The sequence below is a fragment of the Sphingobacterium puteale genome (assembly GCF_050986225.1).
Taxonomy (GTDB): Bacteria; Bacteroidota; Bacteroidia; order Sphingobacteriales; family Sphingobacteriaceae; genus Sphingobacterium; species Sphingobacterium puteale.
Window position 1 is genome coordinate 6,516,871 of the sequence record NZ_CP158959.1, and the last position, 57,671, is coordinate 6,574,541.

The 57,671-nt window shown below is 41.8% G+C and carries 47 protein-coding genes (2 of these 47 only partly in view); 20 read left to right on the forward strand and 27 right to left on the reverse strand.

Going from position 1 to position 57,671, the window contains the following annotated elements; all coding sequences use genetic code 11:
- The 7 genes from ABTV71_RS26965 to ABTV71_RS26995 form a co-directional block, all read right to left on the reverse strand.
- Nucleotides 1-1,059: the 5' portion of a PepSY-associated TM helix domain-containing protein gene (locus ABTV71_RS26965; RefSeq protein WP_433901686.1), read on the reverse strand. The gene continues 588 nt to the left of window position 1, outside the view; the window shows 1,059 of its 1,647 coding nt (coding positions 1-1,059); the start codon lies at nucleotides 1,057-1,059; its stop codon lies off the left edge, out of view.
- A gap of 6 nt (nucleotides 1,060-1,065) precedes the next feature.
- Nucleotides 1,066-1,344 (reverse strand): hypothetical protein, encoded by a 279-nt coding sequence (locus ABTV71_RS26970; protein WP_121120905.1) that lies wholly within the window; start codon nucleotides 1,342-1,344, stop codon nucleotides 1,066-1,068.
- Nucleotides 1,345-1,356: 12 nt separating this feature from the next.
- A complete protein-coding gene (locus ABTV71_RS26975; RefSeq protein ID WP_433901687.1) occupies nucleotides 1,357-1,689 on the reverse strand; it encodes a hypothetical protein in 333 nt (110 codons plus the stop codon).
- A gap of 31 nt (nucleotides 1,690-1,720) precedes the next feature.
- Entirely contained in the window at nucleotides 1,721-4,132 is a 2,412-nt protein-coding gene (locus tag ABTV71_RS26980) for a TonB-dependent siderophore receptor (RefSeq protein ID WP_433901688.1), read from the reverse strand.
- A gap of 91 nt (nucleotides 4,133-4,223) precedes the next feature.
- Entirely contained in the window at nucleotides 4,224-4,940 is a 717-nt protein-coding gene (locus ABTV71_RS26985; protein ID WP_433901689.1) for a DUF4198 domain-containing protein, read from the reverse strand.
- Between the two features lie 516 nt (nucleotides 4,941-5,456).
- Nucleotides 5,457-6,245: an MBL fold metallo-hydrolase gene (locus tag ABTV71_RS26990; protein WP_121120913.1), complete on the reverse strand. Its 789-nt coding sequence runs from the start codon at nucleotides 6,243-6,245 to the stop codon at nucleotides 5,457-5,459.
- Nucleotides 6,246-6,321: 76 nt separating this feature from the next.
- Nucleotides 6,322-7,749 (reverse strand): L-serine ammonia-lyase, encoded by a 1,428-nt coding sequence (locus ABTV71_RS26995; RefSeq protein WP_433903730.1) that lies wholly within the window; start codon nucleotides 7,747-7,749, stop codon nucleotides 6,322-6,324.
- A gap of 215 nt (nucleotides 7,750-7,964) precedes the next feature.
- Here ABTV71_RS26995 and ABTV71_RS27000 point away from each other — a divergent pair, with 215 nt between their 5' ends.
- On the forward strand, nucleotides 7,965-9,512 hold the full coding sequence (locus tag ABTV71_RS27000; RefSeq protein WP_433901690.1) for a glycoside hydrolase family 10 protein: 1,548 nt from the start codon (nucleotides 7,965-7,967) through the stop codon (nucleotides 9,510-9,512).
- Between the two features lie 124 nt (nucleotides 9,513-9,636).
- Here ABTV71_RS27000 and ABTV71_RS27005 read toward each other — a convergent pair whose 3' ends face one another.
- Nucleotides 9,637-11,343 carry a glycoside hydrolase family 3 N-terminal domain-containing protein gene (locus tag ABTV71_RS27005; RefSeq protein WP_433901691.1) on the reverse strand — a complete coding sequence of 569 codons (1,707 nt, stop codon included), beginning with the start codon at nucleotides 11,341-11,343 and terminating at the stop codon, nucleotides 9,637-9,639.
- A 211-nt stretch (nucleotides 11,344-11,554) separates the two neighbouring features.
- Nucleotides 11,555-12,097 (reverse strand): TetR/AcrR family transcriptional regulator, encoded by a 543-nt coding sequence (locus ABTV71_RS27010; RefSeq protein WP_121120919.1) that lies wholly within the window; start codon nucleotides 12,095-12,097, stop codon nucleotides 11,555-11,557.
- Between the two features lie 177 nt (nucleotides 12,098-12,274).
- Between ABTV71_RS27010 and ABTV71_RS27015 the strand changes: the two genes are divergently transcribed.
- Nucleotides 12,275-15,016 carry an outer membrane beta-barrel protein gene (locus ABTV71_RS27015; protein ID WP_433901692.1) on the forward strand — a complete coding sequence of 914 codons (2,742 nt, stop codon included), beginning with the start codon at nucleotides 12,275-12,277 and terminating at the stop codon, nucleotides 15,014-15,016.
- A gap of 24 nt (nucleotides 15,017-15,040) precedes the next feature.
- Here ABTV71_RS27015 and ABTV71_RS27020 read toward each other — a convergent pair whose 3' ends face one another.
- Together ABTV71_RS27020 and ABTV71_RS27025 are read right to left on the reverse strand one after the other, a co-directional pair.
- Nucleotides 15,041-15,715 carry a response regulator transcription factor gene (locus tag ABTV71_RS27020; RefSeq protein WP_121120923.1) on the reverse strand — a complete coding sequence of 225 codons (675 nt, stop codon included), beginning with the start codon at nucleotides 15,713-15,715 and terminating at the stop codon, nucleotides 15,041-15,043.
- A 63-nt stretch (nucleotides 15,716-15,778) separates the two neighbouring features.
- Complete coding sequence (locus ABTV71_RS27025; protein WP_433901693.1) at nucleotides 15,779-17,212, reverse strand: sensor histidine kinase; 1,434 nt, start codon at nucleotides 17,210-17,212, stop codon at nucleotides 15,779-15,781.
- 119 nt (nucleotides 17,213-17,331) lie between these two features.
- Between ABTV71_RS27025 and ABTV71_RS27030 the strand changes: the two genes are divergently transcribed.
- Nucleotides 17,332-18,696 carry a DUF4270 family protein gene (locus tag ABTV71_RS27030; protein ID WP_433901694.1) on the forward strand — a complete coding sequence of 455 codons (1,365 nt, stop codon included), beginning with the start codon at nucleotides 17,332-17,334 and terminating at the stop codon, nucleotides 18,694-18,696.
- A gap of 6 nt (nucleotides 18,697-18,702) precedes the next feature.
- Nucleotides 18,703-19,728, forward strand: coding sequence for a Kelch repeat-containing protein (locus ABTV71_RS27035; RefSeq protein ID WP_121120929.1), 1,026 nt, complete (start codon nucleotides 18,703-18,705; stop codon nucleotides 19,726-19,728).
- Nucleotides 19,729-20,016: 288 nt separating this feature from the next.
- Here ABTV71_RS27035 and ABTV71_RS27040 read toward each other — a convergent pair whose 3' ends face one another.
- The 3 genes from ABTV71_RS27040 to dnaG form a co-directional block, all read right to left on the reverse strand.
- The gene (locus ABTV71_RS27040) at nucleotides 20,017-21,045 is read right to left on the reverse strand and encodes a glutaminyl-peptide cyclotransferase (protein ID WP_433901695.1); all 1,029 of its coding nucleotides are present in this window, start codon (nucleotides 21,043-21,045) and stop codon (nucleotides 20,017-20,019) included.
- Nucleotides 21,046-21,197: 152 nt separating this feature from the next.
- The gene (locus ABTV71_RS27045; protein WP_433901696.1) at nucleotides 21,198-21,554 is read right to left on the reverse strand and encodes a YraN family protein; all 357 of its coding nucleotides are present in this window, start codon (nucleotides 21,552-21,554) and stop codon (nucleotides 21,198-21,200) included.
- A gap of 10 nt (nucleotides 21,555-21,564) precedes the next feature.
- Complete coding sequence (gene dnaG / locus ABTV71_RS27050; protein WP_433901697.1) at nucleotides 21,565-23,568, reverse strand: DNA primase; 2,004 nt, start codon at nucleotides 23,566-23,568, stop codon at nucleotides 21,565-21,567.
- Nucleotides 23,569-23,869: 301 nt separating this feature from the next.
- Here dnaG and ABTV71_RS27055 point away from each other — a divergent pair, with 301 nt between their 5' ends.
- The gene (locus ABTV71_RS27055) at nucleotides 23,870-25,255 is read left to right on the forward strand and encodes a nucleotide sugar dehydrogenase (RefSeq protein ID WP_433901698.1); all 1,386 of its coding nucleotides are present in this window, start codon (nucleotides 23,870-23,872) and stop codon (nucleotides 25,253-25,255) included.
- A 138-nt stretch (nucleotides 25,256-25,393) separates the two neighbouring features.
- Here ABTV71_RS27055 and ABTV71_RS27060 read toward each other — a convergent pair whose 3' ends face one another.
- Complete coding sequence (locus tag ABTV71_RS27060; protein WP_104383616.1) at nucleotides 25,394-25,714, reverse strand: hypothetical protein; 321 nt, start codon at nucleotides 25,712-25,714, stop codon at nucleotides 25,394-25,396.
- A gap of 129 nt (nucleotides 25,715-25,843) precedes the next feature.
- Complete coding sequence (locus ABTV71_RS27065; protein WP_433901699.1) at nucleotides 25,844-27,955, reverse strand: M3 family metallopeptidase; 2,112 nt, start codon at nucleotides 27,953-27,955, stop codon at nucleotides 25,844-25,846.
- A 170-nt stretch (nucleotides 27,956-28,125) separates the two neighbouring features.
- Here ABTV71_RS27065 and ABTV71_RS27070 point away from each other — a divergent pair, with 170 nt between their 5' ends.
- Nucleotides 28,126-29,202 carry a DUF4407 domain-containing protein gene (locus ABTV71_RS27070; RefSeq protein ID WP_121120941.1) on the forward strand — a complete coding sequence of 359 codons (1,077 nt, stop codon included), beginning with the start codon at nucleotides 28,126-28,128 and terminating at the stop codon, nucleotides 29,200-29,202.
- A 217-nt stretch (nucleotides 29,203-29,419) separates the two neighbouring features.
- Here ABTV71_RS27070 and rmuC read toward each other — a convergent pair whose 3' ends face one another.
- Nucleotides 29,420-30,742 (reverse strand): DNA recombination protein RmuC, encoded by a 1,323-nt coding sequence (gene rmuC, locus ABTV71_RS27075; protein WP_108634693.1) that lies wholly within the window; start codon nucleotides 30,740-30,742, stop codon nucleotides 29,420-29,422.
- Between the two features lie 238 nt (nucleotides 30,743-30,980).
- Nucleotides 30,981-32,168, reverse strand: coding sequence for a formimidoylglutamase (locus ABTV71_RS27080; protein WP_433901700.1), 1,188 nt, complete (start codon nucleotides 32,166-32,168; stop codon nucleotides 30,981-30,983).
- 107 nt (nucleotides 32,169-32,275) lie between these two features.
- Here ABTV71_RS27080 and ABTV71_RS27085 point away from each other — a divergent pair, with 107 nt between their 5' ends.
- The 6 genes from ABTV71_RS27085 to ABTV71_RS27110 all read left to right on the forward strand — a co-directional run bounded on the left by ABTV71_RS27085 (nucleotide 32,276) and on the right by ABTV71_RS27110 (nucleotide 40,820).
- Nucleotides 32,276-33,247 carry an NAD-dependent epimerase/dehydratase family protein gene (locus ABTV71_RS27085; RefSeq protein WP_121120945.1) on the forward strand — a complete coding sequence of 324 codons (972 nt, stop codon included), beginning with the start codon at nucleotides 32,276-32,278 and terminating at the stop codon, nucleotides 33,245-33,247.
- 295 nt (nucleotides 33,248-33,542) lie between these two features.
- A complete protein-coding gene (locus ABTV71_RS27090; protein ID WP_433901701.1) occupies nucleotides 33,543-34,835 on the forward strand; it encodes an HAD-IB family phosphatase in 1,293 nt (430 codons plus the stop codon).
- A 323-nt stretch (nucleotides 34,836-35,158) separates the two neighbouring features.
- Entirely contained in the window at nucleotides 35,159-35,743 is a 585-nt protein-coding gene (locus ABTV71_RS27095; protein ID WP_121120949.1) for a hypothetical protein, read from the forward strand.
- A gap of 2 nt (nucleotides 35,744-35,745) precedes the next feature.
- Nucleotides 35,746-35,877 (forward strand): hypothetical protein, encoded by a 132-nt coding sequence (locus ABTV71_RS27100; RefSeq protein ID WP_262707616.1) that lies wholly within the window; start codon nucleotides 35,746-35,748, stop codon nucleotides 35,875-35,877.
- A gap of 212 nt (nucleotides 35,878-36,089) precedes the next feature.
- Nucleotides 36,090-39,428: a transcription-repair coupling factor gene (mfd, locus tag ABTV71_RS27105; RefSeq protein ID WP_121120951.1), complete on the forward strand. Its 3,339-nt coding sequence runs from the start codon at nucleotides 36,090-36,092 to the stop codon at nucleotides 39,426-39,428.
- A gap of 201 nt (nucleotides 39,429-39,629) precedes the next feature.
- The gene (locus tag ABTV71_RS27110; RefSeq protein ID WP_433901702.1) at nucleotides 39,630-40,820 is read left to right on the forward strand and encodes a trans-sulfuration enzyme family protein; all 1,191 of its coding nucleotides are present in this window, start codon (nucleotides 39,630-39,632) and stop codon (nucleotides 40,818-40,820) included.
- Between the two features lie 94 nt (nucleotides 40,821-40,914).
- Here ABTV71_RS27110 and galK read toward each other — a convergent pair whose 3' ends face one another.
- From galK to ABTV71_RS27135, 5 genes are all read right to left on the reverse strand, one after another.
- Nucleotides 40,915-42,066 (reverse strand): galactokinase, encoded by a 1,152-nt coding sequence (gene galK, locus ABTV71_RS27115; protein ID WP_433901703.1) that lies wholly within the window; start codon nucleotides 42,064-42,066, stop codon nucleotides 40,915-40,917.
- A 2-nt stretch (nucleotides 42,067-42,068) separates the two neighbouring features.
- The gene (locus ABTV71_RS27120; RefSeq protein ID WP_433901704.1) at nucleotides 42,069-43,118 is read right to left on the reverse strand and encodes a UDP-glucose--hexose-1-phosphate uridylyltransferase; all 1,050 of its coding nucleotides are present in this window, start codon (nucleotides 43,116-43,118) and stop codon (nucleotides 42,069-42,071) included.
- A 201-nt stretch (nucleotides 43,119-43,319) separates the two neighbouring features.
- A complete protein-coding gene (locus ABTV71_RS27125) occupies nucleotides 43,320-44,594 on the reverse strand; it encodes a metallophosphoesterase (RefSeq protein ID WP_121120958.1) in 1,275 nt (424 codons plus the stop codon).
- A gap of 12 nt (nucleotides 44,595-44,606) precedes the next feature.
- Nucleotides 44,607-45,641: a ferrochelatase gene (gene hemH / locus ABTV71_RS27130; RefSeq protein WP_121120960.1), complete on the reverse strand. Its 1,035-nt coding sequence runs from the start codon at nucleotides 45,639-45,641 to the stop codon at nucleotides 44,607-44,609.
- Between the two features lie 80 nt (nucleotides 45,642-45,721).
- Nucleotides 45,722-46,570, reverse strand: coding sequence for a 4-hydroxy-3-methylbut-2-enyl diphosphate reductase (locus tag ABTV71_RS27135; RefSeq protein WP_121120962.1), 849 nt, complete (start codon nucleotides 46,568-46,570; stop codon nucleotides 45,722-45,724).
- Between the two features lie 300 nt (nucleotides 46,571-46,870).
- Here ABTV71_RS27135 and ABTV71_RS27140 point away from each other — a divergent pair, with 300 nt between their 5' ends.
- Entirely contained in the window at nucleotides 46,871-47,290 is a 420-nt protein-coding gene (locus ABTV71_RS27140; RefSeq protein ID WP_077437233.1) for a nucleoside-diphosphate kinase, read from the forward strand.
- Between the two features lie 68 nt (nucleotides 47,291-47,358).
- On the opposite strand, the gene ABTV71_RS27145 is transcribed toward ABTV71_RS27140, so the two are convergent.
- The 3 genes from ABTV71_RS27145 to ruvX form a co-directional block, all read right to left on the reverse strand.
- On the reverse strand, nucleotides 47,359-48,135 hold the full coding sequence (locus ABTV71_RS27145; protein WP_121120964.1) for a class I SAM-dependent methyltransferase: 777 nt from the start codon (nucleotides 48,133-48,135) through the stop codon (nucleotides 47,359-47,361).
- Nucleotides 48,136-48,408: 273 nt separating this feature from the next.
- Nucleotides 48,409-48,837: an rRNA maturation RNase YbeY gene (ybeY, locus tag ABTV71_RS27150; protein ID WP_121120966.1), complete on the reverse strand. Its 429-nt coding sequence runs from the start codon at nucleotides 48,835-48,837 to the stop codon at nucleotides 48,409-48,411.
- 158 nt (nucleotides 48,838-48,995) lie between these two features.
- Nucleotides 48,996-49,409, reverse strand: a complete 414-nt coding sequence (ruvX, locus tag ABTV71_RS27155; RefSeq protein ID WP_121120968.1) for a Holliday junction resolvase RuvX — start codon at nucleotides 49,407-49,409, stop codon at nucleotides 48,996-48,998.
- A gap of 105 nt (nucleotides 49,410-49,514) precedes the next feature.
- Between ruvX and def the strand changes: the two genes are divergently transcribed.
- Nucleotides 49,515-50,741 carry a peptide deformylase gene (gene def, locus ABTV71_RS27160; protein WP_433901705.1) on the forward strand — a complete coding sequence of 409 codons (1,227 nt, stop codon included), beginning with the start codon at nucleotides 49,515-49,517 and terminating at the stop codon, nucleotides 50,739-50,741.
- Between the two features lie 121 nt (nucleotides 50,742-50,862).
- Here def and ABTV71_RS27165 read toward each other — a convergent pair whose 3' ends face one another.
- Nucleotides 50,863-51,852 (reverse strand): aspartate-semialdehyde dehydrogenase, encoded by a 990-nt coding sequence (locus ABTV71_RS27165; RefSeq protein ID WP_120260404.1) that lies wholly within the window; start codon nucleotides 51,850-51,852, stop codon nucleotides 50,863-50,865.
- Between the two features lie 403 nt (nucleotides 51,853-52,255).
- Here ABTV71_RS27165 and ABTV71_RS27170 point away from each other — a divergent pair, with 403 nt between their 5' ends.
- The 6 genes from ABTV71_RS27170 to ABTV71_RS27195 form a co-directional block, all read left to right on the forward strand.
- Nucleotides 52,256-53,203, forward strand: coding sequence for an NAD-dependent epimerase/dehydratase family protein (locus tag ABTV71_RS27170; RefSeq protein ID WP_121121271.1), 948 nt, complete (start codon nucleotides 52,256-52,258; stop codon nucleotides 53,201-53,203).
- Between the two features lie 2 nt (nucleotides 53,204-53,205).
- Nucleotides 53,206-53,931: a YebC/PmpR family DNA-binding transcriptional regulator gene (locus ABTV71_RS27175; protein WP_121120973.1), complete on the forward strand. Its 726-nt coding sequence runs from the start codon at nucleotides 53,206-53,208 to the stop codon at nucleotides 53,929-53,931.
- A gap of 121 nt (nucleotides 53,932-54,052) precedes the next feature.
- A complete protein-coding gene (locus tag ABTV71_RS27180) occupies nucleotides 54,053-55,162 on the forward strand; it encodes a hypothetical protein (protein WP_433901706.1) in 1,110 nt (369 codons plus the stop codon).
- A 65-nt stretch (nucleotides 55,163-55,227) separates the two neighbouring features.
- Nucleotides 55,228-55,971 (forward strand): DeoR/GlpR family DNA-binding transcription regulator, encoded by a 744-nt coding sequence (locus ABTV71_RS27185; protein WP_108634674.1) that lies wholly within the window; start codon nucleotides 55,228-55,230, stop codon nucleotides 55,969-55,971.
- A 23-nt stretch (nucleotides 55,972-55,994) separates the two neighbouring features.
- Nucleotides 55,995-57,455: a lipopolysaccharide biosynthesis protein gene (locus ABTV71_RS27190; protein ID WP_121120977.1), complete on the forward strand. Its 1,461-nt coding sequence runs from the start codon at nucleotides 55,995-55,997 to the stop codon at nucleotides 57,453-57,455.
- Nucleotides 57,456-57,671 carry the beginning of a glycosyltransferase family 2 protein gene (locus ABTV71_RS27195; RefSeq protein WP_433901707.1) on the forward strand. 657 nt of this gene lie beyond the right edge of the window, so the window shows 216 of its 873 coding nt (coding positions 1-216); the start codon lies at nucleotides 57,456-57,458; the stop codon falls past the right edge of the window. It begins immediately after the preceding gene.

The following is a 57,671-nucleotide window of genomic DNA, read 5'->3' on the forward strand; positions in this document are numbered from 1 at the left end:
TTTCTCTTCAACAACTTTGTTATCCGCGACCTTCACCGTCAATATACCCGATCCTGCAAAGCTTCGGTTAAAATGTGGTTCGAGTTCCATGATAACATGCATATTCGAATCCGCAAAGTTTTTTACAACAATACGTTTAAACTCGCTTTCTGGCCATTTTTTCTTTGCTAGATCTAAGAAAGGTGCAATTTTCACACCCGCCAGCAAGGGTTTATAGCTATACGGATAATTATCATGGGCAGTTACGCCGATATCCTGATACATTTTTTGCTGTTCTCCATTGTACAGTAATTTGCTGAAAGGGAGAAGCAAAACAGCGTTGACAATCAGAAATGTTCCCGTAACGGCAAAAATAAACTGAAAAGGAAACCCGATCACTCCCAGGGCAGTGTGCATATCCGTCCACACGGTCTTCCACTTACTAAATGGTCTAAAAACAAAAAAGTTCGAAACCAGCTTATCCCAGTGCAACAACAAACCTGTTATCAATGCGAACAAGAAGATAAAAGCTGTAATACCGGCAACGAGATATCCAAAAGGCGCGATGCCCACACTGATAGGCACCTGATTGAGCTGTGCCAAAAAGTGCAGGCGGAATAAAAACTCGCCCATATCATAATTCTGTGTATAGTCACCTGCTGTTTTATTAGCAAAATTATACATGAAATTCTTCGAATCATCATCGCCCCCTCTACGTTTCCGGCCTTTCTTCTTTTCCGCCTTCTGTTCAGGTGTTATCTTCGACAAATTTTCCTTGTTTAGGACCGTATCGTTTGATGCCGTGTAACCAATATAGGCAGAAGTCCCCTCCCGGTGCATATAGAAGTTGATATCACGTCCATGGAGGTTGGTTTCCCCCTGTAGCGAATCCAGCAGCTTGTCAAAGCTTTGATAATTTTCCTGGTAGGTTTTGTATGACGCGTTATTTTGCCAGGCCGCGATTTCGTTTCTAAAAAAGGCAAATGAACCTGCAAAAAATATCACATACAGCAGTGCACAGATGATAATACCACTGATGGTATGGGTATTAAAATAGATGTTATAATTTCTGTTGTTCATGACTGATTACATCTTTAACAAATAAGGCAACGAAAAAACCGAAGCCAAGAGTAAATAAATTCCCCATATTTTCCATCCGCTTTTGGAGAGAAAGGCCAGGAGCATCAGTACTGCCCAAAGGAGATAACCGGTGAATCCGGCAGTCATAACAACATCCTTTTTCTCAAAAACAGTTGTCAGCAACACATGAAAGGAAAGCATAACAACGTACCCACCGATGAATCCGGCTGTTATCTTCAGAAATCGCTGAAAAGGTGAACTCAGGTATTTTTTATTTGCAGGCATAACAGCAATCAATTAAGAGATCAAAAATTCAATACATAGACTGACAGCATACAGTCCGAGGACATGGTAGGCTGTTAAATAACGATACGGATTCAATAAGACCACTAGGCTCATCATGCACATGACATAGGCAAAAAAAGCAAAGAATCCGGCCCCGAATCCCTGTACATAAAGGATGACTACAAATGGTAACAGTAGCAACCCAATCCTCAAGATACGCACAGACTGAGTCTGTGCGCAAAGCTTTTTCAACCACTCCGGTCTATGCTGAAACTTCACTTTCTTACTGCTGTTGTAAAAGAGGTAGGCTCCTATAAGTATGGTTATTAAAAGTGTGCTATACATCGCATAAATGATTTATATAGAAATCGCTTAATTAAAATTTGTAGGTTATTCCTAAACGGAAATTACGTCTTGCTTCTACGATGTAGCTATAATAGTTAACACTTTCCGGAATTTTAGCATTTTTCGCGGTTGTTGATCCGGCAGTCATTAGCTTACGGTTGTCAAGCAGGTTGTTGATCATCAAGGAAATATTATATCGGTTTCGTTGATAGCTTATACCCGCATCTGTACGTAGGTAATTTTTAAAATTGCTTACTTTGGTTGCCGATCCGATCGCACGGCCAAACATCCCCTGCATCCCACCCATTAGGCCTACACCTTTCAACGGCCCTTGTTGCAAACGATAGGATATCCATGCATTAGCGGTGTGCTTCGCCGTATTAGGCGTAATATTACCTATTTTCTCGGTTTTTGAATCCTCTGATATCTTTGAATCCGTTAGTGCATAATTTGCATTGACATTTAATCCTTTGACAATTTCCCCGGTAATATCAAACTCTATTCCTTTGGTCGTTGTCTCACCCAGCTGCATCAAGAAGAAACCACCATTCGGGTTCGGATGGTCAAAATCATCAACTGGCGCATTCTTTCTTTTAATTTGATAAGCGCTCAATGTAGAAATCCACTTTCCTCCTCCCCATTCTTTCTTCAACCCTGCCTCTAAATTATTTCCACGAACAGGTTTCAGTGCATTTCCTTGCCAATCTAGCCCCGAGACAGGCACAAAGGACTGGTCAAACAAAGCATATACGCTCATGGATGGATCTATTAAATAATTTACACCCACTCTTGGACTCCATACCTTGTCCTTTGCAGGATCTGCATTTGTTTTAGAGACAACATTGGACGAAGTGTAACGTAGACCTAATGATAGTTTCAGTCGATCGTCGAGAAATGCCATCTCATCGTGTACATAGAAAGATACATAAGACGAACTGGTTACATAGTCTTGACTTTTCGCTCTTTCCTTAATATTTAAAGTGCGGTCAACCTCTGGAAAGACAGATTCCGGAATACCGTAAACGGGATTATAAACATTGAGTGGATCTGAAGGAATTGAATCCAATAGAGAGCTAAAATCTCCCCAGAATTTCTTATTGCCATAATCCACACCGGCTAAAATCCGATGTCTAATACCACCAGTTCGTTCTTCACCATTAAAAGAGAGCTGCCCAAATTTATTCTCGCCATGCTCGTCTGCGGTGCTATAGTATCGTGGCATATCCCCATTGGCTGTCATATAATTCAACCAGGTGCTGGTCGCTTTCATATCAAAATTGAAATAAGCAGCTTGGGCATGGAATTTCCACTTTTGGCTAAGTTTTCGATCAAAATAGAGATAGGCACTATGATCCCTCAGCTTGCCCGGTTCCATACCCGGATCACCATAGAAAAAGTCATTGGCAATCCCCGGATCAGCAAAACCCTTTGGTGAAAAGGTATAATTTCCATTGCTTAAGTAAGAAGATCCCTGAAAGGTATATTCAGCTGTGACTGCAGTCAGCGAATCGATATTATAGGTCAATACCGGAGCGATGACAAGACGATTGCTATTATTGTATTTGGTAAAGAACTTTTTTTTCTGGCCCGCTACATTCAGGCGGTAAAGCAACTTATTGCTTTTGGTAATCCGACCGTCCAAATCCACGGCTCCACGGTACAGATCAAAACTTCCGGTATTGAGTGTAACCGAACCTTTGGTATGGCCTGTGGGTTTCTTAGTGACCACATTGTAGAAACCTCCCGGTTCACCACTGGCCAACATAAAACCGGCCGGTCCTTTGACAAACTCGATACGCTCGATCATGGATGCATCCTCCGCTGTAGGACCCCAGGATGCTTCGATATTCATACCATTACGGAAGGCTGGGATCTTGGATCCGCGCATACGGATATTGGCATACTGATTATCCCAATGCCCCTGACGTGTTGCTCCACTGATATTACGGGTGATACCATCAACAATGTCAAAAACCTGCTGATCCGCCATCAGATCCGAAGAAATGACCTGAATATTTTGTGGCAGTTCCAAAATCGGCGTTTTGAGACGCAAAGATCCAGATATGCTGTCGAATTTATAGTTTTGATAGTATTTCCCGTAAACGGCAACTTCATCGATGGACTCCGATTGGTCACTGAGCTTGATCTCGCCCAAATGATTATTCTGATCTGTTAAAATTGCCTTTAAATTATGCTTGTTGTAACCAAATGCTTTGATTTCAATCGAATAGGTATTCGGTGTAAGTTTATAAAATACAAAGCGCCCCTCAGCGTCTGTACTGGTGGTCACCCCTGTAGGCGATAGTTTAATTGTTGCGCCAGAAATAGGTTCGGATTTTTCATTTACAAGGGTCCCTTCAATCTTCAAGTTGCTCTGGGCCTGAGCCATCGAAAAAATTGAACTGATCATCGGAATCGCCAAAAAAGATAAAGTTTTATTCATTTGTGTTTCAATAGTAGATATGTAATAAAGGATGGATTCATTTAAATGTGGGATTTAGAATGAATCCATCCAAGTTGTAGGTATCAACGATTTATTTTACTTCAAAAAATGTTGTGCTTCCCTGCCAAGACGAAGCGTAAGGCTTCCCGCCGTGCTCACCGGCTTTTTCAACAAAAGTACTTGCTTCAAGCACATAGGCTCCTGACCATAGCGCATCGAATGTTACCACACCATTGACATCGGCTACAAATTCTTTTCCCCAACCTGTGGATGAAAAAACAGATACTTTGGCATGGGGAACGACTTTTCCTTCGCTGGTAACCTTCGCCTGCAGACTGGCACCTTTTTTTGCATTGGCTGAGTTCTGTAGCTCAACCTGAAGCGGATTTTTTATCGCGCTATAGTCCAATTTGCCTGATTTGCCAACGACAACGGGTACTAATGACGAAAACTCATATTTCGTCTGCCCACCCAGGTCTTTTGGGGCCTTTACGACAGATAAAAAGTAGGTTCCTTGTTCGGCCGGTTGGAATGAACCGCTAAAATGATCTCCTTTATTGGTCAGTTGTACCTGCACAGGTGCCTTTCCGGGCGCATGCAATAACAGGGTAAAATCCTTCACGTCCGAATACCATTTTTCAATGAGATCTCTTTCATTGGTTACATATTCACCATAATAGACCTTGATTTCATGGGATTGGTTAACTGCACCATAGGGCGCTGATTCTATCCAAAGTGCGTGCGCATAGCTGCTGTTACAGTAAAACAATACTGCAAGAAATGTAAAAAGCGAAACTAAAATTTTCATAATATGTTGATTGATGCGTATAGTTCTGCAACTTATCAGGAAAGCTTCTACTCGTCAAAAACGAGCGTCAAACGAATAAAATCATTAAAATTCGCTATCTTGCAAGTCCTTCCATGTCCTTTATCGGAAGCAACTGAAGCAGTTAACTGCTCCGGCCACCTATAGACAGTTGCCGCTGTCTGTAGATTTTTGCCATGTAATAGATTGCCGTCTATTACATGGTATTTGCTCCGCTATCAATCTGACCATAGCTTTAAAACTATTTAGACTGATTAAAAACAGAGCAAATATAAAAGGAATTCTTTGGATATCAAGGATATTTTACATTTTTCGCAGATTGTACTGGATTTCCCTTCCGAGGTATCGCCGGCCCGGCCCATTGAAACCACAAAAAAGCAACACATCGTGTCCTGCGCTTGTCATTCAGCCTTACTGACAGATGACAGGTCCATTTATACAAATCGGTATTGGAAGAAGAGCAGCCTGGGTTTTGTCTAATGCCCGGCATTGGGGAGGCTAAGAAAGGGCGCCCTCCACACTGTTGATATGGGCAATATCAAATAATTCTGTTTCCTGATAGCGCGTGGCCACATGAAGCTTGATATGCTCACAATGAGGCTCGAATGTTGCATGAACAAGGTCAACCGTATTATTTTCACCAGAGAGGTGTGTTAAAATTAAATGTTTGAGGCGATCTGTCCTATATTGGTTGAACAGTTCGACGGCAACGCGATTGGAGAGGTGCCCCCATCCGCTGCTGATTCTATTTTTCAAAAAATAGGAATATCGCCCGGTACGAAGCATATCCTCATCATAATTGGACTCCAACAGGAGGATATCTGAATGCTGAATCACTTGCTGTACGTTTTCGCAGGGTCTTCCAATATCCGTCAATACACCAATATTATGAACACCATCCGAAACAAGGAAACTACAGGGTTCTTTTGCATCATGGTATTTGGGAATTCCATAAATCTTGAGGCCACCGATTTCAACTTCTTCATTTGGCGCGATGATATGAACCAGATGGGAAGGTAAATGCAGGCGAGATCCGTCATAACTCCCTCTTGTGATATACACGGGTAAATTGTACTTTTTAGCGAAAACAGATAATCCGCGAATATGATCTGAATGCTCGTGTGTGATGAAAATTGCCTTGATCTGGGTAGGAATAATACCCAGATTATACATCCGGAGGTGAATATGCTTGCTGTTGATACCGGCATCTATCAAGATGGCCGAATCATCTTTGGCTATATAGTAACAGTTTCCATTACTACCGGAGGCTATCGCACAGTATTTCATTCGCGTATACTAATTTATGAGGGTATTTTTGTTCACTGCGTCAAAGATACGAAAAACAAAAACACGCAGTAAGACCTTAACATTCCGGCAAACTCAATGGAATATTGACTGCCAGGCCTCCGTCTGCCGTTTCTTTATATTTGGCATTCATATCCAATGCTGTTTCCCACATGGTTTTAACAACGGTATCCAAGCTTACTTTGGCCTTATCAGGATTGGATTGCAGCGCTAGCTGAGCCGCAGTAATGGCTTTTATCGCTCCCATCGTATTCCGCTCGATACAGGGGATCTGTACCAGCCCGCCGATCGGATCGCAGGTCAATCCGAGGTGGTGCTCCATCGCAATTTCTGCCGCCATCAGTACCTGACGTTGTGATCCACCCAATACCTCGGTTAAAGCACCGGCGGCCATGGCTGAGGATACGCCAATCTCTGCTTGACAGCCACCCATGGCCGCCGAAATTGTCGCATTCTTTTTAAAGATGGATCCGATCTCCGAAGCGGTTAGAATAAACTGAACGATTTTATTTTCCCGCATGCCGTCATGGAAGGTAATAAAATACTGCAAAACGGCCGGTATAACTCCTGAAGCACCATTGGTAGGCGCTGTAACGACACGGCCGAAAGAGGCATTTTCTTCATTGACGGCGAGGGCAAAACAACTCACCCAATCCAGGATATATTGAAAATTCTGTCCGCCTTCACGAATCGCCATCACCCATGACTCATAATCCTGATAGCTCCGCCCCTGCATCAATTTTTTATTTAGTTTCGCTGCCCGGCGCTCTACGTTCAAGCCTCCCGGTAACGTACCTCCAGTGTGACAGCCCCGGTAGATACATTCATAGATCGTCTTATAAATATTCAGTACACCAGCAACTGTTTCATTTTCCTCACGCCAAGCGCATTCATTTTCTAGAACGAGTTCCGATATTTTAAGCCCTGTTTTCATCGTCCAGTGCAGCAGTTCCTGTGCAGTATCTACCGGAAAGGGAAGATCTACTTCGGACAGAACACTCTCGGTATCATTTTCCTGAACGACAAAACCGCCCCCTATGGAATAATAGGTCTCGGTAATGGCCTTACCACCTGACAGAAAGGCCTGAAATGTAACGGCATTCGGATGGAAGGGCAGACTCTCGGTGTACAGGAAAAGGAGATCCTCCTGATAGGAGAACGGAACGGTACGTTTACCGGCCACTTCCAGCTGGCCTACGCTTTTGATATGGGCCACCTTTGGTGTCACATGGTCAACATCGAAGGTAACGGGGTCGTCTCCGCTCAAGCCAAGCAGAACAGCAATATCCGTACCGTGGCCAGCACCGGTTTTGGCCAAAGATCCATAAAGCAAAATCTTGACCTGCTCCACCTCATTCAATACACCTTTTGCCTGCAGGACATGGGTAAATTGTTGGGCGGCACGCCAAGGCCCCAGGGTATGCGAACTGGATGGCCCGATACCAATCTTAAACATATCAAAAACGGATATTTGTTCTTTGCTCATAATCTCAATTGTTGCGGTTAGCTCGTTTTTCATAGCTTTTGTGAAAACCGCATCTAAATTAGCACAAATAACCGTACAATGTCACCTGTATTTACATTATTATCATTTTGAAAACCAAGCTGACATTCTTTTAACAAGTATCCAACAAACATCTTACATTTTTTAGCGAAAAAGTAAGAAATGCTTCCCTATCTTTGTTGGCTACAATTTATAGCATGACGGGAAAAACATATTTATATTCTTTTTTTGCCTTTTTTATCTGTTTATTTTCGATCAGAACATATTCCCAACAGCTACCTAAACGGGAGTTTCGTGGTGTATGGGTAGCTACCATCGGTAACATAGACTGGCCTTCTGTCAAGGCCAGTAACAATGTAGCATTGCAAAAGCAGGAATTTATCGACCTGCTTGACCAGCATCGAAGCGCTGGCTTAAATGCCATCATCCTGCAGGTACGGCCTGCGGCAGACGCCTTCTATGCAAAAAGCAGGGAACCCTGGAGCCGCTATTTAACCGGAAAACAAGGGCAGGCGCCGACCCCGTTCTATGACCCTTTACAATTTGCAATTGAGGAAGCACACAAAAGAGGAATGGAATTACATGCCTGGTTCAATCCTTATCGTGCTTCGACAACATTGAATCCTGCACACTTCTCCGATGACCATATTACCAAACGTCATCCCGAATGGTTCTTTACCTATGCTGGAAAAAAGCTTTTCAATCCGGGGCTACCGGTTGTCCGCAGATATATTATTGATGTCATCATGGACGTTGTTAAAAATTACGATGTTGATGGTATCCATTTTGACGACTATTTTTATCCTTATCCGGACAGTCGCAATACATCCGTACCGGATCAGCTGACTTTCGCCCAATACAATAATGGGATTGAAAATATTGAAGACTGGCGACGCAATAATGTGAACATGCTTGTGCGCGACCTTGGTATTGCGATCAAAAAAATAAAGCCTTATGTTAAATATGGCATCAGCCCATGCGGTGTATGGGACAATAAGGAAAACAATAGCATCGGTTCGGAAACCCGTGGTTTAAGTGCTTATCGCGAACTTTATGCGGACGGTGTAAAATGGATGCAGGAAGGCTGGATCGATTACATCAATCCGCAGATCTACTTTCCTTTTAAAAATCGTGCCGCGGCTTATGAAATATTGGTGTCCTGGTGGCAACGGCATACCTATGGGCGGCATTTTTATGTCGGGCACGGTGCTTACAGGGTAACGGAAAATAAGATCGGGTGGACAGACAAAAGCCAGATTCCGAGACAGGTACGTCACCTGCGCGAAGAACATGATGTCGAAGGAAGTATATATTTCAGTTCCAAATCACTCACCGACAACCTGGTCGGACTGCAAGATTCCATGCGTAATGACCTTTACCGTACTCCTGCTCTACCACCGACAATGCCCTGGTTGGATAGCATTCCGCCAAATGCCCCTTTTGGCTTGCTGGTAAAATCGTCCGGCAATGGGAAAATGAACACGCTCTTTTGGCAGAAACCGGATGCGGCGAGCGATGGTGAATCTGCCTATGGTTATGTTGTTTATCGCTTTGCAGTAGATGAACGCGTCAATATCAAGGATCCCGGAAAAATCATTTTTATCACTTACGATGCCGATAAACTTCAGTATACAGACAATGACATCAAACAACATCAACAGTACAAGTATGTCGTCACAGCAATAGACCGGATGAAAAATGAGAGCCGCCCTTCGGATAGCAGGGAGGCAAATGAAGATACGTAGGGACAGGTCGAGCGATGCATTGAACAGAAGAGGAGTAAAAGAGGAACCCTCCCGAATTGCACAGCTGTTGTTGGCTCAGCGATTCAGGAGGGTTCTTTTATTTTAGTATGATTTTAAAGCAATGCTATTTGCCCTGTCCGTATTTGAATTTTTTGTTGATGGTAACGGGCAGTTTTCCTTTCGGGGTATTCTGTCCCAACAGTGTTTCGGCAGCAGCCTTCTGCATAAAAGCATCATTTTGGTAAGCCAATAAAATTGTCTTTGCTTTCTTCGAAGCTTCAACACCATCTAAGGCATATACGTTTGTAAATAGCGTCAAAATGGATTTTTTCGCAAACTTCTTCATCAGGTCCTGCACATTTTCATTCAACTGTATGGTAGGGCGCGGACGTAGTCGCGTATCGTGTACTGCGATAATGAATTGTTTGTTTTTCTTGATCTCTTTTACAAGACGTTTCTTATCATCTTTACTCAAGCTGTCCGGTACAAAATATTGCGTTTCGTTTGTCAGCGCAGCTGCAAGTTGATCTTGGAATGTTTGATTGGTAGAAATACCGATATTGATAATTGCTGTAGGCAGTTCTTTTTTAAAGGATTTCAATTTCTCTGTCGAGTTGAGCGCCGTAATGGCAGCCCTTGAAAGTTCGTCAATCAATTGTACCGCAGATGCACGGTGCAAATCGGCATACAGATTCTGTTGTGGGGTAGCCCGATATTTATCCAATCCCAACCATAGTTTGGCAGCCAACACCCTTTTCACGCGCGCATCAATATCCGCCTGTGAGATACGGCCTTCTTCGATCGCCTTAAGAATAAGATCAATGGCCCGTTTACTATTTTCGGAAACCTCAAGGAGGTCATGTCCGGCAATGATGGCCTGTACATCCGCCTCACCGTTCGGAAAGAATTTTTTGACACCTTTCATATCCATGGCATCAGTGACGGTCAAGCCTTTAAAGCCCAGTTCGTTCCGTAATAAGTCGGTGACGACTTTTTTAGAAATGGAAGATGGCATATTTGGTGTGTCATCCAGGATCGGGATATTCATATGCGCAACCATAACGGCCGGAGCACCTGCTTTAATAAGTTCTTTGAAAGGATACAGTTCCAGCGTATCCAATCTCTTTTTATCAAAAGGAAGCTGGGGAAGGTCATAGTGTGAATCGACATCGGTATCACCATGTCCTGGGAAGTGTTTGATGGAAGCCAATATACCACCATCCACCATACCGTCCATATATGCTTTTGCTTTTTGGGCGACATTATATTTATTATCGCCGAAAGAGCGAATCCCGATGACCGGATTTTTAGGATTGTTATTGATGTCCACATCCGGAGCAAAATTAAAATGCATACCGATGCGGTGAAAGTCCTGTGCAACCTCCCGTCCCATGCGGTAGATCAATTGATTGTCCTGCACGGCACCAAGCGTCATCTGGTAAGGGAAAGATAAGGTAGAATCCGGCATCCGCATACCCAGCCCCCATTCGCCATCAAAAGTCATCATCAAGGGCACTTTAGAAAGGGATTGGTAGCGATTGAACATGTCCACATGACGTACGGGACCACCCTGAAAAACAACAAGCCCCCCCAAATGTTCGTCCTGAATAACCTGTGCCACGGAATCAATATATTTTTGGCCAAGATTGGTATGTGCCCGCACGAGGAACAACTGCGCTACTTTCTCCTTTGGCGTCAGTGTATTAAATACCGCATCCACCCAATCGTGCTGGGAATTGATGTATTTTACAAAATCTTTCTTGTCCTGTGCTTTCGTAATGGAGAGCGCACCGGCCAATGCCAATAGGCCCAGACTGAATTTTTTGAACATAAATTAGTTTCTATAATGTCTTAAATAGATCACTAATAACGCTATTATTTTGGATAATATGAAATTGTTTTTGCAACAATTTTATATAAACACGCATAAAGATGCATTTCACTCGCAACAATGGAAATTAATAATGTTCGCTTTATTCTAATATTGATGGTTCATCGGAACGCACATGTGGTGCTGGGTTTCAGTTACTCCATACTGAATACTAAATCAAATTATACTTTTTCTCCAGAAAAAGCGTCAGTTCCATCACATTTTCCAATTCACCGATTGCTTCCTTTTTCCACAGCTTATCGATTATCAACAAGAGAAATTGAGTTTCAAGGTCTGGATTTTCATAGTTCAGATCTTGAAAGGCACGATGAATAATAGGTTGCACTGGTTTCATGAACTGTTCGTGCTGCTGTTTGGAAAAGGGATGGTGCGACAGGCGCTCCTGTAACTTCCAGAATAGGGGTTCGGCGGTAACCAATTTATTGGGTAGATTGATCATTGTCCGAAGGAACTCTTTAGGTTCACGGTAAGTCATCATTCCACGGTGATGCGTGAGGACTTTACGGTAGCCTGATTTAATCAAATAAACCAACAGCGCGTCCTTATTACCAAAATGTTTGAATATCAAAGCCTCGGAAACCCCAGCGTTCTGCGCTATTGTTTTGGTAGAGGTATTGGTATAGCCTTGTTCTGAAAAAAGCAGCAACGCTTCTTTCATAATACGCTCTTTTCTACTCAAAACACTCTCTTTCATATACTATGTCGTTCAGTTGATCTTTAATTCTACTGCAAATATATCTAATCTTTCCGTTCAGTTAGGATTATTGTAACTAAAATGATAGTAATTCGTATCAAATAGTCGCATAAATTTGACAAATAAAAATTTACGACCAATAACAGCGCATTAAAAAGACGCAGACATCCTCAACCAATGAAAATCAAGACCTGGATCATTGTTATCCTTTCGCTTAGCTTACCGCTGTTAAAGACGAATGTGCTTGCCCAGCAGTATATATCCGGTAAACTCACGGACAACAACAATTCCAAACCTATTTCAGGTGCCAGCGTTACCATCATCGCACTAAAGGATTCCAGCAAACTACAGACACCTACAGATATTTTGGGCAAGTTTATCAGCACAGCTCTTCCCGATGGGGATTATCTCGTGTCGGTACAGCCAATGGGCTATTCGGCAGACATCCGAAAAATTAAATTAACGGGCAAAACCGTAGACATCAATTTTAAGCTCAACGGCTCGGAGATCATACTGGACGAAATCAGCATCTCGCCGACGAGCATACAGGTACGGGGCGATACACTGGAGTTTGATGCCAAAAAATATGTTACTCCTGATTTTGCAGATGCCGACGAGCTGGTAAAACAGATACCGGGTGTAGAAATTGATGAAGACGGTAATGTCAAGGCGCAGGGAGAAGCCGTAAACAAGATTATAATTGATGGCCGTGAATTCTTCAGTACTGATCCAAAAGTTGCGCTAAAAAACTTACCTGCCGATGTCATTGCCAAAGTTCAGCTCATTGATGACAAGACCGAGCAGGCGAAATTCAGCGGATTTGACGACGGCAAACGGATGAAAGTGATCAATATTGTGACCAAGCCGGACAAAAGGAAATCCTACTTTGGCAAGATCAGCGGCGGAGCCGGTCCGGACAATAAATACGCGGTGAATACTCAAGTCACCAAAATGAATCCAAAGCGTCAGTACTCCATAGATATCAACACCAATAACGTCAACCAACCCAATGGCTTTGCACCCCGTGGCAATACGCGCGGCCGTACCGGACAGGGGGTTACAACACGGTTCAATGCCGGATTTAATTATCTCGACCGCTTTTTGGCAGACCGGATGGATTTCAATGCCAATTACACCTACAACTATACGGACAATAATACGGTCAGCCAAAGCAAAACAGAATATACCGCAGGCAACAGAGCCAATCAAATCAACAGTCAACAGCAGTTCGGCAGTACCTATACAAACAATCATGCCCTTTCCCTGCGTGCAAACTGGAAAATAGATTCTATCCAAAAGTTGGATATACAGCCTAATTTCTCCTACCAGAACAACGATAGGCGTGGTGGTTCCATCGGCAATACACTGTTAAATTTGCAGGACACGCTTAATAGATCAAATCGCAACAATAAAAGCTTCGGTGAGAACTTTAACTGGGGCGGTGACCTGACTTATATGCGTAGACTGAACAAACCCGGCCGTACGGTCAGCGTCAATTTCAATGGTTCTTTCAGCACAAACAAAAGCCATGCTGCCAATTATGCCCTTAACTCCTATTATCGGGATGGCCTGCCTCAGCGTATTGATACCGTTGATAACCGAAATTATTCAAATGGCGACAACAATGGCTTTCGTACAAAAATTGCCTATACCGAAAGGCTGAATAAATACGCACGTTTGCAGGGAAATTATACTTTCCGGAATACCGCACGATATTCTGACCGAAAAACCTACGAATTCCTTGCGGAAACCGAACAGTTAGGGGAATTAAAAAACCGCCTGTCAAATGAATTCCGTAATGACTTTGTATACCACAGTGCCGGGCTTTCTTATTTATTCAATAAAAAAGATAGCATACGGTTTCAAATTGGAATGGACTATCAGACAGCAAATCAAGTAAACGACAAACTATTTCCGAACATATTGAAAACAAAGAGCTATTTTAACAGCCTGTTGCCCAACTTAAATTTCCAGTACAATTTCGACAAAGAAACCCGTATAGAGGTACGCTATAACGCCAAAACCAATACACCGGCTATTGAACAGCTGCAAGATTTTATTGATAACCAAAATCCACTGCGTATCAGTTCGGGCAACCCTAACCTGAAGCAGGAATATGACCATAACTTGGTCATGCAGTTTAGATCTGTCAACAAAGCTTCCGGTAGAAGCTTTACATCAGATTTTACGGCAGATTTTATTCAGAATAAGATTTCAACAACCATCTTTACGACAGATTCAGCATTTGCCATCGCTGAGGATATCATACTCGGACCGGGAGGCCAGTATAGCAGACCTGAAAACTTTGACGGAGTATACAACCTGAAGTGGCATAATAGTTTCGGCTATCGTATTGAACCATTAAAACTGAATATCAACCTCAACAACAATGTATATTTCAATCAGAATTATACATTGTTAAATCTGCAGAAGGTAAATGCAAAAACATATGGGATAAATCAACGTGTCGGGGTGAATACGGCTTTCAGCAAAGATGTCATCATTGGACTGGATTACAACGGAAATTTATCCTATTCAAAAAACTCCGCAACGGAGAAATCCAACTATTCCGTTTATAAACACACCATCGGCAACTCCATTGCATTGACATTGTTGAAAAGCTGGACCTTAAATTCGACTTTCAATTACCTATACAATGGCAGCATCCTCAACGCACCGAGCACCACAAGTTTGCTGTGGAATGTTTCTGTCGGCAAGAAATTATTCAAAAGGAGAAATGCTGAGATCAATCTGACTGTTTTTGATATTTTCAACGATAATAAAAACATCAATCAACAGGTCAATGACCTTTGGGTACGCGTATCAGCGTCCAATGCCATTACCCGTTATGCAATCTTAAGCTTTACGTATCATATAAGGGGTATGGGCGGAAAGGCAAACCGGGAACGAAAGGATTAAAAATCTCCACGTGGAACACTATTTTCAATCCACTGTCAGCATATATCCGACACCACGGACATTGGTAATTTTGATTCTTGGGTCCTGGCTTAAATATTTTCGGATACGGCTAATAAACACGTCCAGGCTACGCCCCGTGAAGTACTTATCATGGCTCCAATAAGCCCGCATAATCTCTTCTCTGGGGATCACCTTATCTTTTTGTTCGTACAGCTTACGGAGGAGTTCACTTTCACGAAATGACAGTTTCAGCGCTTCTCCCTGATAGATCAGCTGGTGTTTCAGGCTGTCCAGCATATAATCCCCGATCATTAGTTTTTGTCCAAACAGCATCTTCGGACTATTCTTTAACAACGACTCTATTCGGACGATCAACTCCTCTATTTTAAAAGGTTTTTTGACATAATCATCGCCCCCGAGACGAAATCCCCGTACCACATCTTCGGTCTGTACTTTGGCTGTCAAGAAGATAATGGGAAGCAAAGTGTCCATTTCCCGGATTTTTGTGGCCAAGGTAAAGCCATCCATAACAGGCATCATTACATCGACCACCATAATATCTGGTCTAGCATTATTAAAAGAAGCTAACGCCTCATCGCCATTACTGCAATGTACGACCCGGAAACCATTCGCTTCCAAACTGTCCGCCACAATCATGGCTAGGCTCGGTTCATCTTCTACGTATAAAATATCAATCATAATTCTATCGTTCAATATTTTTTTTGCTATGCTATCGTCCTATCGAAGATAGCATAGTTTATGCTAATATGGTAATCGGATCGTAAAAGTGCTTCCCTTCCCCAATTCACTTTCAACACTGATCTTACCTTCGTGACGCTTCACCACCTGTTTGACGTAAGCAAGTCCCAAACCAAAGCCTTTCACGTCATGTAAATTACCTGCAGGCACCCTGAAAAACATATCGAAAATCTGCTGATGGTATTCGTGAGCAATGCCCTTACCGTTATCCGTGATACGGATCTGTACATGTTCCTTAGTACCTTTGATGTCCACCTTGACTTTTACGTGTTGTCCGGCATATTTAATGGCATTTTCCAATAAATTATTGACGACATTTTTCAGATGAGACTCATCCCCCCGGATCAGGATTGACTTCGGATCGGTAAACAGTTCTACTTCGACCGCTTTGGTTTTATTGAGCTGTGCCACTTCAATAACACTTTCCACCATGGCGACAAGGTCAAAATCAGACCGTTGCAAGACAATCCCTCTTGATGCATCGATGTCCATCTGCAGTACTTTTTCAATCATACCGGAAAGATGCTCAAGTTCCCTTTTTGAAATATCCAGGTAGCGGTCCATCTTCTCTTTATCCTCACGCACACCATATAGCTGTATTGCTTCAACCGCTGCCATCACCGTCGATACCGGGGTTTTCAGTTCATGAGTCATATTGTCCACAAAGTTTTTTCGCAGCTCGGCCATTTTATTCTGGTTAAGGATGGTTTTCATCAGGTAAAAAAAGGTCCCCAACAAAAGCCCGATCAGCAGCAACGAAATCAATAATTGCCAGCTCAAGCTATACAGCAGGTATTTCCAATCTTCCTGAAATTTGATCACGAGGAATTCACTTTTTAGGGGATTGACCATCATCGGTCTCGTCCAGGCTAAGTTTTTTTCCCGGTATTCACGACGTACATCCTTTACCTGTTCGCGCGGGATAGTGACGATGCTCAATTCGTAGGGTACTGAAATGCCCTTATTGCTGAGCGATTCCCTGAATTTGTTGTCTATCAGGTCCAGATTGGATTTGCTCATCTCAAAATCACGGAACAAAAAGGGAGGAATAATGGCATTCTGGTTATCCCGATCTTTGCCATATAGCTTTATCTTTCGATCCGGATCATTACGAAAAGTATGTTCTTTTCTTGGCTGACGGCTGCGTATTTTTTGTAGTACCTGATCAAGTTGTGCTTCGGGTATCAAGGGTAGAAATTCACTTTTCACATCGTTGAGCAGGCGATCTCTTTCGTTGTCAGGGCCATCAAGCCGCTGATTCCCATTTTCCGCCTGATACACTTCCTGTACAGCGTTGAAGAGTGAACGTTCGGCAGTGGACAGAAAAAGATCACGGCGGTTAGTATAACTTCCATAAAGCCAGATCCCCAGTACAATGGTAATACCCGTACCTATTAAAACGATCAAGCTGATCAGCAATTTAAATCTACTACCCATAATGAAAACAAATTTAAATTACTAGATTTGCAATCGCTGTGGTAATTAACCATATTTAACAAAATATAACACTGATTAACAGTAAGCATTGATTACTTTTGCACTATTCAAAAATTAATATGATCAAAAACTTTAAGAGACGTAGTATACAATTTTTACTTCCACTTTTTGCGCTGGCAGTTGCTGTCGGTTGTAATAAAGACATTTCACTTTCTTTGGATAATTCGAGAGATGAAACGATTGGCGTAGTACCGATTGATACGGTTTCAGCCAAAGTTTCTACTTATCAATTGGACAATATTCCAACATCTGCAACAGGAACGATGTTAGTAGGAAAAAATAGCAATGCGATCTCTGGAAGTGTAAAGTCAACATCTTATCTACGTCTGGGAATTGGCACCGTGAACAGTGCAAGTATACCTGATGACGCAGTGTTGGATTCGGTAAGCTTAGTTGTTCCACTCAACAAATACTATTACGGTGATACGACCCAAACTCAAAAAATTTCGGTCCACCGCGTGTCTGAAGAAATTACCCAAACACAGATTGACCTGACAAAACCTGCTGATGAACGCCCTGTATTTGTCACTTCAGCAGCAATATTCAGTAAACAAAAATTTGCTTTTGACAACGCTTCGTTAGCGGAACTTTCATTCAAGCCCCATGTTAAATCTATTGACTCTTTACATTTTAGATTTAACAATACGATCAGCAATGAACTGTTTACGATGATCAAAAACAACGACAACAGAATTCAGAGTAACACAAGCTTTCAGGAATATTTCAAAGGTTTGGCACTTGTGCCTGATAATAACAATAGCACACTTATTGGCTTTAAAGACACGGTCTATTTACAAGTCCACTATTCTTTTTTAAACAATGAAGGGACAAAGTCCAGTGGGAAACAATACTTTTCAATTGACAATAAAGCCTTCCAATATAATCAGATTGAGACAGATCGTTCACAGACCAAATTTGCGCCGTTAACACTGGCAAATCCACAACTTTCAAGTCAGCAGACCGATGGCTATACATTTTTAGAGGGCTCTACGGGTGTTGTAGCAAAGTTGGAATTTCCTACGTTATTAGAACTAGTAAATAATCCTTCGGTGTCAATAAATAAGGCTGAACTGGTCATCGAAGTAGAAAATGCTGCAGCGACAAATTTCGCACAGCCTAGTAGCCTCATCTTAATGGTGGCCAGTAATAATGGGAATCCCGTCAGTCTGGTAACCACACCATATGGAACTGAAACTCAACAAGTACCTTTACAACGGGGTGATGATTTCGGGTCGAATGGAAAATATACCTTCAATTTAATTGAATATTTGACAAAAATTAAAACTACAGCATATAAAAACACTTCATTATATCTATCTTTACCAACATCGGGGTTGTTTTCAACAGGAGACAGATTAATTTTGGCAAGAGATAATGAGAATGATCCAAAAATTAAATTAAACATCCTTTATACTAAATTTTAATAATTTATGAACAAGAAAAATTGGCTACTCGTTTTATTAGCTTTTGTATTTACAGTTACAACTTTCTCTTCTTGTAAAAAAAGTGACGACGATGATTCTGATAAATCAGACGAATGGTTTGAAAAAGCTGCATTTAAAGGGCCACAAACTTCATCTGCTGCAAGCTTTTTGATAAACAATATAGCATATGTTTCAACAGGTTTGGCAAGTAATGCTGGAGGTAAACCTTTCCGTGTTCAAGATACTTATGCATACGATGCTGCATCCAACACGTGGGCAGAGAAAGCTCCTTTTACTGGTGTAGCGAGAAACGGTGCTATCGGTTTTTCAATCGGTAATATCGGTTATATAGGTGGTGGAAATGATGGAACCAACAACTTAAAAGATTTCTACAAATTTGACCCTGCGGCTGATGGTGGAAAAGGTGCATGGTCTCCTATTGCTCCCCTACCGATCCCTTTGTCCAATGCTGTTGCTTTTACATTGAACGGAGCAGCCTATGTGGGCACAGGTGAAACTGTCGTGAACGGTGGAACTACTAACACAAATGAATTCTATAAATACGACCCTACAGCAGACACATGGCAGGCGATCAGTGATGCACCTTTTTCTGCAAAAAGAAAATCTGCTTTCTCTTTTGTTGTAAGTAATGTAGCTTATGTGGGTGGCGGTATTTCAAATGGTTCTTATCCAAAAGATTTCTACAAATTTGATGGCAGCAAATGGACTAAATTGAATGACTTAAATAGAGCTGACAACACATACACTTATGATTTAACGCGTTCTAGCGCTGCAGCTTTTGCCATCAATGGCACACCATTTGTCGTGGGTGGATACAAAAACGCAGTGATCAACAGTGTCTGGAAATACAATATCGGTGGCGATTATTGGACAAATGACAATGGAAACTTTGCGGGTTCTGCACGTCAGGATGCTATTGGTTTCGCAGTAGGTAACAACGGCTATGTAACTACTGGTCTGAACGGGTCAACTCGTTTTGACGATACTTGGGTGTTTACTCCGATTTATTAATATTAATCATAAAATCTAAAAAAGGGATGAAACTTATTGTTTCATCCCTTTTTTTGTGATTTATTTTATATTTTCTGGTTGTTCTCCGAATGCTACCGGGCGAGTTTCAGGAGCGAAGGAATATTTTATATCATATAACCTATCTTAACCTTCACATAAGCCAAGCAGGAAGTATAGATAGGGTACATCCCAAGATAAACCATGTCTTGGTTCCGAGATCACATATATGTAAATAAAAGCCACATCCGGGGACGTGGCTTTTATTTACATATATTTTGTCCTCATAGGCTATTTTTCAATGGCTTTAATTTCGTATAATGTATTCCATAGCTTACCTGTTACGAACAAGCGTTTATTGGCATGGTCATAAGCGATACCGTTGAGTTCATTATCATAGGCCGCAGTATGCTCATAGATACCGACCAGGTTAATACGCCCCTCTACTGCACCTGTCTCCGGATTGATGATTACAATGACATCTTTCTGGTATACATTTGCATAAACTTTTCCGTCAATATATTCCAATTCATTCAGTTCATCCACCGGTCCATTCTCGTCATATACACCAATAGCGTTCAACTCCTTACCCGTAACTGCATCTAAAAAGAATAATTTGTTTGATCCGTCCGATTTGATCAGGTGCTTTCCATCATAAGTAATTCCCCAGCCCTCTTTACTATTTTCGTATTTGAACGAGCTTTCTTTTGTAAATGAGTTTTTATCAAACACGTATCCTTCTCCCTGCTGCCAGGTCAACATAAACAACTTATTGCCTACTAATGTCATTCCTTCAGCAAAGGTTTTTTCATCGAATTTGATTTCCTTCAGTACTTTTCCTGTTGTCAGATCTACCTTTCTAAGGTTCGACTCCCCGTACCGTCCATTTGATTCATATAATACCCCATCGGCAAATTGAAGCCCCTGAGTAAATGCGGTGGTATCATGCGGATATTTGTTGACAATTTGGAATCCGTAGTTCTTAGCACTCGCCGGAACCACGTAGAAGGTACTCGAAACGGAATCAGACTTGCCACCACTGTAGACTGTTGCAGAAATATTCCGCGTGCCGTAGGCCATGTCTTTAGTCTCAACGGTAATGGCCACCGTGTCAGTTGAAGATCCCACATGTTTGTCGTCTACAAAATAAGCTACAGAGTCCATGGAAATAGCGTCAAATTTCAATTTTAATTGCACTTGACTACCTTTCAATACGGCTTGGTTCGCACCCGGAGATGCAAATTCCAGCGCAGATTTTTTCGACTTACAGGAAGCAAAAGCAAGTGCTGCAATCGCAATAAAATACGTGATTTTTTTCATCTATATAATTTATTTTTTAGCACCGATGAAAAGATCATATCTTCATAAAACAGTATGTTTAAAAAAATCATGATCGTTTCATCTTTATGATTTAAAAAGTCCGATTCGAATCCCGATAAACCGAGAGCTTATAGGGCGAGGGCATACTATGATCAACTATCCCAAAAAGCATCTTTTATATAAGTAAGTTCCGAATGCGTACCATTTGTCAAAGCCACGACATCAAACCTCACTTCACCTACATACGCATATTTCAAGATATAGGCCTGAGCAGCACGAATCAGTCGTCGTTGTTTGCGGGTATCCACAAATTCGTAAGGTTCACCAAAATCTGTCCCAGACCTAGTTTTCACCTCCACGAATACCAGCGTATCCCCATCCATGACGATCAAATCTACCTCTAAATTCTTAAATCGCCAATTTCTTAACACTATTTTATAGCCCATCTTGATCAGATATTCCATGGCCAATTGTTCGCCCCATATTCCTATCTCATGATGTTTTGCCATATCATCGGGATTACTTTACGATGGTGTTGCCCAAAAATCCTCCCAAAAGGCGCTCTGCTTCTTTGAGCTTTTGGTACTTAAAGATAAGTACTTCCAAATTAGCGATATCCTGTTCTTGCTTCATTTCTTCGCGAATATGATGCATTTCGGCTCCGATTTTTTGCTTTTTTATCCGGTAAATGCCTTCAACCACCAATTTTTTAAGATGTTCATACTCCTGGCTTACATAGATTTTTCGTTTATCGTCATTCCAGTTTTCGCTGAGCGAATATTTTGTTGCGACGCAATTGATTGCCAGTTCGGAAACAGCGGCATCAGGATTGGAATAAAATAATTTCGCATCTGGGATTTCATAGTTTTCAGCTGCATCCCGATAAGCTTTTAGAATAAATGCAGCGGCCTTATCTTTAAACTCGATATCGCCGATGTTCCCTAATAGGACGCCAGCAACCGGAATGTCGCCATCCCCTTCCCAGGTCGCCAGATAGTCACCGTAGTTGATCAGGATGCGGACGATTTCACGTTCCTGCAAAATCTCAGCTGTCAGCTGCGTAGGCTCCGTTATGGCCTCCATAGCCGGCACTCCCCCACGTTCATCGTCCGTCATAAAGAAATCGGGTGGCGGCCCGTCCATTCCGAAGGGAGGCACTCCCATATTCGCTGGGCTACTCTGTGCTTTGCGGCTGGCATCTTTGTCCGCTTTCTTTGCCTTATTTAGCCTTATTTTATTCAGCTCAGCGAGCAAAATACGTTCCTCAATATCCAACAAACTGCTACATTCCCGAATAAAAACCGAGACTTTAATCTCATCCGGAATCAAAGCAATGCTCTCCACCACATCACGTATGACTTCAGCCCTCTTTATCGGATCGTTGTTGGCGTCACGAAGCAAAATACTTGTCTTATAGAAGATAAAATCCTGCTGGTGGGATTTCACATAGTCTTTAAAGGCTGTAGCCCCAAACTTTTGTACATAAGAATCTGGGTCATTTCCGTCCGGAAAGAGTAACACCTTCACATTCAGGCCTTCTTCCAATAACATATCAGTGCCACGCAGGGAGGCCTTTATACCAGCTTCGTCGCCATCATAAAGTATGGTCACATTTTTCGTAAACCTAGAGATCAATTTGATCTGTCCCGTCGTCAGGGAAGTTCCCGAAGAAGAAACTACATTTTCAACACCTGCCTGGTGTACAGATAGGACATCCGCATAACCTTCAACAAGGTAGCAGTTGTCCTCCTCCATGATTGCCTTTTTGGCAAAATTCAAGCCATAGAGCACATCTGACTTGTGATAGATTTCGCTTTCGGGTGAGTTCACATATTTGGCGACCTTCTTATCCGTTTTTAGCGTACGTCCACCAAACCCAATAATACGTCCGGTCAAGTTATGGATCGGGAACATGACACGCCCCCTGAAGCGATCGTAGAGCGATTTATCGTCACGTTCAATAGCAAGTCCACTCGCTGCGAGATAATCCGGATGGAAGCCGGCCTCCTGTGCTTTATCAACCAGTGCGGTCCATTCTTCCGGCGAATAGCCGAGTTCGAATTTTTTGATGATATCCTCACGGTACCCCCGTTCTTTGAAATAGTTGAGTCCGATGACCTGCCCCATTTCGCTTTTCCAGAGTTGCTCCACGAAAAATTTACCTGCCCAAGCACTCAGGACATAGAGACTTTCGCGCTTATCCTGTGCTGCTAACTGCGCCGGGGAACGCTCAACTTCTTCGATCTCAATGGAATATTTATCCGCCAGATACCGGATTGCTTCGGGATAGGAAAACTTCTCCAGTTCCATAACAAACTTGAGTGAATCGCCCCCGACACCGCAACCGAAACATTTGTAGATACCTTTTGAAACAGAAACGTGAAACGAAGGTGTCTTTTCGTGGTGAAACGGACAGTTTCCGATCAGGGAAGTCCCTCGTTTCTTTAAATCAACGAAGTCACCCACCACTTCCTCTATCCGTGCCGTTTCCAGTACTTTCTCAATAACCTCTTGTTTTATCAAAACCCTGCTCCTATTTTTAATGTAAAATTAGTATAAATCTGCTAGATTTCAGTCCCGATCCAATTATTTATGCCCCCGATTGCTGTGTATTCAAACTCTGAAAAAGATGTTTTTCGTGTAGTCTACCTAAATCCCGCCCCGACGATCTTGGGGGCGGATGGGACGAAGGCTCCATTCGTAGACTGTATATCCGATAAATTTGCTTTTATGTGTTGCCATGAAATATTGGCTTTTATCGACAAAAAACAATTTCGAATCTTTACATTTGTTGTTCAATTTATAGCTGATTAAGATAATCAAAATGAGTAAAACTATCAAGAAAATATGCTGTATAGGAGCCGGTTATGTAGGTGGGCCAACGATGTCGGTCGTTGCCAGACAATGTCCTCATATTGAGATCACCATTGTTGATATGAATGCCGAGCGTATCGCTGCCTGGAATGATGAAAACCTGGAAAACCTTCCCGTTTATGAACCCGGGCTCCAAGAAATCGTTGCCGAAGCAAGAGGTCGCAATCTGTTTTTCTCAACCGATATCAACAAGGCTATTGATGAGGCTGATATGATTTTTATTTCGGTCAATACCCCGACCAAGAATTACGGAAAAGGAAAGGGAATGGCTGCGGATTTAAAATATATCGAGTTATGCGCGCGTCAGATCGCAGCTGTCGCCAAAGACGACAAGATTGTCGTCGAAAAATCCACTCTTCCGGTACGTACGGCTGCTGCCTTGAAAAGTATCCTTGACAATACCGGTAACGGTGTGAATTTTCATATTTTATCAAATCCTGAATTCCTCGCCGAAGGAACGGCAATACAGGATTTGATCAATCCGGATCGTGTGCTGATTGGCGGTGAAAATGAAGAAGCAATTGCAGCATTAGTGAATATTTATGCGCATTGGGTAGATCACAGCAGAATCTTGACCACTAATTTATGGTCTTCTGAGCTCTCTAAATTGACCGCCAATGCTTTTCTGGCACAACGGGTCTCTTCAATTAACTCGATCTCTGCTCTTTGTGAGAAAACGGGCGCCAATGTTGATGAAGTATCCAAAGCTATTGGTATGGATACACGTATCGGCTCTAAATTCTTAAAAGCATCGGTTGGCTTCGGAGGTTCGTGTTTTCAGAAAGACATCCTTAACCTCGTCTATATCGCACGTAGTTATGGGCTTACGGAAGTTGCCGAATACTGGGATCAGGTTATTTTAATGAATGATTATCAAAAGCAACGTTTTGCTGACAATATCATCCAGACGCTGTACAATACGGTATCGGGAAAAAAGATTGCTTTTTTGGGCTGGGCATTTAAGAAAGATACCAATGATACCCGTGAATCAGCAGCAATCTATGTGGCCGACTATCTCTTAAATGAGCAAGCCGAAATTACGGTATACGACCCTAAAGTATCCGCAGAACGTATCTACGCTGACCTGGACTATCTAAACACCCGCTCACCGGAAGAAAACAGGGCGCTGGTCAAAGTAGTCAACACACCTTATGAAGCCTGTGGCAATGCACATGCCATAGCGGTATTAACCGAATGGGATGAATTCAAAAGCTATGACTGGAAAAAGATCAAGGATGAAATGAAGAAACCGGCTTTTATATTTGACGGGCGGAAACTATTGAACCGGAAGCAACTTGAAGATCTCGATTTTAAATACTACGCGATTGGGGAATAACATATTCTACGATAAAGAAGAACCCTCAGTTGCTATCTATATATTCATACGGATATCACTGAGGGTTTTGTTTGTGCCTGTTAGCAACGCATAAGGAAAGAGAGATGAAACACAAGCGAAGCAACAGGACTTTTTATCTTAATTGTTTAACATGCCATAAACTTCATTCATGTAATACGATTCCTGCAAAGCATCCCTAAAATTTTGCCATTGTTCTTCATCAAAGGAGAAAACGATATCAGGATAGGGTGTCTTCATGATCAAGCGAAACTCCCCATCCGGGAATGTACTGAAGAATAGTTCATCACCATTACTCTTAATAATGTTCAGAAAGTCGAAAAACTTGTTCTGCGTAAATGTCAGTACAAAACTTTGCTGCCAGATATAATATGTTCTGCACTTATGGCAAACACTAATGTGGGTATCTCCGCGTTGACTTAGGATCTTGGTATCACACATACTATACATATTTATTTAGACTCATTATAAATAATATTCAAATGTAAGCATTGTTTTTAGAATAACAAGTATTTAAACAAAAAAAGGAGATATATTTTTTTATATCTCCTTTTTTTGTTTCATGTGGGATTAATTCAATCCTCTTTTCTTCAATAAATATTTCGGATCCGGATCTGCTCCTCTAAAGATGCGGTACATTTTTGCGGGATCATCTGTTCCTCCTTTTTCAAGGATATTCTTACGGAATGAATCCGCGGTCGCTTTATCGTACAGCGATTTCTCCTTAAAGGCTGCAAAAGCGTCTGAATCCAATACTTCTGACCAGATATACGCATAGTAACCTGCTGAATAACCTCCAGCAAAGATATGCTGAAAATAAGTGCTTCTATAACGTGGTATAATTGCTTCTATAATACCAATTTTCTTCATTGCCGATTTCTCAAATCCATTGACATCTTTCGAAATTTCTTTGGTTGTGGCATGATAGTCCATATCGAGCAATGCTGCCGAAAGATATTCCACTGTCGCGAAGCCTTGATCAAAGGTGCCTGCTTTTTCCATTTTCTGAATCAAGGAGTCCGGCATGGCCTCTTTGGTCTTAAAATGTTTTGCATAGGTTTTTAACACTTCTGGATCTGCGGCCCAATTTTCCATGACCTGTGAAGGTAATTCCACAAAGTCGCGTGGCACGGAGGTACCCGCCATAGATCTGTACCGAACATTGGAAAGCAGGCCATGTAAGGCATGTCCAAATTCGTGGAATAACGTAGTCGCCTCATCAAAAGTCAGTAAGGCAGGATCTTTTCCGACAGGTTTTGTGAAATTACATACGATCGAAATTACCGGTGCAACACGTTTACCATCTTTTGTGGACTGATCGCGGTAAGATGTCATCCATGCGCCACCACGTTTCGATTCACGCGGAAAGAAATCCGCATACAAAAGTCCCAGATGTGAACCATCTTTGTCTTTCACTTCGTACACCTCGACTTCCTTATGGTAAGTGGGTACGTTATTTAAGGCAACGAATGTCAGACCATATAATTTGTTTGCTACAGCAAAAGCGCCTTCACGTACCGCTGGCAGGCTCAAGTAGGGTTTTATTTCATCTTCATCCAATGCAAAGCGTTTTTTGCGGATAATCTCCGTATAATACCTCCAATCGTAGGGAGCAACCGTAAAAGTACCGCCCTCAGCTTTGATTTCTTTTGCGATATCAGCTTCTTCACCCTTGGCTTTTGCCAAAGCAGGTGTCCATAACTTATTCAATAAAGCATAGACATTTTCAGGTGTCTTAGCCATGGATTCTTCTAGGACGTAGGCCGCATGCGATTTATAGCCCAATAGTTTCGCCTTTTGAAGACGTAGATTAACAATTTTCTGAATGATTGCTTTGTTATCATTCGTGTTCTCGTGGTTACCCCGCATCTGATATGCTTCCCAGATCTGTTTTCTCAAATCACGGTTTTTAGCATACTGCAGGAAAGGCATAATCGAAGGATTCTGTAAGGTAAATACCCATTTGTCCTTCTTGCCTTTACTAACGGCTTCTTCAGCAGCAGCTGTTTTCAAGGATTCAGGCAAACCTTCCAATTGGCTGGCTGAATCTACCACAAGCTGGTAGACATTGGTTTCAGCCAAAAGGTTCTGGCCAAACTGTGTCGTCAATGTCGAAAGTTCGGCATTGATCTTTTTCATTTTTTCTTTATCAGCATCCTTCAGATTGGCACCGGAACGTACAAAGCTTTTATAGGTCTCTTCCAAAAGCTTGTTGTCCTGCGAATCTAAACCAAGCGTATTACGGCTATTCCAAACGGTCTTGATTTTATCAAATAACTTGGAATTCATCGAAATCTCATCGGAATGACTGGACAATATTGGCGCCAGATCTTTCGCAATAGCCTGAATACTATCGTTGGTATTTGCGCTATTTAAATTATGAAATACAGTGGATACGTTGTTTAACAAGCTTCCTGCATTTTCAAGGGCTACTATCGTATTTTGGAACGTAGGCTTATCGGAGTTATTGACAATGGTGTCAATCTCCAGATTATGTGCTTTTATTGCCTCTTCAAAGGCAGGTCTGAAATGTTCGGTTTTGATCTTGTCAAATGGTGGAACATTAAAGGGCGTCTCATAGGCTAATAAAAGAGGATTATCTGTCATCATTTTTTTTTCCTCACAACCAACAAATGCAGTTGCCACTATCATTAAAAATGGCAAAAGTTGTCTTTTCTTCATATCGTCTGATTATTCCTGATTTTTTTTCAAAGATAATAAAATTAGGCAAATACAGGAGCCCGACCTCTTTGCATCCTAAGTGAGCAAAAAACCGTCATCCTATTGTAAAACAAAAACTTATTCGCAATTCTTGTTAAAAATATTCTGTCAATTTGGATAAAAATATATTAATGAACGCTATTAACCGTTTCTTTTGGGGGTGTGCAGGTGTACATCAAGAAACTCTTGAAAAGTATCCCGAGGAGCATAGTAAGTACACAGCCATAGGTGCTACTATCTTTTTTACTGGATTATTTGCCAGTCTTTCTGGTGGATATGCGATGTATTTTGTATTCAGCGGAGGAACGTTGGACTGGTTTCTGGCCATCGTATTTGGCATCATTTGGGGATTGGCGATATTCAATATGGATCGATATATCGTATTGAGTATTAATAAATCCAAAAGTGGCTGGATGCAACTCCTACAGGCGCTGCCCCGTATTCTGCTGGCTATTTTAATCGGTTTAGTCATTTCCCGACCTTTGGAGCTAAAAATTTTCGACAAAGAGATCCGCGAGAATTTACGTGTACGTTACCTTGCTGACCAACGCGCAAAGATCGACACCCTCAATAATACATTCAACAAAAAATACAGCAATGAGGTCAATCAATTAAAGGCAATAAGTGTAGAACGTGATTCACTTGAATCTAGTATCAAGACCGACCGCACCAAATTAAATTATGAAATCTATGGTAATAAAACCACGGAGACATCGGGTGTGATGGGTTATGGTCCCTATGCTAAAATGAAGGAAGAAGATCTTAAAAAGAAAGAAGCTTATCTGGACACGCTGCGTAATAAAATAGCAGCACAACAAAATGCTATCCGTCAAAAGCAAAAATTTGAAGGGATACTGGATCAAAAGGTTCTGTCAAATGCCTCGCTGGACAGCGCCGTGAACGTTGCTGGTTTCGCCGATCGCAATTCGGCGCTGGGCAATCTGCACTATGATGCCAATGGAAAGGTCAATGAATCCAATGCAAATGCGGTATTCTTTATCGCCCTGCTCTTTGTGTTTCTGGAATGTCTTCCTGTCATTGTCAAACTATTGGCCGGACGCGATCCTTACGACAATGAAATTCAGAATCTAAGAACCTTACATGATTACGAATCGGATACCAATCTCGTTGTGGAGAAAGAGGCTGTTGATCGTCTAAAGGATACTTATGTGGATGTTTCCATCAATAAACGCATGAAAGAACTGTAGGGAGGTATTAGTATTGAGTAGTGAGTAGTGAGTATTGAGACTTTGGTGGGTCAAGCCTTCGGCTTATGTCATATAGGTAAGTTTGCTTTATCTTTTAGTATTGAGATATTAGTATTTAGTATTGAGACTTTAGTGAGCTCAAGCCTTCGGCTTACGACCTTAGATTGAGGATTGAAGTTGTTATGCCTGCAGAACCTGCCGGACAGGTAGGGCCTCATTATTCGTCCTCGTCCAGAAATTTAGCGTCGATCTGTTTATTTGCTTTTGCTCCCAATCGTTTCAGCTTCTCCACTTTTCCGATAACATTTCCGGCACCAGTGGACAGCTTTTTGGTCGCATCCTCATGGCTTTTCAGCGCGCGTTCCAGCTGATTTTGAACCTGCTCCATATCCGTCAGGAAGCTCACAAATTTATCGTACAAACTGCCTGCTTCTTTGGCGATTTCAATCACATTGCGTGTCTGGCGCTCTTGTTTCCAGATACTGGCGATCGTACGCAATGTCGCTAGCAGCGTGGATGGGCTGACGATAACGACCTTGCGGTCCCAGGCATCGCTGAATAAATCTGGTTTTTCTGCGACAGACATACTCAATGCAGATTCGATCGGCATAAACAACAAGACAAATTCGGGCGACTCTATCCCATACAACTCATGATAGTTTTTGGCGGAAAGTTCCTTCACGTGATTTTCGACGGACTGTACATGTTGTTTCGCGAAAATTGCACGGTCTTCATCAGTCTCCGCATTTACCCAACGCTCATAAGCGATCAAGGAGACTTTAGAATCCACAATAAGATGTTTATCTTCCGGGAGATCAATAATTGCATCGGGCTGCATTCTCCGCCCTTCGGCATCCATCAGGGAAACCTGAAGCCTAAATTCACGGTCTTTCATCAGTCCCGAACGTTCCAGGACCCTTTCTAAAATCACTTCCCCCCAATTACCCTGCTTTTTGGTATCTCCTTTTAAGGCCTTGGTTAAACTATTGGCTTCATCTTTAATCTTGAGACTCTGTTCGACCAATTGCAATACAACGCCCTTCAAGGAATTGCGCTCAGCCGCTTCCTGATTATAATTTTTATCTACCTTCTCTTCAAACAGCTTGATTTTTTCCTTTAAGGGATCCAGGATCAGACCGAGTGAACGATGATTTGTTTCGGTAAATTTCTGGGTCTTCTCTTCCAATATTTTATTGGCGATCACTTGAAATTCATTGTTAAACTGTCTTTTTATTTCAGCGATTTCATTCTTTTGTTCCTGGAATTTATCCAATTGGGCCTCATAGAAGGAACGTGTACTTTCCAACGAGCGCTCAGCGACCAATACACTCTCGCGCTCTTTATCCAATTCGTTCCTTAGCATTAAACGTTCTTCGAGCAGACTTTGCTCCCGTTGCTGTGAACGCGCCAGTTCTATTTTCAATGTTTCCATCTCCTTATTCGGACCGATATCCAAACCAGGCGCGGTATTTTTTTTTAATACCAATATGATCAAAATGACTAGCAACAAGACAATGCCTGCAAAGAAAAATATTTCCATGAATTTATATTTTACGAGAATAGCAGCTTGGCTTTCGTACCGTGTAACTGCTATTGAAATTTTTGATTTACGTTAAGTTTCCGCGGAAGTATAGATGGATCGTTTCGTACGATCGTACCCCTTTTGACCGATGCATGTATGTTCTTTTCGGGAACTCTGCAATCACTCCAGTGTCACTGGCTTTTGGACAGCTCATGGATAGTTATTTCATGAGGAGTGATCCGCCATTTATTGTTGCCTATTGCAGCTTTTGATGGGTCTTCCACCATAGATCAGGCATTTCGCCAGAAACTGCAAGCTGATAATCTTCATAACGGCATGGCACCAGATAATACCTTTCATTGACTGATTTTGATCCAAAGTAAGGTACCTGTATCCACCAGCGGTCAGATTTTTTGCTTTTCACAAAAACCAATTCATGTTCTTCATTTTCGAGTGTTGTACGATAGATAATATAGGAGGATTTTGGGTACAACGGTGTATCTTGTTTACGGTTATAATAACCATCAATAAAACACCAGACCATCTGCGACACCAACATGGCTGTCTGTTCCATCGGGTCAAATGTGGGGTTCAGTTCATAGAAACCGATAGAAGTACATTTGTCGGACATACCGGCATAGCGTGCCAGCTGACAGGCTTCGTCGCCGTACAGCCCATTTGGAATTGCATTGGCATTGCCCGGCGCCTCCGAAGCACGGATGGCCCCGATGTCAAAGCTTATCATATCGGCCGCCCGGATAAGGGGTTCGGACTGATCCATCCTACCCGCGATCATGCCCACACGGGTTGCATTGAAAAACAATTTGTCGTACATATTGATGGATTCTTTACTGACAAGGTAGGTCTGGTAAGCAATGGAATTCAGGTTAAACAAATAATCGGGCTGATGTAGAATAATGTGATTGACATAAGACCTCGAATTGAGGCTGACATTTTCTGCTTCTTCCTGATTGAGATCAAAACGTGCATCCACAATAGCAAGCTCAATCTTTCGTTCCAAATTCTGGTATCCCAAGTATTGTGCATAAGTCAAATCCTGTCCGCCACCAATAATAATCGGAAGGATATTAGCTTTCACCAATTCTTCTACCACAGATTTCAGTGCGACATAGGTATCTTGAATGGTATTCCCCGCTTTTATATTGCCTAGATCTACTATATTCATTTTATAATCGCCCTGATACAGCGTATAAAGATGTTTGCGTACCGCATCGGGAGCTTTGTCGGTCCCGTTATTATTGATGGATGCCCGATCTTCCTGTACACCGACAATTGCCAACTGGGGCTTATCACTTTCCTCCCAGGCCGGAAAATCGGTCTCATAGGCCCGGATCACATTCCCTAACTGGGAGTTCAGGAAACCATGCTCAGGAGAAATACTTGTAATTGAAATCGGACTAAAAAACACGGACAATGACGACATAAGCTATAGTTTGTTTAAGACACCTCATTTTTTGGGATGCAACTCACACAAATATCCATTTATTAACTAACTTTTGAAAACATTATTTTTAACAGTATCTTTATCAAGTGATATTAATAACTGGAGGAACAGGTTTTTTAGGGTCTACGCTAATCAAACAATTGATAGACCGCGGAATTGACGTCATTGCCATCAAAAGAGCTCAATCGACTATTCCGGCAGCCCTGCTGTCCTCTTCATTGATTCAATGGATTGATGCAGATATCAACAATTATTTTGAGCTCGAAGATGCGCTGGAAGGAGTGACAAAAGTATATCATTGCGCGGCGCTGGTTTCCTATCAGAAGAAAGACACCAAATCACTTTTTAAAGTCAATGTAGAAGGGACAGCTCATATTGTCAATCTATGTTTAGAAAAGGGCATTCGCCTGCTTCATGTCAGTTCAATCGCGGCTTTGGGCACAAATAAGGACAATCTGCCAGTTTCGGAGAAAGACCATTGGGAACACACTTCGACGACCTCTAATTATTCGCTTTCCAAATATCAGGCAGAAATGGAAGTTTGGCGCGGTATTACCGAGGGGCTGGATGCTGTTATTGTTAATCCATCTGTCATATTGGGCGCAGCGGCCAAAGATAAGGGATCGGGAGCATTGTTCTCAATGATCAATAAAGGATTGAAGTTTTATCCAAAGGGGAGTGTTGGGATAGTTGACGTAGAGGATGTCGCAACAATCATGATCCAATTAATGGAAAAAAGCGATATTACTGCTGAACGTTATATCATCAATCACCTCAACATCCTCAATAAAGATTTGCTCAGTGTAGCCAGTGTCCTAATGAACAAGCCTGAGCCCACGATTGAAGTTTCCGAAACACTTCTTCAGATCGCGTCCACTGTCTCTGGTATGTTATCTGTCTTCAAGAAATCGGGTTCTTCGCTGACCAAAGAAACGGCCGCGGCATCAAGTGCTAAATTACAATACTCCAATGCAAAGGTCCAGTCACTCCTGAACCACAACTATCGCCCATTGGAACAAACATTAAAAGAAATTGCAAATTTGTACAACAAACAGTAAAACAACATAAATAGTAAACAACCAAACCCTGAACCCATCATGAGTGTATCAAATTATCTGATAAAAAAAATATAGCCTGCATGTTTATGATTGATTCATTTGCTAAACAGTATTCCAGTGAAACAATCACAAACCTCCATTGCTTTATTAAGAAATGATTGGTTGTCCATGATAGCTTCATCGTCATTAAAAACAAGTTACGATAAAACCGTCATGAGTTTAACCAAGTCACAACTCAATAGTGATACGTACCGCACATGATAGCTTCATCACCATTAAAAAACAAGTTATTAAGATGAAAAATTATTACATCATTGATTTTGATAGTACATTTACGCAAGTAGAAGCGCTCGATGAGCTCGCCCGGATCTCACTTGAAGATCATCCTGACCGCGAAGCGATCTATCAAGAAATCGAACGATATACCAATCTTGCCATGGAAGGTAAACTTTCCTTCCGCGAAGCACTTGCCGGCCGGGTAAAATTATTGAATGCCAACAGAAGCCACTTGGACAAACTCGTATCTCACCTCAAGAAAAAGGTATCAACATCCTTCTCACGCAACCGGGAGTTTTTCAGAAAACATTCAGATACGGCTTGGATCGTTTCCGGAGGTTTTAAGGAGTTTATCACCCCCGTTGTGACGCCCTATCATATCAAAACCGAGAATATCTATGCAAATACGTTCAGATTTGATGCGGAGGATAATATTATCGGGTTTGACGAAGAAAATCCTTTGTCCAACGAAGGTGGAAAAGTACAATTACTTAAACAACTCAATATCGAGGGACGGCTTTTTGGCATTGGCGATGGTTATTCGGATTTCCAGCTAAAAGAGTCCGGATTGATTGAAAAATTCTTTGCCTTTACAGAGAATATCCAGCGCAAAAGTGTCACTGAAAAAGCAGACTTCATTACACCCAGCTTTGATGAATTCTTGTACGTGAATGATTTACCACGTGCGATCTCTTACCCTAAAAATCGGATTCTGTGCCTCATTGTCGGCGACGTTCCTGAGATTGCAGCCCATATTTTAAAAAGAGATGGTTTCTCGGTCCGTACAAAAGAGACCTTCGAAGAAAAATATGTGAAGGATGTTGGGATGCTTTTGTTGGGCAACAATATCGACATTACCGATGAACAGCTGCAACAGGCAGATAAGCTAAAAACGATCGGTTATCTGGGCGATATCAAGGGGCATATCAATAAGGATATCTGTAATGCCAAAGGAATTGTCGTCTTTGATGATAAAAAAAGCAAGAAGAAAAATTCGGAATTTATCCCACGTCGCATGGCCGAATTTATCAACAACGGCGATACGTATTTAAGCCGTAATTTCCCGAATTTGGTCTTACCAAGACCAAAACAGGTGACGAGATTGCTCCATATCCATAAAAACGTTCCGGGTATTATGGCCCAAATCAATAATGTATATGCACAGAATGATATCAATATCGTTGCACAGTTCCTGATGACCAAAAGTGATATCGGTTACGCTGTTACTGATATACAAGGTGAGTATGATAAAGATCTATTGAAGCAATTGAAACAGATTGAAAATACGATCAAGTTTAGAATATTGTATTAGATCAATTGGTTCGGGATATCTACGCCATGCTGTGACTCAATTTAATAAGACAATAAAGGAGCAAGGATGACGGACAGTTCGCTGAACAATCAGGCGTCTTTTATCTTTGCTCCATATACAGAGCAGCTATTTACTCGTAGATGAAGAAACTATAAAAATAGAATATGCCTTTTTGGAGGGCATACAGAATAACTATGAGAAAATAGTCGTCTCGCCGGATGAAATCATTCTGCCACAAAACAAGGGAATCAAACATGTTCAAGCGTGGCTATTAATTAGATTTTTATACGACCCGTAATATTATAACATCATAACTTTAAATCATGTCGCTACACCAAGATGCAGAATTAAAGAAAGCAGTCCTTGAGTTACCGCAAAAGGAAAAAGACAAGTTACTTGTCCGCCTGATCAGCAAAGACAAAATGCTGATGAAACAATTGCACTTTCAATTGCTGGAAAATGAATATGATCTGGAGGAACGTATTGATAAATTGCGGAAGCAACTAGCTCAATTGTTTGACATCGGAACAAATCAGATTGCCAACACACCACATCACAGCAATTTTATTGCATTGAATAAGCTAGTCAAACAGGCCAGCGGTCTGGTGAACGAACACGAGAAAGTCACCAAAGACAAAACCAGTGAAGCTGAATTTCGTTTTTATATCCTACAACGGGTCATAGGCGACTATGAGCGACTATTCGATTCATCTTATCAATCGGCAGCCCATAAATTGCATAAATATATCACGGGCCGTATTAAACATGCTATCGGTAAATACGATAAACTTCATGAGGATTTTCAGTTCGATTATCGGGAAGATTTTCAAAACGCCCTACATGCTTTTGGCAATACAACATTAAAAAGCTATATTAGTGAGCAGCGAATTGAGCTCGACCTAAATTAGTCATGAGAAACAGCAAAAACCGTATTAAAATTGGATCCTATCGTATCACTGCCTACGAGCAGTATAAATTAATCTATCTGGCGATCCTTTTGATCTTATTGGTCTTTGCCTATACATTTCACTTAGTAAAATAGCTCATTGAGGAACCTCCACTGCTAATCTTTAGGGACTGGCGGCACACCCCATCTTTTCCTGGCAACGTTTTCGCCACAATCATGGCCTACTGCCTTTTTGCCTCCGCATGAAAAGTTCACTTCCGGACAAGTTTTTACCAAAAAATTTAGCACAACATACCACATACTTAAGAGGATTTAATTAAATTCGCAATTATTCGAAATTTTTGCTCGTGGGAATTCAAGAAATACTAGAAAAATACAGTCAAAGCGAATCAGTCCAATCGCTTACAAAGGCTATGCAGTCCAAAAATCCAAAGATTCAGCTGAAAGGTCTTATCGGTTCTTCGGATGCATTTATTGCCGTTTCCTCCTACAAATTGCAGGAGCGTCCAATGGTCTTTATTTTACCGACGCACGAAGATGCCTCCTACTTTTTAAGTGACCTGGAGAGCCTCCTGGACAAGCAGGTACTTTTTTTCCCTTCTTCTTACCGAAAATCTTTTGATTTCACACAGACGGATTCGGCAAATGTATTACAGCGTGCAGAAACATTAAGTTCGCTCAATCATACGTCGGAATTGCCAAAGATGGTGGTTACCTACCCCGAAGCGATTGCTGAGAAGGTAATCAATCGTACCGATCTGGAGAAAAACACACTGGAGATAACAGAAAACACAGCGCTAAGTATCGATTTTATCAACGAGTTTTTGATCGAGTACGATTTCGAACGTGTAGATTTTGTCTATGAACCGGGGCAATTTGCCATACGAGGTGGTATCGTAGATATTTTTTCTTTCTCGAACGACCTTCCCTACCGCATCGAATTCTTTGGCGATGACATCGAAAGCATTCGGACATTTGACATTGAATCTCAGCTTTCGGTCAATAAAATCCATAAGGTTACCATCGTTCCAAATGTTCAAGCCAAGTTTCTGACCTCGCAGCATATTTCTTTACTGGAATATATCGATCAGGGGGCTGCCATCTGGATCAAAGACGCCCAGTTTACACTTGATATTGTCAAGGATGGGTTGAAAAAAGCAAAACAACTCTGGGCCAGTCTGACTGATAAACAGAAAAAAGATAATCCGGAATGGCATAATCCCGAATATGAATTTACCGATGAGAAAAACCTCAATGCCTTATTTTTTGATTTCCCGATCATAGAATTTGGAAAACAGTTTTTCTATAAGGGGGAGTTCACGCTCAAGTTTGACATTCATCCACAACCTTCTTTTAATAAAGACTTTAATCTGCTGATCCATAACTTTAAGGAAAATGAAAGCCATCGAATCCAGAATCTGATCTTTTCGGATTCAACGAAACAGGTTGAACGGATCTATACGATACTGGAGGATCTTGACAAAGCGGCTACGTTTATCCCTATTCATAAAGCATTGCGTGAAGGCTTTAGGGATGACAGCCTGAAATTAGCCTGTTATACGGATCATCAGATATTTGACAGATACTACAAATACAAACGGAAAAAAGCTTACGAACGTTCGCAGGCAATTACACTGAAAGATTTACGTGATCTCAAACCTGGAGATTTTATTACACATATTGATCATGGTGTGGGCCGATATGGCGGTCTGGAAAAGGTGGATGTCAACGGCAAATCTCAGGAGATGATCCGGCTGATTTATGCGGACAATGACCTGCTGTATGTCAATATCAACTCATTAAACCGAATTTCAAAATATTCCGGCAAGGAGGGTACAGTTCCGAAGATGAACAAGCTCGGTACGGATGCCTGGGATAAATTAAAGAAAACGACCAAGAAAAAGGTTAAGGATATTGCCCGTGACCTGATTATGCTCTATGCAAAACGGAAGGCTCAGCATGGGAATGCCTTCTCTCCGGACAGCTATTTGCAGAATGAACTGGAGGCATCGTTTATCTATGAGGATACCCCAGATCAGGAAAAGGCTACCGCAGATGTGAAAAAAGATATGGAATCGCCACATCCAATGGACCGGTTGATCTGTGGTGATGTCGGATTTGGAAAGACAGAAGTTGCCATCCGGGCAGCATTTAAAGCCGTTGCGGACAGCAAACAAGTTGCTGTGTTAGTTCCAACAACCATCTTAGCATTACAGCATCATCGTACATTTACAGAGCGCCTAAAAGGACTTCCATGCAATATTGACTACATCAACCGTTTCAAAACGACTAAACAGATCAAGGACACTTTAGCGCGTCTGGCGGAGGGAAAAATAGATATCATCATCGGTACGCATCGCCTGGTGAGTAAGGATGTCAAGTTCAAGGATCTGGGTTTGATGATTATTGATGAGGAGCAGAAATTTGGTGTTGCCGCTAAAGAGAAGTTAAAGGCTATGCGCGCCAATGTGGACTCGTTGACCTTAACAGCGACTCCGATTCCAAGGACCTTGCATTTCTCCCTGATGGGAGCGCGCGATCTAAGCATTATCTCGACACCGCCTCCTAATCGTCAACCGGTACAGACCGAGCTTCATGTCTTTAATGAATCATTGATCGGCGAAGCAGTCAGTTATGAACTCGATCGGGGTGGACAGGTTTTCTTTATTCATAACCGCGTAGCTGACCTTCCTCAATTGGGCAATTTAATCCGCAAGCTCGTACCCGGGGCACGTGTTGGTGTGGCCCACGGTCAGCTGGAAGGGGATGAATTGGAAGATGTGATGCTCAAATTCATCAACCATGACTTTGACGTATTGATTGCGACGACGATTATTGAAGCGGGTCTGGATATTCCGAATGCCAATACGATTATCATCAATCACGCGCATATGTTCGGTTTGAGTGACCTTCACCAGATGCGGGGCCGTGTAGGCCGTTCGAATAAAAAAGCATTCTGTTACCTATTGAGTCCCCCATTATCGACATTGACACCGGAGGCATACAAACGACTTTCGGCGATAGAGGAATTTTCGGAATTAGGTTCGGGTTTTAATGTTGCCATGCGGGATCTGGATATCCGAGGTTCAGGAAATTTATTGGGTGGTGAGCAATCGGGCTTTATCGCTGAAATCGGGTTTGAGATGTACCACAAAATCTTGGACGAAGCCATTCAGGAGCTCAAAGATGATGAATTCTCGGAGGTATTTGCAGATGAGCAAGAGCGCAAATATGTTAATTTTACGCAAATAGATACAGATCTTGAAGTATTAATCCCTGATGAGTACGTAACGAATATCACCGAACGCTATAATCTCTATACGGAGCTTTCCAAACTTGACAATGAAAAGCAGCTGGCAGCATTTGAAAAAGAACTCGAAGATCGCTTTGGTCCGATTCCGCACGAAGTATTCGAACTATTCAATACTTTACGCCTGCAATGGTTTGGAAAAACAATTGGGTTTGAAAAGATATCCTATAAAAAGCATACCCTCAAAGGTTATTTTGTGAATAATCCAAAATCAAGCTATTTTGAATCGGATCAATTTGGTCGGGTCTTGTCTTTTGTGCAGTCCCACCCTGAAATCAGCAACCTCAAAGAAGTAAAAGGGCAACTTCGCCTTGCGCTAAGCAATGTAAATACAATAAGCTACGCGCTAAACCTACTCAAACAGATGTTATCTTAACAGTCTTGGCACTCAGCTGTAAATAAAATCTACTTATTATGTAGATTTTATTTATATTTGGGTATACAAGAAACCTTCCTATAGCAATCTGCGCCAAGTGCAATGAAAGGATATTGAAGGCTCTTATTGGCTCTCAGGAACAGACATATATGTTATGGATCTCTTGAAGCTAAAAAAGGACACTTATCAATAAAAATTAGCATGTCATCCAATACCGAAACGATACTCGTCCATGAAGGACAACACTTCAATTCTACCGCAGCTGTAACGGCTCCGATCTTCCAGACCTCAACCTATATTGCGGACAGTGATCCCGCGGAGTACATTAAGGCAGCGACCGAACCCAAACACCCTTACTTTTATCACCGTCATGGCAATCCAACCAATAGCCAAGTTGCGGCGATAGTCGCCAAACTGGAGAAAACAGAAGATGCACTTGTCTTTGCAACGGGTATGGCTGCGATCAGTAACGCCATATTAGCCATAGTGAGATCGGGTGACCATATCGTTGCACAACTTGCTCACTACTCCGGCACGGCCATTTTCTTTAAGGAATTTCTTGCTGACTATGGCATTACAGTCACCGCGGTTGATCAAACGGATACCGCAGCCTTTGCCCGGGCTATTCAGGCAAATACCAGGCTGATCTATATCGAAACTCCTTCCAATCCCAATTTAAATATTACGGATCTTAAAGCGGTAGGCGAGTTGGCTCGGCAACAAGGTATTTTGAGTATGGTTGACAATACTTTCGCTTCACCGATCAATCAGACGCCTCGGGATTTTGGGATTGATGTCATTGTGCATAGTGCCACAAAATATCTGGGCGGCCATAGCGATCTAACAGCCGGAATTGTCTGTGGGAGTAAAGATTATATCGCAAAAGTCTGGAAACGATCCGTGGCGCTGGGTGCATCGCTGGCACCGATGGACTCCTGGCTGTTGCTCCGTGGACTGAAAACATTGAGCTTGCGTATCAAGCAGATCAATGCGAATGCCCTGCAACTGGCTGAGTTTTTGGATCAGCATCCGAAGATCAAGAGCGTAAGTTATCCGGGGCTTCCCAACCACCCCCAGCACCAGCTGGCAGCCCGTCAGATGCGCGGCTTTTCAGGAATGATGTGTATTGAAGTTGATGGACAGGAGGAAGAGCAGACCTTTAAAAATGCACAATCTTTAATTAACAACCTGAACATCTTTATCAATGCCGCCAGTCTAGGTGGTGTCGAATCACTGATTGTACACCCGGCAAGCATGTGGGGCGGGCACCATACCAAAGCGCAAAAAGAAATCTCGGGAATCACAATGGGTATGTTGCGGATCTCTGTTGGTATTGAAAATATAGCAGATTTAATTGAGGATCTAGAGCAAGCGTTGGCGAAACTTGGTTAAATTCGGAAGCCACCCGCCTTAATCCAATAAAATAAAAGAGAGCGGACAGTTGCTGTAAACTGTCCGCTCTCTTCAGCTTTTTGTATTTATTAGCTTAAAGTACACGCGTACCATTGGCAATTTTCACCTGAATGACTGAAAGTTCTTTATCAAATTTTTGTTGATATTCTTTCTCCAATCTTGGTAAAATTGATGCAACCGCACCCTCTTTAACAATATTGATCGTGCAGCCACCAAAACCACCGCCCATCATCCTGGCGCCGATCACTTGGGGAAATTGCTTGACATAATCAACCAGGTAATCCAGTTCAGGACAACTGACCTCATATACTTTGCTCAAGCCTTCATGGCTCTGGAAGATATACTGTCCTAGCTGAGCAATATCTCCTGAACGCAATGCTTCGCAAGAGTTCTCTACACGTTCATTCTCACGGACAACAAAACTTGCCTTGGCGTAGATATCAGCATCTTTATCTTTTACCAGTTCATCCAGCATGTCCACCGTTACATCACGTAGGTTTTTAACCTCCGGATATTTCTCCCGCACCCATGCCGACGCCTGCTCACATTGCTCACGGCGCTTATTGTACGCTGTAGAAGCCAAAGAGTGTTTCACGTTGGTATTCAAAAGAACCACTTCATAACCTTTGAGGTCAAGCGGCACGTATTCAAATCCCAAGGAGCGACAATCCAGCTTAATGACATTTCTTTCCTTACCAAAGGCCGAAGCAAACTGATCCATGATACCGCACATCACGCCGGCATAGGTATGCTCAGCCTTTTGTGCGATCTGCGGAATATCGATCTGCTTGACATCCAAACCGAACAGCTCACTAAGCGCTAAGGTAACCGCACATTCCACCGCAGCCGAAGAGGATAATCCGGCGCCCAATGGCACATCACCATCAATATAAAGATTAAATCCGCCCAATACAGCGCCTCTTTTCTGGTATTGGTCCACTACACCAAGGATATAGTTGGGCCAATGTTTTTCTGAAATAGCGATATCTTTTAATTTGACTTCATGGCTTTCTCCGTAGTCTTCGGCATACAATACGATATTATCGTCCGCACGCTTGCTGACAGCAACATAGATCGCCTTGTCAATAGCCGCAGGCAGGACAAATCCATCATTGTAATCCGTATGTTCGCCGATGATATTGATCCGGCCCGGGGATGATACCACAATAGGATCTCCCTGATATAAGCTTTTAAATTTATTTACTAGAGTTTCTTTCGTGATCATTCTTACTTAGATTTATAATGTATAGTAGCACAATTCCGCAATTGTTCGGCGGCAATTTCCGGAGTAATATCCCTTTGCGGATTTGCGAGCATCTCATAGCCTACCATAAATTTCTTGACTGTAGCCGAGCGCAATAATGGTGGGTAGAAGTGCATATGCCAATGCCACTCCGGGTGGTCTCCCTCATTGACGGGCGCCTGGTGCATACCCGCAGAATAAGGGAAAGACGTCTTGAAAAGGTTATCGTATCGTGTGGTCAGTAATTTAAGTATTGCGGCAAAGTCTTCCTTTTCTTTTTCATTAAATGCGGCAATATTCTGCACCGGTCTTTTGCTGACTATCATTGCTTCATAAGGCCAGGCTGCCCAAAAAGGCACCAAAGAAACAAAAGAATCGTTCTCATCAATAATACGTTCTTCTTTTCTTAATTCTGCATTGATATAATCAGCTAATAGGGTACGCTGATACTTGTCAAAATATCTTTTTTGCTGAACGCATTCTTTTTGAATTTCAACCGGCAAATGATTTTGAGACCAGATCTGTCCATGTGGATGCGGATTACTGCAGCCCATGATAGCGCCTTTATTTTCAAAAATCTGAATATAACGGATCCATTCCACCTTGGAAAGTTCCTCAAATTCCTTTTGCCAGAGATCAACTACAGCCTTTATAGCTGATTGTTCCATTTCAGGCAAGGTGAGGTCATGGCGTGGTGTAAATGCAATAACTTTACAGATTCCCTTTTCAGTCTCCGCAATAAATAATTCGTCCTCATTAAATTCCTGTTGGCTGGTATCTTTCAATAAGGCCGAGAAGTCGTTGACGAAAACGAAGCTTTCTTTATAATCAGGATTGATATCCCCGTCTGCCCGTTTATTGGTTGGGCACAAATAGCATTGGGGATCATAGGCAGGTCGATTATCACCGGGTAAATCTTCAACTTGGCCCTGCCAAGGTCGCTTACTGCGATGTGGAGACACAAGTACTTTTTCCCCGGTAAGAATATTAACGCGTGTGTGGGGAGAGTCCCCGAAGTTTAAAGTTGATTGCATGTCATGTATAACTGGTGTACAGAATACACAATATTAGCTTTTTTAAATAAAAAGTTAAAATTAAAAAGTAAAATTATCGAAAGATGAGTCCTTTAACACGCTGTAAAAATGGATAGAAATTCCCCCGTACCCTTTTTCCATTCAGTCATACCAGGGTTAATGAAGCCGAGGGCCGGAATGGCCAAAACCGCCATACCAAATCTAAGCCTTAAACTTCGGATCCTGACCTTTAATCAATTCAAAGACTGTAATTTCGGGCAGAATACCGACACGGCCGGGATAACCCAAGAATCCATATCCAACATTGACGTATAAGCGCTTGTTTTCCTGTGCGCGGTACAGTCCGGCCCACTCCTTATAGATATATTGTACCGGGCTCCATTGCAGCATTTCAGAACGAACACCAAACTGCATACCGTGTGTATGGCCTGCAAACATCACATCCACATCAGTATCTAATACTTGTGCCCGCCAATGGGAAGGATCATGGGACAAGAGCAGTTTAACAGCCTGTTCCTCCGTTCCGAGCAATGCTTTTTTGATATCGCCATGTTTTGGAAAGCGACCAGTTCCCCAGTTTTGAACGCCAACAATACAAAGTTCTTCACCGTCCACTTTGATCTTACGATTTTCATCCATTAACAGATCCCAGCCCATCACTTTATGTACATCGATCACATCTTTTAGATTTTTTCGCTTCTCCGGAGAGTCTTCTTTCCCATAATAGTAATCCCCATAATCATGGTTACCCAAGGTGGAAAATACTCCCAGATCCGACTTCACTCTTGCAAAAATATCTTGGTAATCCCGCATTTCAGATGCCTGAGCATTTACGATATCACCTGTAAAAAATGTAACATCGGGTTTTTCCTTAAGCAGCATATCTATCCCGCCGGTCACAGCAGTCTTGTTATAGAAAGATCCCGAGTGCACATCAGATATCTGTGCGATGGTCATGCCATGAAAAGCTTTAGGTAGATGAGGTAAGTATAACGGCACCCGTCTGATACGGTAATCATAGGCACCGGAAACAATACCCCAGCTCAGCGGAATAAGCGGCGAAGCGCCTATTAATATACCGGCCTTGGTCAAAAAATCCGAACGGCTGATTCCCTTTACCGGATTTTCAGGTAAGGGATCTCCAGCATCTTCAACAAGATCCTCAACAGATTCTTTCTTACTGAACAAGCGTTTGACCCACACGCCGCCGCGACGGATGTCATCGATCAATAGGATCAAAAAGAAGAACAATTTTGAAGTTGCTGTCAAAAAGAATCCAACCAAAATAACAGACCTTACAATCAGCGGAATACTATATTTGGCTGATATAAAAACACCTAATAGCAGGAGGGCGGTATACGACCACCATAACACGGCGAATATTTTTGTTTTGGGGAATTTAATCTTCGTAGCACGAAGGGCAAAAAAGATATAAAAATCTAAAATGAGTAAAACACATGCATTTACTAACAACATCATCAATTCGTTTTAATTTTTGGCATTGACTGCCAATTGCTTTAGAGATGTGATCCACTTTGGATCGTCATTTAGACTTTCCACCAGGCAGACCTCCTCTCCACCTAAATTCTTGAATTCATTAGCATATTCCACGCCAATTTCATCAATAGTCTCAATACAGTCTGCCACAAAAGCCGGACTGAAGACCAATAATTTCTTATAACCTTTACTAGCGAGGTCATGCAACAGATCGGAAGTATAAGGCTGTATCCATGGTTCTTTGCCTAATCGGGACTGGAAACAAAGGGAATATTGTTCCTTCCGCAAGCCCAATTTTTCAACGATGGTCCGCGTAGTTGCATAACACTGAGAAACATAACAATATGTGTTGACATTTGTTTTGCAGGAATCACAACCTGATTCAGGACATTTTAGCTGACCTGTAGGATCTACTTTGCCTAGTTGTCTGACGGGAAGTCCATGGTAGCTAAAAACAAAGTGGTCGAAATGTGTAAGATCATGTTTTCGGGCATGGTCAGCAAACGTCTCGGCCATTAATTCATCCGTGCAGAAATTGCTTACAAAACTAATTTCGGGCAAATAATTCCATTTGCGGATCAGCTCCATGACACGGTCTATTACGGAACCCGATGTTGCTGATGCATATTGTGGGAATAATGGAATAACGCGAACGGATTCGAGCAGCATCCCCTCCATCTTGCTCAGTGCAGCTTCTATGGATGGATTTTGGTAACGCATGGCCAGTTCGACATGGTACTCCTCCCCCAGAGACTCCTGCAGCAAGTCGCGTTGCAGTATACTATAATACATCAAAGGAGATCCGGTTTCCTTATCCCAGATTGTTTCGTAGATTTTTGCTGATTTGGGTGCACGGGTACGGGCAATAATTCCTTTCACCAATAATGTCCGTTGGAAATAAGGAATATCTATGACACGTGGATCCATTAAGAATTCGGTCAAATATTTTTTTACGTCTGGAGTAGTTGGGCTATCGGGTGTACCTAATTGTACTAAAAGAATACCTTTTTTGGCTTTATTGCTCATAGCCTACAAAAATAAACAAAAAAGCACGTACTGCGGATTCACTCGCAATAATATGAAATATCTATGACGGGTACATTAGGCTATAGTGCTTCCAGAGCGGCTTTCACATCTTTCATTAACCACATTGGTGTCGAGGTTGCTCCACATATACCAACGCGGTCGCCCACGGCAAAAACGGAGACTTCCAGTTCAGCGGGATCAGAAATAAAATAACTTTCGGAATTAGCTTTTTGACAGACTTCAAACAAAACTTTTCCATTGGAAGATTTCTTCCCGGACACAAAAACGATTTTGTCATATTGCCTTGCAAATGCGCCAAGATCTTCATACCTATTAGAAACTTGTCTACAGATGGTATCATTTGCCTTGACTTCATACCCCCTTCTGATCAACTCCTCTTTGATGGCGTAGAATTTATCCACGCTTTTTGTAGTCTGACTATAGAGGGTAAATGAACTTGGTAAGTCCGCGTCATCCAATTCGGCAATATCCTGAAAAACGAGCGCTTCATTATTTGTCTGACCTTGTAAACCGATGACCTCCGCATGACCATGCTTTCCGAAGATCAGAATCTTTTCATCCTGGTCAAAGGAGGTCTTGATTCGATTCTGTAACTTAAGCACGACCGGACAAGAGGCATCAATTAAAGTGATATTGTTTTCCAAAGCGGTACGATAGGTCTCCGGAGCTTCGCCATGTGCACGGATCAGCACCTTTTCGTTTCGCAAAGTAGGAAGAACAGCATGATCAATAATACGCAATCCTTTGGCTTTCAATCGGGCGACTTCCTCGTCATTATGCACAATATCACCTAAACAATAGAGGTAACCATCCTCTTCCAAAATCTCCTCCGCCATATCGATGGCGTATACCACTCCAAAGCAAAAGCCTGAATCCTTATCGATGTCTACTGTTAGATTTAATGCCATAACATTACAAAGTTACATATTCATATCGAATATATTGATGGTATAGATTTGTTAACAGCTGATTTTTTATTTCCGTTTATTGTCAATTACCTATGACCTTATTACATTTTGTACGATAAAAAGATTGCGGTGAAAGAGTGCAAGCCAACCTTTTGGTTTCAGCAACCACGAAACGGCAGCTTGTTTCACGGCACTGAGCACTTTAAATTAACCCACCATGGCGAATAAATTGTTTTTATATAAGCCTAATTATATTGCATATAAAAAGCAATTTATCTAAGTTTGCAAAAAAATAAAATAATGGCAACTAACAGAACTTTTACGATGATTAAACCTGACGCAGTAGCGAACGGTCACATCGGTGCAATCTTAAACGATATTATTGCTGGTGGTTTCAAAATCATTGCAATGAAATACATTCAGTTATCAAAAGAAACTGCTGGTGCATTTTACGCAGTGCACAAAGAACGTCCTTTCTACGGTGAATTGGTAGAGTTTATGACTTCAGGTCCTATCGTTGCTGCAATCTTAGAGAAAGACAACGCAGTTGAAGATTTCCGTACATTAATCGGTGCTACGAATCCTGCTGATGCAGCTGAAGGTACAATCCGCAATAAATATGCTAAATCTATCGATGCTAACGCTATCCACGGATCTGATTCTGATGAGAATGCGGCTATCGAAGGTAACTTCTTTTTCTCTCAATTTGAAAGATTTTAATCATTGACAATGCTATAAAAAAAGCGTTGTACTGTTGTACAACGCTTTTTTTATGGATCATCGTTTTCTTATCTCCACATAAATCCACCAATCCTGAAAAAGCGGAGGAATTTATTGATCGCTGTTAGCGCGGGTTTCTTAATCTTCCATTTTAAACCGCTTAAACCCGTTGGTGGGGCGTCAAAATCTTGTACTGTAGCATTACCCGTTCTCATATGAGTAGGCGGCTGCATTTTACGTTTCTCAACAACCAAAATGCTATCGTAATAATGCAAAGAGTTGACCGAACGTGTAAACTCATTGACCTTTAGCCCCCGTTGTTCTGAATGATAGGCATTGATATAATCAATAAAATTCTTACTGTATTCGATAAATGTGCCATTTCGCTTATGTCCACCACCATAAAAAACTTGGTAAGAGGTATGCAGGTCTTCACATAGATAGACACCATTCTCTTTTACATGTCCAAATAGTTCTTCAAATGTAATAATCTGTTGCAACATAGTATGCCCGCCATCATCTATCAGGATATCTATCGGAGGGATTGACTCTTTCACTTTGCGCAGGAACTTACGATCTGACTGGGATCCGATAAATATCTCGATGTTCTCCTCTTCCAGTGCTTTGCAGTTGGGGTTGATATCTACCCCATAGATTTTTGCTTTGTCGCCAAAATATTTCTTCCACATCTGGAGGCTCCCACCCTGAAAGACTCCTATTTCCAGCACGACAATCTCCTTACCTTTGAATTGGCGGAAATGACGATCGTATACGTCGAAATAATGCATCCATTTGTTGATCAGCTTATCATTATTATTCCGGAAATATTCCTCTAGCTCGTTCATATTAGACACTTAATAAATGGTGTAGAAAATTTGTGTCGAAACTAGCTAAATATAATCGAAAAGTCAAGTTTTTTTTTGATGGAAAAACGTACGGGATAACTTCGTATGAGCCATATTTTCAGCGCGGTTTATCCAGGGAGATCAGTGACAGCAAATGACAGATCACTTGCTTGAAGAAAATAAACGAGAAGCTATCAAAAAGGAAAAGCACCACAGGATTGCAAACCTGAATGAGGCTCCGAGGTGCTTAGGAGAAAAAGTTACGATAAAAAACTAGAAATTTCTTTTTCCTAAATATTCATCTTCTTTCGCCGTCATCTTGGTTTTATCCGCAGGCTTTTTGTCCGGATATCCACAAAGATGCATAACACCGTGTATAATGACACGATGTAATTCATCGCGTTCGGCAACGTTAAATTTTTGCGCATTCTCCTGAATACGTTCCACACTGATGAAAATATCACCAGCAATGGTATCCTCGTCTTCTGATGAATCAAAAGTCACAATATCCGTGTAGGTATCGTGATTCAGGTATTCTTTATTGATCTCCAACAGGTATGCATCCGAGCAAAGGATAAAGCTCAATTCGCCGACACGCTTAAACCCTTCACCTTTAATCGCATCAGCGATCCATTGGCGAATCTTACCTTTTTCTTTTAGTTTGAAATCTATGTCCTCTGTAAAAAATAATATGCTTTTCATCTGTAAATAAGTATTAATTGAGCACACGGGGCGCAGTTTTCATTCCATCAGCTATTTTCATTCCATCAGCTAGAGGAATCTTATAATCTTCAAATCGACATTTTCCCATCCAAAAAGCTGTTATTTATCAGGAAAGAGGTCATGCTATGAATTCTCATTTAAAAGCTGCGACTATCCATGTAGCTTTGTAAAATAATCGTCGCTGATACCGTGTCGATCAGGCCTTTCTGTTGACGGTCCTTTTTCTTTTTGCCACTTTGAGCAATGGCTGCTGAAGCCATTTTTGAGGTGAAGCGTTCATCAATTTCGACAACCGGGATCGTCGGATATATCTTTTTCAATTTACGCATAAACCCGACAACGTGCGAAGCTGATTCGGAGTCCGATCCATCCATTTGCCTGGGCCTGCCGACAATAAATGTTTCGATCTGTTCTGTTTGGAGGTAATCCGTTAGAAAAGTCCAAATATCCTGCGGATGTACTGTCGTCAGTGCCGTAGCAATAATTTGCATCGGATCGGTTACTGCAACCCCAATTCGTTTTGTACCGTAATCAAATGCCATTAACCTCATGGAACCATTTTTTTTACAAAAGTACAATTTAGATATGAGTATTGAGATATGCGTATTGAGATTCATTAAAAAAGCTATAACTTTGATAGACTATTTAAAAGATAAATGAGAAAAACAGTTATTGCCAGCCTTTTTGTTGCATTTTGCCTATATGGCCATGCCCAGGGCAATTATGAGCAACAAATTTTGGCCCAGCGCGAGGAAAAAGCTTTGGAATTGGCCAAAGAACAATTTGGTCCGTTGAAGGCAGAACAAGTGGCCTCTTTGGATTACTTCCCTGTAAGCGCAAATTATAAAGTCAAAGCCCATATAGAGGTCCTATTTGATGCACCTGTATTTCGTATGCCGACCTATGACGGCACCAGCAACGAGTACAAACGTTATGCGACAGTGACATTTCAATTGAATGGGGCTGAAAGGACATTGAATATTTACCAGAGTGTGGCCTTATTTCAAAATCCTGCCTATAAAAAACATTTATTTTTACCATTTTTAGATCAGACAAATGGCCAGGAGAGCTATAGTGGCGGACGATATATCGACTTATCCACGGATGACATCAAGGGCAGTATCATTGAAATAGATTTTAATAAGGCTTACAATCCTTATTGTGCCTACAGCAACGGTTATCGTTGTCCGGTTCCCCCAATAGAAAATAATTTAGACACAAAAATTATGGCAGGAGAAAAAGCCTTTCATAAAGCGAAGAATGAGCGTCCCGTTAACCTAAATGGTGGACAGGAATTTACAGAAGCTGATAAGAAGATTATTTTGTCAGGGGATGAAAACACGCTTCTTCGTGTATTGCAAACTACCGACGAAAAAGATTTAAAGGTATTGAAAGCAACAAGCAACGATGTTAAATACAACGACCCACTGTTAGAAACGCTTTCAAAGCGAATGTTTGCGACCGTTCGGGATCCAAATCACCCAGGCGTGGGAATAGCTGCTCCCCAAATTGGCATCAACAAAAATCTCATCTGGGTACAGCGGTTTGACAAGCCGGAACAACCTTTCGAGTTTTATGTAAACCCCAAAATCCTTTGGCGTTCGAAGCTAAAACGGAGGGGAGCCGAGGGCTGCCTCTCCATCCCCAACCGCAAAGAAGATGTGTTGCGGAGCTATGCAATCCGTCTACAATACATCAATAAGGAAGGAAAAGTGATTGAAGAGAACATTGAAGGCTTTACCGCAGTAATCTTCCAGCATGAAACGGATCACCTCTTCGGCATATTATTTCCTGATCGTCTGGAGGAACAACAAAAAGAAAACTATGTGCCACTGAATGATAAAATTGATTTTTCTATTTTACCAAAAAGCTTAACACCGTAGATTTCAGATTTACTGGAGATCCTTAAAGGGCATGACTGGATATCAATCAACCATCATGCGTCATTAAAAAGCCCCCATGAATTGCATCGTGGGGGCTCAATATCATGGAATCTACTTGAATTTAGATCAATCCTTTTTCTGCTAATAGTTCGGCAACTTGAACGGCATTCGTCGCTGCACCTTTACGCAGGTTGTCTGCGACTACCCACATATTTAACGTATTCGGTTGCGAGTCATCACGACGGATACGTCCTACAAAAACCTCATCTCTACCATGTGCATCTTTTGGCATCGGGTATTGAAGATTAGCAGGATCATCAACAACGATACAACCACTTTGAGCAGCTAATGCAGCACGTACATCATTTAGATCAAAGTCATTTTCGAATTCGATGTTCAATGATTCGGAGTGCCCGCCCATCACTGGAATACGCACAGTTGTTGCTGTTACCTTGATTGAATCGTCACGCATGATTTTGTTTGTTTCCAAAATCATTTTCATTTCCTCTTTTGTGTAGCCATTTTCCTGGAATACATCGATATGCGGAATAACATTCAAATCAATCTGATAAGGATAAGCTTTCTCGCCTTCTTTACCGGCACGCTCGTCCATCAACTGATTAACGGCTTTTACACCAGTCCCGGTTACGGACTGATAAGTCGAAACTACGACACGTTTAATTTTATATTTATCATGTAATGGTTTTAACGCCACTACCATCTGGATAGTTGAACAATTCGGGTTTGCAATGATTTTATCATCAGCAGATAATACATCGCCATTTACTTCCGGAACGACCAATTTCTTCGTCGGATCCATACGCCATGCGGAAGAATTGTCAATGACTGTAATTCCGGCTTCTGCAAATTTTGGTGCAAATTCTTTGGACGTATCGCCTCCCGCGGAGAACAATGCAACATCAGGTTTCAAAGCAATAGCCTCAGATGGTGTAACCACCTTATACTTCTTTCCCTTGAATTCAATTTCCTTACCCTTGCTGCGCTCTGAAGCTACCGGAATCAATTCTGTTACTGGGAAATTTCGCGCCGCCAACACGGTTAGCATCTCAGTACCTACAAGGCCTGTTGCGCCGACTACTGCCACTTTCATTTTTGTCTGTGTTTAAATTGTATATAAAATTTGTTATTTGATTTGTTTTTAGTTGATTCTTGAAGAATGAATTCTTCAAATTTAAAAAATATTCCGTAATTACGCTATTAAAATAATAAATTATCCCCCATTCTGCTAAAAAAGTCACAACGGTTTTGTTTTTTCCACCTTGATCAAAAAAATATTGAGCACAAACCGCCGTATTTGACCTAAAAAAATTGAAGTAACGATAATTCAAAAAAAATAAAAATTTTCGCTGCTCGTTCAAAAAAAAAGAACAAACGATTGAAACGGTTTAAAATCTCATAAAAACTGCGCCAAGAGTCTATAAATTAACATTTTTAGGAGACTGTCCTTTGCATCAAACAGTTGCTAGCTAATGAAAAGCCGCTATATTTGCATCATGAAAGAAAGCATTATTATCATTGGTGCAAACGGCCAAATCGGTACTGAATTGGCAATCGCTCTGCGTAAAAAATTTGGTGCAGAAAATGTTGTCACCACAGACATCAGAGAACCACAGACAAAAAGCCCCGACGAGAATTTTGAAATTGCAAATGTGCTTGACAAAAATGGTCTGGACATATTGTTTCAAAAATATAAACCTACTCAAGTATATTTATTGGCAGCCATGCTTTCAGCAACAGGAGAGAAATATCCTGAAAAAGCCTGGGAGCTTAATATGAATGGATTGCTCAACGTGCTTGACCTAGCTGTTACATATAAAGTTTCAAGGATATTCTGGCCAAGTTCCATTGCTGTCTTCGGCCCGCACTCACCAAAGGATAATACAGCCCAATACTGTGTTATGGATCCGAATACAATCTATGGCATCAGTAAGCTTGCAGGTGAACGTCTTATCGAATGGTATCAGGAGCACCGCGGATTGGATATCCGTAGCGTGAGGTATCCCGGTATTATTTCCTGGAAGACCGAACCGGGAGGCGGAACAACAGATTATGCTGTTGATATCTTCTATGAGGCACTGAAAACAGGTACATACGAATGTTTCCTATCCGAGAACACAGCATTACCGATGTTATATATGGAAGATGCCATCCGCGGCACACTCGAGCTAATGGACGCACCACAGGAAAGTTTGAGCATCCGTCATGCCTATAACCTTGGTGGTATTACTTTTACTCCGAAAGAACTCGCACAAGAAATTAAAAAAATTCTTCCTAATTTTGCAATCTCTTACGTAGCGAATGACCCGAGACAGCAGATTGCCGATTCATGGCCTGCAAGTCTGGATGATTCATACGCAAGCAAAGACTGGAACTGGAAGCCAGCATTTGACATCCAGAAGATGACAGTCGATATGATTGAGAATCTTAAAAACAAAATATAACAATGGGAAGAGCTTTCGAATTCAGAAAAGAGCGGAAATTCAAACGCTGGGCTAAGATGGCCGTACAATTTACACGTTTAGGTAAAGAGATCGCTATGGCGGTCAAAGAAAGCGGCCCGCACCCTGAAACCAACTCGAGACTTCGCACAGCAATACACAATGCTAAGGCTGTAAACATGCCTAAAGATCGTATAGAAGCGGCTATAAAACGCGCTTCGGAGAAAGATTCAAAAGGTTATGAAGAATATGTATATGAGGGTTATGGCCCACATGGTGTGCCGGTTTTGATCGAGACAGCAACTGACAATACCAACCGTACCGTAGGAAATATCCGTAGCTATTTTACAAAAGCTGGCGGTTCGTTGGGAAAAACAGGATCATTGGATTTTATTTTCAATCGCAAATCTATTTTCCGTTTTGCAGCTACAGACGAATTGGATCTTGAAGAACTGGAACTAGAGCTCATCGATGGTGGTTTGGAAGAATTATACGTTGAAGCTGATGAAGAAGGTAATGATGTTGCCGTAGTGCAGACTTCTTTCGAGGATTTCGGTAATATGCAAAAACTGCTGGAAGAGAAAGGCATCGAAGTAACCTCGGCTAAATTAGAACGTATTGCTTTATCGCACTCTGACATTACAGAGGAACAAGCCGCGGACGTGCTGAAGATGATCGATAAAATCGAAGAGGATGATGATGTACAGGCGGTATACCATAACATGGCTTAAACTGTGTATCTCACAAAATATCTAAAAAGAGCGCTAGTCGCTCTTTTTTTATTGAAATGCCTCCCAGCTCCGTCGGAAAAATTACTACATTTGTAATAGACTATATCAAACGCATAACAGGATGACTTTTGAAGAGTTTTTCACGAAAAAGAAAATTGATTTAAAAGCTTTAAAAGCTGCAGATGAACCCTTATTTGAAGAGTTCAAAGCACACTATTCTGCTATGGGCGAGAAAAGCTTTGATCATAGTAAGAAGTTTTGGTTCAACAAACTTCGGAAGAGCTTCCATCTAACGGAAGAAGAGGTGGTGGTTGTCAAAAAAACAATCCAGGAAGACAAAATAGAAACGACTTCCCCCACAACAGACGCCAATGCGTCAAAACCTGCAGGTTTCAAACCTCGTTTTAAAGCACCTGTCCCGTCCGAGCCCGCCAATCAAAAGGAGGAACATAAAACACAACCATCCACAACACGTTCAGAAGCGGCTGATAGCGCCGTAACAGAAACACCGAAGGCAGCTGGGTTTAAGCCCCGCTTTAAGTCCGGCGTAACTAAAAGTGCAGAACCAACGGAAGAAACGTCCACATCTAAAGATTCGTCAGAGGCTTCGGCTCCAGAAACGCCGAAGCCCACGGGATTCAAACCACGGTTCAAGCCGGGCGTGACAAAAGTTGCTGCACCTGAACAGTCAGCAACTTTGGAAGAAAATCCAGTAACACCTTCAGAGACGACGGCCCCAGCGCCGGCTGAAACCGCCAAGCCAACTGGGTTCAAACCACGCTTCAAAGCGGGCGTAACGAAAACAGAAAGTGCGGATTCTTCGCAAAAAAAGACGATGCCAGTAGAGGACACGAAGACAACTCCAGTATCTGCAAATAGCGCTGCGACAGCGGATACCTCCTCACCTGCGGAGGCCCCGAACAGTTCGGCAAGCGAAATCTCGAAGCCCGCCGGCTTTAAGCCGAGATTTAAAGCAGGGATAACCAAAACAGCAAATACCGACTCGACACAAGAAGTGGTTCCACCAACAGAAGACCTGAACATACAGCAGACCGCTGCCCCTACTCCACAGGCGACGCCAACGCTACCGGAAAGCAACAGGGACAAACCGGCCGATGAACTGCAACAGAACAACGAAATTGCGCAGGAGCAGGCAGCGGCAAACAAGCCGACAGGATTTAAACCTCGCTTCAAAGCTGGATTAACAAAAATTGATAAAAAGGAAGAATAATTTTCACTACATTTAAACTGATTTTTTTCAATTAGTTTAAAAATTCCGATTAAAACCAAAGACCAATGTTAAAGGAAGAAAGACAAGCATTTATTATACATCAGATCAATCTACATAACAAAGTTTTATCTTCAGATCTAAGTGTTCAACTGAATGTATCCGAAGATACTATCCGACGTGACCTGAACGAGCTCGCAGAAAACGGCAAAGTTTTAAAAGTCTATGGTGGAGCACTCTCCAAGTCCTTTCAATTTCCTTTTCAGGATGGAAATGTCTACGCAAAAGAAGCGAAAAAAGAGATTGCAAAAAAGGCAAGCACTCTGATCTCCAATGGCATGACAGTACTTGTTGGCGGGGGAACGACCCTTATCGAGCTAGCGCGGACAATTCCGGATCATCTTCAATGTACCTTTTTTACCATCAGTCCACTGGTCGCATTGGAACTCGCGGAGAAACCTAATCTCGAGGTGATCTTGGTCGGCGGAAAGCTTTCACGTAATACAAATATTGTATCCGGCGCTCAGGTGGCCAATGAATTAGCAGATTTAAAGGTAGACCTCTGTCTATTAGGAACCAATTCACTTTCTGTAGAAGACGGAGTTACTGACTCAGACTGGGAGGTGGTGCAGATCAAGCGCGCAATGATCAAATGTTCTAAAAAGGTTGCTATACTCAGTATTGCGGAGAAACTCAATTCCGTTCAAAAAATGAAAGTAGTACCCCTACGTGATATTTCCTATTTGATTACTGATATCAATCCGACCGATGTTTCCTTAAAAGAATTTGCGAATACAATTGCAATACTTTAATATTGCCGCTCATTTAATTTAGCATGTCATCGCAAACGGAAAATGACTCTTTAAAATCAAAAACAACAAAAGGACTGCTGTGGGGTGGCATGGCCAGTATTATCCAGCAGTTTTTGGGCTTCGGCTTCGGTATTCTACTAAATCGTAAACTAACAGCAGAAGATTACGGTTTAGTAGCCATGATTACCATATTCTCTGTTCTTGCATCGGCATTTCAGGAAAGTGGTTTTATCTATGGTATTGTCAATAAAAAAGAAGTTCAGCACAAAGATTATAATGCCGTATTCTGGACAAGTGTTGGGATAGGTACATTTATTTATATTGTATTATTCTTTTCAGCTCCTCTCATTGCCCTGTACTACAACCAGCCGGTACTTGTTGAACTCAGTCGCTTCACCTTTCTGTCCTTCTGGTTAGGAAGTTTCGGGATTGCACATAACGCCTACCTTTTCCGCAATTTAAAGATCAAGGAAAGAGTGATCACCGGGACTTTGGCCCTTATCTTATCAAATACAATTGGTATATATTTAGCCTATAAAGGTTATGCCTATTGGGCATTTGCCGTTCAAATCGTTTCCTATAGTGGTTTTAATATGCTTGGCTTTTGGTATTTCTCCAAATTCAAGCCCTCATTTACCTTTGATTTCAGTCCTATCCGCGATATTCTAGGGTTTAGCAGTAAAATACTGGTTACCAATATCTTTATCAATATTAATAAAAATATATATGCGGCAATTTTGGGAAAACATTATACAACCGAAGAACTAGGATATACTGTTCAACCAAATAAATGGAGCCAAATGGCGCAGAATATTTTGACCAATATGGTCAATAATGTTACACAGCCGATTCTGCGGGAAATAGAAGATGATAGGGATAGACAGCTTCGTGTATTCCGCAAGCTCATCTCCTTTACAGCTTTTTTGGCTTTTCCAATGTTATTTGGTTTAACTACAGTTGCACAAGACTTCATTACGATTACAATAACCGAAAAATGGCAGCAAAGTGCTATCTTTCTTCAAATTTTCTGTATTGGCGCGGCTTTCGATTCTGTAAGCAATGTCTTCTCCAGCTTGATTATCAGCAAGGGTAAGTCCCAGATCTATATGCGAAATATCGTTGTTTTTGGTTTACTTCAAATCGCTATTTTAGTCTTTGGCAAATCGCTTGGCATTGAAATGCTCATCGCCTTAACCTCAGGATTAAACGCGCTATGGATATTTGTCTGGTACGCTTCGGCTAAACCTTATATGACCTATTCATTCCGTTATCTAATTCAGGATGTATTTTCATATGCTATATTAGCCGGTATCAGCTGTTTGGCAGCACACTACGCCACCGCATCCATTGCCAACCTTTATCTCCGGTTTGCAAGTACTATTGTTGTCGCCGTCTGTGCCTATATCATCGTCAATAGAATCTTTAAGCCGAGTATTTTGCTTGAATTATTCAGCTATGTCATCACAGTTATCCGAAAAAAATAGATGGCCAGGATTCTCACCATAATCGTTTCTTATAATTTTGAACCTTGGATTCACAAATGCATACCCAGTTTGTTAGCATCAAGCCATCGAACGGATATCCTTGTTATAGATAACAACTCAAGAGATCATACCACCCGTATCATCAAAGAAACTTACCCGTCAGTCAGACTGATAGAAAGCCCCGAAAACCTCGGTTTTGGAAAGGCCAACAACATG

Bases quoted from the DNA above. Each gene is read 5' to 3' on its own strand.
- ABTV71_RS27175 (WP_121120973.1), top strand. From the start codon at position 53,206: ATGGGAAGAGCTTTCGAATTCAGAAAAGAGCGGAAATTCAAACGCTGG.
- ABTV71_RS27055 (WP_433901698.1), top strand. From the start codon at position 23,870: ATGAGTAAAACTATCAAGAAAATATGCTGTATAGGAGCCGGTTATGTA.
- ABTV71_RS26990 (WP_121120913.1), bottom strand. From the start codon at position 6,245: ATGAAATACTGTGCGATAGCCTCCGGTAGTAATGGAAACTGTTACTAT.
- ABTV71_RS27015 (WP_433901692.1), top strand. From the start codon at position 12,275: ATGAAAATCAAGACCTGGATCATTGTTATCCTTTCGCTTAGCTTACCG.
- ABTV71_RS27040 (WP_433901695.1), bottom strand. From the start codon at position 21,045: ATGAAAAAAATCACGTATTTTATTGCGATTGCAGCACTTGCTTTTGCT.
- ABTV71_RS27000 (WP_433901690.1), top strand. From the start codon at position 7,965: ATGACGGGAAAAACATATTTATATTCTTTTTTTGCCTTTTTTATCTGT.
- ybeY (WP_121120966.1), bottom strand. From the start codon at position 48,837: ATGAAAAGCATATTATTTTTTACAGAGGACATAGATTTCAAACTAAAA.
- ABTV71_RS27065 (WP_433901699.1), bottom strand. From the start codon at position 27,955: ATGAAGAAAAGACAACTTTTGCCATTTTTAATGATAGTGGCAACTGCA.
- ABTV71_RS26985 (WP_433901689.1), bottom strand. From the start codon at position 4,940: ATGAAAATTTTAGTTTCGCTTTTTACATTTCTTGCAGTATTGTTTTAC.
- ABTV71_RS27145 (WP_121120964.1), bottom strand. From the start codon at position 48,135: ATGAACGAGCTAGAGGAATATTTCCGGAATAATAATGATAAGCTGATC.
- ABTV71_RS27110 (WP_433901702.1), top strand. From the start codon at position 39,630: ATGTCATCCAATACCGAAACGATACTCGTCCATGAAGGACAACACTTC.
- ABTV71_RS27045 (WP_433901696.1), bottom strand. From the start codon at position 21,554: ATGGCAAAACATCATGAGATAGGAATATGGGGCGAACAATTGGCCATG.
- ABTV71_RS27060 (WP_104383616.1), bottom strand. From the start codon at position 25,714: ATGTGTGATACCAAGATCCTAAGTCAACGCGGAGATACCCACATTAGT.
- ABTV71_RS27025 (WP_433901693.1), bottom strand. From the start codon at position 17,212: ATGGGTAGTAGATTTAAATTGCTGATCAGCTTGATCGTTTTAATAGGT.
- ruvX (WP_121120968.1), bottom strand. From the start codon at position 49,409: ATGAGGTTAATGGCATTTGATTACGGTACAAAACGAATTGGGGTTGCA.
- ABTV71_RS26995 (WP_433903730.1), bottom strand. From the start codon at position 7,749: ATGAGCAAAGAACAAATATCCGTTTTTGATATGTTTAAGATTGGTATC.
- ABTV71_RS27035 (WP_121120929.1), top strand. From the start codon at position 18,703: ATGAACAAGAAAAATTGGCTACTCGTTTTATTAGCTTTTGTATTTACA.
- galK (WP_433901703.1), bottom strand. From the start codon at position 42,066: ATGATCACGAAAGAAACTCTAGTAAATAAATTTAAAAGCTTATATCAG.
- rmuC (WP_108634693.1), bottom strand. From the start codon at position 30,742: ATGGAAATATTTTTCTTTGCAGGCATTGTCTTGTTGCTAGTCATTTTG.
- def (WP_433901705.1), top strand. From the start codon at position 49,515: ATGAGAAAAACAGTTATTGCCAGCCTTTTTGTTGCATTTTGCCTATAT.
- ABTV71_RS27190 (WP_121120977.1), top strand. From the start codon at position 55,995: ATGTCATCGCAAACGGAAAATGACTCTTTAAAATCAAAAACAACAAAA.
- hemH (WP_121120960.1), bottom strand. From the start codon at position 45,641: ATGAGCAATAAAGCCAAAAAAGGTATTCTTTTAGTACAATTAGGTACA.
- ABTV71_RS27020 (WP_121120923.1), bottom strand. From the start codon at position 15,715: ATGATTGATATTTTATACGTAGAAGATGAACCGAGCCTAGCCATGATT.
- ABTV71_RS27125 (WP_121120958.1), bottom strand. From the start codon at position 44,594: ATGTTGTTAGTAAATGCATGTGTTTTACTCATTTTAGATTTTTATATC.
- ABTV71_RS26975 (WP_433901687.1), bottom strand. From the start codon at position 1,689: ATGTATAGCACACTTTTAATAACCATACTTATAGGAGCCTACCTCTTT.
- ABTV71_RS27135 (WP_121120962.1), bottom strand. From the start codon at position 46,570: ATGGCATTAAATCTAACAGTAGACATCGATAAGGATTCAGGCTTTTGC.
- ABTV71_RS27165 (WP_120260404.1), bottom strand. From the start codon at position 51,852: ATGAAAGTGGCAGTAGTCGGCGCAACAGGCCTTGTAGGTACTGAGATG.
- ABTV71_RS27010 (WP_121120919.1), bottom strand. From the start codon at position 12,097: ATGAAAGAGAGTGTTTTGAGTAGAAAAGAGCGTATTATGAAAGAAGCG.
- ABTV71_RS27030 (WP_433901694.1), top strand. From the start codon at position 17,332: ATGATCAAAAACTTTAAGAGACGTAGTATACAATTTTTACTTCCACTT.
- ABTV71_RS27090 (WP_433901701.1), top strand. From the start codon at position 33,543: ATGAAAAATTATTACATCATTGATTTTGATAGTACATTTACGCAAGTA.
- ABTV71_RS27120 (WP_433901704.1), bottom strand. From the start codon at position 43,118: ATGCAATCAACTTTAAACTTCGGGGACTCTCCCCACACACGCGTTAAT.
- ABTV71_RS27100 (WP_262707616.1), top strand. From the start codon at position 35,746: ATGAGAAACAGCAAAAACCGTATTAAAATTGGATCCTATCGTATCACT.
- ABTV71_RS27170 (WP_121121271.1), top strand. From the start codon at position 52,256: ATGAAAGAAAGCATTATTATCATTGGTGCAAACGGCCAAATCGGTACT.
- ABTV71_RS27095 (WP_121120949.1), top strand. From the start codon at position 35,159: ATGTCGCTACACCAAGATGCAGAATTAAAGAAAGCAGTCCTTGAGTTA.
- ABTV71_RS27185 (WP_108634674.1), top strand. From the start codon at position 55,228: ATGTTAAAGGAAGAAAGACAAGCATTTATTATACATCAGATCAATCTA.
- ABTV71_RS27140 (WP_077437233.1), top strand. From the start codon at position 46,871: ATGGCAACTAACAGAACTTTTACGATGATTAAACCTGACGCAGTAGCG.
- ABTV71_RS27005 (WP_433901691.1), bottom strand. From the start codon at position 11,343: ATGTTCAAAAAATTCAGTCTGGGCCTATTGGCATTGGCCGGTGCGCTC.
- ABTV71_RS27070 (WP_121120941.1), top strand. From the start codon at position 28,126: ATGAACGCTATTAACCGTTTCTTTTGGGGGTGTGCAGGTGTACATCAA.
- ABTV71_RS27180 (WP_433901706.1), top strand. From the start codon at position 54,053: ATGACTTTTGAAGAGTTTTTCACGAAAAAGAAAATTGATTTAAAAGCT.
- ABTV71_RS26970 (WP_121120905.1), bottom strand. From the start codon at position 1,344: ATGCCTGCAAATAAAAAATACCTGAGTTCACCTTTTCAGCGATTTCTG.
- ABTV71_RS27080 (WP_433901700.1), bottom strand. From the start codon at position 32,168: ATGTCGTCATTGTCCGTGTTTTTTAGTCCGATTTCAATTACAAGTATT.
- ABTV71_RS26980 (WP_433901688.1), bottom strand. From the start codon at position 4,132: ATGAATAAAACTTTATCTTTTTTGGCGATTCCGATGATCAGTTCAATT.